The organism is Psychrobacter pygoscelis (assembly GCF_004335015.1).
Lineage (GTDB): Bacteria > Pseudomonadota > Gammaproteobacteria > Pseudomonadales > Moraxellaceae > Psychrobacter > Psychrobacter pygoscelis.
On sequence record NZ_RQRU01000007.1, the window covers coordinates 57,672 to 115,342 of the forward strand.

At 45.1% G+C, this 57,671-nt stretch carries 54 protein-coding genes and 1 other RNA gene (2 of these 55 cut by a window edge); 30 read left to right on the plus strand and 25 right to left on the minus strand.

Annotation, left to right across the window (positions count from 1 at the left end; genetic code table 11):
- A protein-coding gene (locus EGV92_RS12580; RefSeq protein ID WP_131669656.1) for a hypothetical protein crosses the window boundary here: on the minus strand, window positions 1-589 show its 5' portion. The gene continues 179 nt to the left of window position 1, outside the view; the window shows 589 of its 768 coding nt (coding positions 1-589); it begins with the start codon at window positions 587-589; its stop codon lies off the left edge, out of view.
- Between the two features lie 378 nt (window positions 590-967).
- Between EGV92_RS12580 and EGV92_RS12585 the strand changes: the two genes are divergently transcribed.
- Together EGV92_RS12585 and EGV92_RS12590 are read left to right on the plus strand one after the other, a co-directional pair.
- Window positions 968-1,855, plus strand: coding sequence for an energy transducer TonB (locus EGV92_RS12585; protein ID WP_207401803.1), 888 nt, complete (start codon window positions 968-970; stop codon window positions 1,853-1,855).
- Between the two features lie 491 nt (window positions 1,856-2,346).
- Complete coding sequence (locus tag EGV92_RS12590; RefSeq protein ID WP_131669658.1) at window positions 2,347-3,228, plus strand: mechanosensitive ion channel family protein; 882 nt, start codon at window positions 2,347-2,349, stop codon at window positions 3,226-3,228.
- On the opposite strand, the gene ybeY is transcribed toward EGV92_RS12590, so the two are convergent.
- Window positions 3,215-3,778, minus strand: coding sequence for an rRNA maturation RNase YbeY (gene ybeY / locus EGV92_RS12595; protein WP_131669659.1), 564 nt, complete (start codon window positions 3,776-3,778; stop codon window positions 3,215-3,217). The two genes, EGV92_RS12590 and ybeY, sit on opposite strands and share 14 nt — an antisense overlap.
- 140 nt (window positions 3,779-3,918) lie before the next feature.
- Entirely contained in the window at window positions 3,919-5,010 is a 1,092-nt protein-coding gene (locus EGV92_RS12600) for a PhoH family protein (protein WP_242678732.1), read from the minus strand.
- A 501-nt stretch (window positions 5,011-5,511) separates the two neighbouring features.
- Here EGV92_RS12600 and EGV92_RS12605 point away from each other — a divergent pair.
- The 5 genes from EGV92_RS12605 to EGV92_RS12625 all read left to right on the plus strand — a co-directional run bounded on the left by EGV92_RS12605 (window position 5,512) and on the right by EGV92_RS12625 (window position 11,170).
- A complete protein-coding gene (locus tag EGV92_RS12605; RefSeq protein ID WP_131669732.1) occupies window positions 5,512-6,819 on the plus strand; it encodes an FAD-dependent monooxygenase in 1,308 nt (435 codons plus the stop codon).
- Window positions 6,820-6,860: 41 nt separating this feature from the next.
- Window positions 6,861-8,123: an FAD-dependent oxidoreductase gene (locus EGV92_RS12610; RefSeq protein ID WP_131669660.1), complete on the plus strand. Its 1,263-nt coding sequence runs from the start codon at window positions 6,861-6,863 to the stop codon at window positions 8,121-8,123.
- Window positions 8,124-8,457: 334 nt separating this feature from the next.
- Window positions 8,458-8,688: a hypothetical protein gene (locus EGV92_RS12615; RefSeq protein ID WP_131669661.1), complete on the plus strand. Its 231-nt coding sequence runs from the start codon at window positions 8,458-8,460 to the stop codon at window positions 8,686-8,688.
- Between the two features lie 83 nt (window positions 8,689-8,771).
- A complete protein-coding gene (locus EGV92_RS12620) occupies window positions 8,772-10,646 on the plus strand; it encodes a DUF262 domain-containing protein (protein WP_131669662.1) in 1,875 nt (624 codons plus the stop codon).
- Between the two features lie 35 nt (window positions 10,647-10,681).
- Complete coding sequence (locus tag EGV92_RS12625; protein WP_131669663.1) at window positions 10,682-11,170, plus strand: M48 metallopeptidase family protein; 489 nt, start codon at window positions 10,682-10,684, stop codon at window positions 11,168-11,170.
- A gap of 87 nt (window positions 11,171-11,257) precedes the next feature.
- Here the strand turns inward: EGV92_RS12625 and EGV92_RS12630 are convergent, their stop codons facing one another.
- The 3 genes from EGV92_RS12630 to nadA all read right to left on the minus strand — a co-directional run bounded on the left by EGV92_RS12630 (window position 11,258) and on the right by nadA (window position 15,532).
- On the minus strand, window positions 11,258-12,187 hold the full coding sequence (locus EGV92_RS12630) for a LysO family transporter (RefSeq protein ID WP_131669664.1): 930 nt from the start codon (window positions 12,185-12,187) through the stop codon (window positions 11,258-11,260).
- A 211-nt stretch (window positions 12,188-12,398) separates the two neighbouring features.
- The gene (nadB, locus tag EGV92_RS12635; RefSeq protein WP_242678733.1) at window positions 12,399-14,345 is read right to left on the minus strand and encodes an L-aspartate oxidase; all 1,947 of its coding nucleotides are present in this window, start codon (window positions 14,343-14,345) and stop codon (window positions 12,399-12,401) included.
- A 47-nt stretch (window positions 14,346-14,392) separates the two neighbouring features.
- Window positions 14,393-15,532, minus strand: a complete 1,140-nt coding sequence (gene nadA / locus EGV92_RS12640) for a quinolinate synthase NadA (RefSeq protein WP_131669665.1) — start codon at window positions 15,530-15,532, stop codon at window positions 14,393-14,395.
- 424 nt (window positions 15,533-15,956) lie between these two features.
- Between nadA and EGV92_RS12645 the strand changes: the two genes are divergently transcribed.
- The 3 genes from EGV92_RS12645 (at window position 15,957) to EGV92_RS12655 (ending at window position 19,102) form a co-directional block, all read left to right on the plus strand.
- The gene (locus EGV92_RS12645; RefSeq protein ID WP_131669666.1) at window positions 15,957-16,970 is read left to right on the plus strand and encodes an NUDIX hydrolase; all 1,014 of its coding nucleotides are present in this window, start codon (window positions 15,957-15,959) and stop codon (window positions 16,968-16,970) included.
- Between the two features lie 195 nt (window positions 16,971-17,165).
- Complete coding sequence (nadC, locus tag EGV92_RS12650) at window positions 17,166-18,053, plus strand: carboxylating nicotinate-nucleotide diphosphorylase (RefSeq protein WP_423227916.1); 888 nt, start codon at window positions 17,166-17,168, stop codon at window positions 18,051-18,053.
- 410 nt (window positions 18,054-18,463) lie between these two features.
- Window positions 18,464-19,102: a MarC family protein gene (locus tag EGV92_RS12655; RefSeq protein WP_131669668.1), complete on the plus strand. Its 639-nt coding sequence runs from the start codon at window positions 18,464-18,466 to the stop codon at window positions 19,100-19,102.
- A 173-nt stretch (window positions 19,103-19,275) separates the two neighbouring features.
- Here EGV92_RS12655 and EGV92_RS12660 read toward each other — a convergent pair whose 3' ends face one another.
- Window positions 19,276-19,872 carry a LysE/ArgO family amino acid transporter gene (locus tag EGV92_RS12660; RefSeq protein ID WP_165525622.1) on the minus strand — a complete coding sequence of 199 codons (597 nt, stop codon included), beginning with the start codon at window positions 19,870-19,872 and terminating at the stop codon, window positions 19,276-19,278.
- Between the two features lie 620 nt (window positions 19,873-20,492).
- On the opposite strand from EGV92_RS12660, the gene EGV92_RS12665 reads away from it, so the two are divergent.
- From EGV92_RS12665 to EGV92_RS12675, 3 genes are all read left to right on the plus strand, one after another.
- Window positions 20,493-21,281 carry a hypothetical protein gene (locus EGV92_RS12665; RefSeq protein WP_131669670.1) on the plus strand — a complete coding sequence of 263 codons (789 nt, stop codon included), beginning with the start codon at window positions 20,493-20,495 and terminating at the stop codon, window positions 21,279-21,281.
- Window positions 21,282-21,378: 97 nt separating this feature from the next.
- Window positions 21,379-21,927: a hypothetical protein gene (locus EGV92_RS12670; protein WP_131669671.1), complete on the plus strand. Its 549-nt coding sequence runs from the start codon at window positions 21,379-21,381 to the stop codon at window positions 21,925-21,927.
- 35 nt (window positions 21,928-21,962) lie between these two features.
- A complete protein-coding gene (locus EGV92_RS12675; RefSeq protein ID WP_131669672.1) occupies window positions 21,963-22,544 on the plus strand; it encodes a hypothetical protein in 582 nt (193 codons plus the stop codon).
- 163 nt (window positions 22,545-22,707) lie between these two features.
- Here EGV92_RS12675 and rluB read toward each other — a convergent pair whose 3' ends face one another.
- A complete protein-coding gene (gene rluB, locus EGV92_RS12680; RefSeq protein ID WP_242678741.1) occupies window positions 22,708-23,616 on the minus strand; it encodes a 23S rRNA pseudouridine(2605) synthase RluB in 909 nt (302 codons plus the stop codon).
- Between the two features lie 961 nt (window positions 23,617-24,577).
- On the opposite strand from rluB, the gene EGV92_RS12685 reads away from it, so the two are divergent.
- The 4 genes from EGV92_RS12685 to EGV92_RS12700 all read left to right on the plus strand — a co-directional run bounded on the left by EGV92_RS12685 (window position 24,578) and on the right by EGV92_RS12700 (window position 28,183).
- Window positions 24,578-25,135, plus strand: a complete 558-nt coding sequence (locus EGV92_RS12685; protein ID WP_131669674.1) for an iron transporter — start codon at window positions 24,578-24,580, stop codon at window positions 25,133-25,135.
- A gap of 211 nt (window positions 25,136-25,346) precedes the next feature.
- Window positions 25,347-25,757 (plus strand): cupredoxin domain-containing protein, encoded by a 411-nt coding sequence (locus tag EGV92_RS12690; RefSeq protein ID WP_207401804.1) that lies wholly within the window; start codon window positions 25,347-25,349, stop codon window positions 25,755-25,757.
- Window positions 25,758-25,876: 119 nt separating this feature from the next.
- The gene (locus EGV92_RS12695; protein WP_131669675.1) at window positions 25,877-26,761 is read left to right on the plus strand and encodes an FTR1 family iron permease; all 885 of its coding nucleotides are present in this window, start codon (window positions 25,877-25,879) and stop codon (window positions 26,759-26,761) included.
- A 75-nt stretch (window positions 26,762-26,836) separates the two neighbouring features.
- Window positions 26,837-28,183 (plus strand): cytochrome-c peroxidase, encoded by a 1,347-nt coding sequence (locus EGV92_RS12700; protein WP_242678734.1) that lies wholly within the window; start codon window positions 26,837-26,839, stop codon window positions 28,181-28,183.
- A 105-nt stretch (window positions 28,184-28,288) separates the two neighbouring features.
- Here EGV92_RS12700 and scpB read toward each other — a convergent pair whose 3' ends face one another.
- From scpB to EGV92_RS14005, 9 genes are all read right to left on the minus strand, one after another.
- Entirely contained in the window at window positions 28,289-28,939 is a 651-nt protein-coding gene (gene scpB, locus EGV92_RS12705; protein ID WP_131669676.1) for an SMC-Scp complex subunit ScpB, read from the minus strand.
- A gap of 56 nt (window positions 28,940-28,995) precedes the next feature.
- Entirely contained in the window at window positions 28,996-29,904 is a 909-nt protein-coding gene (locus EGV92_RS12710) for a segregation and condensation protein A (protein ID WP_131669677.1), read from the minus strand.
- A 3-nt stretch (window positions 29,905-29,907) separates the two neighbouring features.
- Window positions 29,908-30,981, minus strand: a complete 1,074-nt coding sequence (gene trpS / locus EGV92_RS12715) for a tryptophan--tRNA ligase (protein ID WP_131669678.1) — start codon at window positions 30,979-30,981, stop codon at window positions 29,908-29,910.
- A gap of 138 nt (window positions 30,982-31,119) precedes the next feature.
- Complete coding sequence (locus tag EGV92_RS12720) at window positions 31,120-32,106, minus strand: LpxL/LpxP family acyltransferase (protein WP_242678742.1); 987 nt, start codon at window positions 32,104-32,106, stop codon at window positions 31,120-31,122.
- A 380-nt stretch (window positions 32,107-32,486) separates the two neighbouring features.
- Window positions 32,487-32,888 (minus strand): 30S ribosomal protein S9, encoded by a 402-nt coding sequence (gene rpsI / locus EGV92_RS12725; protein WP_131669680.1) that lies wholly within the window; start codon window positions 32,886-32,888, stop codon window positions 32,487-32,489.
- A gap of 10 nt (window positions 32,889-32,898) precedes the next feature.
- Window positions 32,899-33,327, minus strand: a complete 429-nt coding sequence (gene rplM / locus EGV92_RS12730) for a 50S ribosomal protein L13 (RefSeq protein ID WP_131669681.1) — start codon at window positions 33,325-33,327, stop codon at window positions 32,899-32,901.
- A 134-nt stretch (window positions 33,328-33,461) separates the two neighbouring features.
- A complete protein-coding gene (gene rsmD, locus EGV92_RS12735; RefSeq protein ID WP_131669682.1) occupies window positions 33,462-34,130 on the minus strand; it encodes a 16S rRNA (guanine(966)-N(2))-methyltransferase RsmD in 669 nt (222 codons plus the stop codon).
- A 92-nt stretch (window positions 34,131-34,222) separates the two neighbouring features.
- Window positions 34,223-36,202 (minus strand): penicillin-binding protein 2, encoded by a 1,980-nt coding sequence (gene mrdA, locus EGV92_RS12740; RefSeq protein WP_131669683.1) that lies wholly within the window; start codon window positions 36,200-36,202, stop codon window positions 34,223-34,225.
- Window positions 36,203-36,453: 251 nt separating this feature from the next.
- Entirely contained in the window at window positions 36,454-36,603 is a 150-nt protein-coding gene (locus tag EGV92_RS14005) for a hypothetical protein (RefSeq protein ID WP_165525623.1), read from the minus strand.
- Between the two features lie 114 nt (window positions 36,604-36,717).
- Here EGV92_RS14005 and EGV92_RS12745 point away from each other — a divergent pair, with 114 nt between their 5' ends.
- From EGV92_RS12745 to adk, 6 genes are all read left to right on the plus strand, one after another.
- Window positions 36,718-38,049 carry a DUF445 domain-containing protein gene (locus tag EGV92_RS12745; protein ID WP_131669684.1) on the plus strand — a complete coding sequence of 444 codons (1,332 nt, stop codon included), beginning with the start codon at window positions 36,718-36,720 and terminating at the stop codon, window positions 38,047-38,049.
- 426 nt (window positions 38,050-38,475) lie between these two features.
- Entirely contained in the window at window positions 38,476-40,509 is a 2,034-nt protein-coding gene (locus EGV92_RS12750) for a heme lyase CcmF/NrfE family subunit (protein ID WP_131669685.1), read from the plus strand.
- A gap of 1 nt (window position 40,510) precedes the next feature.
- Window positions 40,511-41,104, plus strand: coding sequence for a DsbE family thiol:disulfide interchange protein (locus tag EGV92_RS12755; protein WP_131669686.1), 594 nt, complete (start codon window positions 40,511-40,513; stop codon window positions 41,102-41,104).
- Between the two features lie 50 nt (window positions 41,105-41,154).
- Window positions 41,155-41,730 (plus strand): cytochrome c-type biogenesis protein, encoded by a 576-nt coding sequence (locus EGV92_RS12760; RefSeq protein ID WP_131669736.1) that lies wholly within the window; start codon window positions 41,155-41,157, stop codon window positions 41,728-41,730.
- Window positions 41,730-43,016 (plus strand): c-type cytochrome biogenesis protein CcmI, encoded by a 1,287-nt coding sequence (ccmI, locus tag EGV92_RS12765; protein WP_131669687.1) that lies wholly within the window; start codon window positions 41,730-41,732, stop codon window positions 43,014-43,016. The genes EGV92_RS12760 and ccmI overlap by 1 nt, the downstream gene beginning before the upstream one ends.
- 274 nt (window positions 43,017-43,290) lie before the next feature.
- Entirely contained in the window at window positions 43,291-43,941 is a 651-nt protein-coding gene (gene adk / locus EGV92_RS12770; protein WP_207401807.1) for an adenylate kinase, read from the plus strand.
- A 293-nt stretch (window positions 43,942-44,234) separates the two neighbouring features.
- On the opposite strand, the gene secB is transcribed toward adk, so the two are convergent.
- The 4 genes from secB to rsgA all read right to left on the minus strand — a co-directional run bounded on the left by secB (window position 44,235) and on the right by rsgA (window position 47,054).
- The gene (gene secB, locus EGV92_RS12775; RefSeq protein WP_131669689.1) at window positions 44,235-44,696 is read right to left on the minus strand and encodes a protein-export chaperone SecB; all 462 of its coding nucleotides are present in this window, start codon (window positions 44,694-44,696) and stop codon (window positions 44,235-44,237) included.
- Window positions 44,697-44,757: 61 nt separating this feature from the next.
- A complete protein-coding gene (grxC, locus tag EGV92_RS12780) occupies window positions 44,758-45,021 on the minus strand; it encodes a glutaredoxin 3 (protein ID WP_131669690.1) in 264 nt (87 codons plus the stop codon).
- A 197-nt stretch (window positions 45,022-45,218) separates the two neighbouring features.
- On the minus strand, window positions 45,219-45,647 hold the full coding sequence (locus EGV92_RS12785; protein WP_242678743.1) for a rhodanese-like domain-containing protein: 429 nt from the start codon (window positions 45,645-45,647) through the stop codon (window positions 45,219-45,221).
- 264 nt (window positions 45,648-45,911) lie between these two features.
- Window positions 45,912-47,054: a ribosome small subunit-dependent GTPase A gene (gene rsgA / locus EGV92_RS12790; protein ID WP_131669692.1), complete on the minus strand. Its 1,143-nt coding sequence runs from the start codon at window positions 47,052-47,054 to the stop codon at window positions 45,912-45,914.
- A gap of 418 nt (window positions 47,055-47,472) precedes the next feature.
- On the opposite strand from rsgA, the gene orn reads away from it, so the two are divergent.
- Window positions 47,473-48,060, plus strand: a complete 588-nt coding sequence (orn, locus tag EGV92_RS12795; RefSeq protein WP_131669693.1) for an oligoribonuclease — start codon at window positions 47,473-47,475, stop codon at window positions 48,058-48,060.
- 114 nt (window positions 48,061-48,174) lie between these two features.
- Here orn and EGV92_RS12800 read toward each other — a convergent pair whose 3' ends face one another.
- Together EGV92_RS12800 and EGV92_RS12805 are read right to left on the minus strand one after the other, a co-directional pair.
- Window positions 48,175-49,074: a UDP-2,3-diacylglucosamine diphosphatase gene (locus EGV92_RS12800; RefSeq protein ID WP_131669694.1), complete on the minus strand. Its 900-nt coding sequence runs from the start codon at window positions 49,072-49,074 to the stop codon at window positions 48,175-48,177.
- 12 nt (window positions 49,075-49,086) lie between these two features.
- Window positions 49,087-49,599, minus strand: coding sequence for a peptidylprolyl isomerase (locus tag EGV92_RS12805; protein ID WP_131669737.1), 513 nt, complete (start codon window positions 49,597-49,599; stop codon window positions 49,087-49,089).
- 718 nt (window positions 49,600-50,317) lie between these two features.
- Between EGV92_RS12805 and EGV92_RS12810 the strand changes: the two genes are divergently transcribed.
- From EGV92_RS12810 to EGV92_RS12825, 4 genes are all read left to right on the plus strand, one after another.
- Window positions 50,318-52,057 carry a glutamine--tRNA ligase/YqeY domain fusion protein gene (locus EGV92_RS12810; RefSeq protein ID WP_131669695.1) on the plus strand — a complete coding sequence of 580 codons (1,740 nt, stop codon included), beginning with the start codon at window positions 50,318-50,320 and terminating at the stop codon, window positions 52,055-52,057.
- Window positions 52,058-52,356: 299 nt separating this feature from the next.
- Window positions 52,357-52,995: a peroxiredoxin gene (locus EGV92_RS12815; protein ID WP_131669696.1), complete on the plus strand. Its 639-nt coding sequence runs from the start codon at window positions 52,357-52,359 to the stop codon at window positions 52,993-52,995.
- A 195-nt stretch (window positions 52,996-53,190) separates the two neighbouring features.
- A complete protein-coding gene (locus tag EGV92_RS12820; RefSeq protein ID WP_131669697.1) occupies window positions 53,191-53,844 on the plus strand; it encodes a glutathione S-transferase family protein in 654 nt (217 codons plus the stop codon).
- A 126-nt stretch (window positions 53,845-53,970) separates the two neighbouring features.
- Window positions 53,971-54,822 carry a DUF4377 domain-containing protein gene (locus EGV92_RS12825; RefSeq protein WP_131669698.1) on the plus strand — a complete coding sequence of 284 codons (852 nt, stop codon included), beginning with the start codon at window positions 53,971-53,973 and terminating at the stop codon, window positions 54,820-54,822.
- Between the two features lie 233 nt (window positions 54,823-55,055).
- Here EGV92_RS12825 and ruvC read toward each other — a convergent pair whose 3' ends face one another.
- Entirely contained in the window at window positions 55,056-55,640 is a 585-nt protein-coding gene (gene ruvC / locus EGV92_RS12830; RefSeq protein WP_131669699.1) for a crossover junction endodeoxyribonuclease RuvC, read from the minus strand.
- Window positions 55,641-55,902: 262 nt separating this feature from the next.
- Between ruvC and EGV92_RS12835 the strand changes: the two genes are divergently transcribed.
- Window positions 55,903-56,523: an FxsA family protein gene (locus EGV92_RS12835; protein WP_131669700.1), complete on the plus strand. Its 621-nt coding sequence runs from the start codon at window positions 55,903-55,905 to the stop codon at window positions 56,521-56,523.
- A 300-nt stretch (window positions 56,524-56,823) separates the two neighbouring features.
- Here EGV92_RS12835 and ssrS read toward each other — a convergent pair.
- Window positions 56,824-57,013: non-coding RNA, 6S RNA (gene ssrS, locus EGV92_RS12840), on the minus strand.
- A 278-nt stretch (window positions 57,014-57,291) separates the two neighbouring features.
- On the opposite strand from ssrS, the gene gpmI reads away from it, so the two are divergent.
- Window positions 57,292-57,671 carry the beginning of a 2,3-bisphosphoglycerate-independent phosphoglycerate mutase gene (gene gpmI, locus EGV92_RS12845; protein ID WP_131669701.1) on the plus strand. Its footprint extends 1,237 nt past the window's final position, so the window shows 380 of its 1,617 coding nt (coding positions 1-380); its start codon is at window positions 57,292-57,294; the stop codon falls past the right edge of the window.

Consider the following 57,671-nt stretch of genomic DNA (forward strand, 5'->3'; position numbering starts at 1 on the left):
TGACTTGGACTTTGTGCAGCGCGGTCATGATCTTTTTATTCTTTTTGAGCCAACGATGAATATCAAGGTAGATGATATTGTCTTTGGGCCGAGCGATATTAATATAGCTTAAAATAAAGCCTAGCGGGTCTTTTTTGAGGACGCTATGGTAGAACCAAATGGCAAGCTTGATACCTTGACGCTTGATAAATGACTCACAGCGTAGATTCAACACATCGGTATAAGTCTTTTGCGCGAAGACAAAGCGTTGAACATTACGGTCAAGCTGTGCATGGACCAAGCCAAAGTTACTGGCAACCTCTGCATAAATACCAGCGGCATTTACCGTACAGTAAAGGCGGAACCAGTCGTCATGCAGCTCAACACGCAGCTCTAATATTGCCCCTACATTATCTGTGACAAACTTCTGCAAAGCATCATTGATCTGCTTTTGGCTGACCGGAAGGGAGAATTCGTCTTCTACCACATTGGTCGCTTTGTTATACCACTGCTTTAAAGTCTGGGTAAAACCGCCCCAAGTGTCACTAAAGCTTTCAGAGAAGCGAAAGCCAACACTATCAGAAAATTGATCAAAATCGCTCAAGCTCATTGTCCTTATGCATCATTATAATGCGGCTATAAAGTAGGCTAGTACCAATTAATGGCAATCGACTGGCAAAGATAGAAGCTATTGTAGCAAATTTTATTTACACGTCGAGCACTATCGTTATGTGGTTGTGTGACTTCAATGGCAATGGTCAGCTGTAGTATCATTCTTGTAGGATAGCGCATAGGATTGTGCTATGGGATTGAATAGAATGGGAAAATAAGATAGGCTGCACCATTGAGTGAGGTAAGATGATTTGACCTTATTGCGGTATCTTTAAGTGCTTATTTATTAGCGGCTTATCTAAGTCTAAGGCTCACCCAAATGCAGTGCCCAGCAGTTTCAAGTGGCAACAATACTCTATAATCTATTAGAAGTATGATGACCCAAACCAATAATACTCAACACCGCCGCGCTTTAGCAGTGCTAGCAAAGCAAGATATGACCATGTTAGTGGCGATTATCATTGCTGTCACTGCTCATGCGCTATTGATATTCGGAGTGAGCTTCTCAACAAATAAAGACCCCGCTGCTATGGTGCAAGATGTGGCCAAGGTATTGAGTGATAATATGGAGCTCAATAAGGATGCCAAATATATCGCCAATGCTTCGCAGGTAGGGGGCGGCGAGGTGCGCCAGCAACTGCGTCAAGAGAGTAAGCAGATCAGTCCAATGAGCGATCAGCAGATGCAAGAGACTCAAGATGTCATCAATCTTGATTCGCAAGTACGTCCGCAGCAAGCGCAGCAGAGCTATCTGCACACCACATTGAGCTGGCGTGATGCGGAGGTGGATGAGAATAACGACAATGAAAAACTATCAAATGACCTGATGGCTCAAGAGAAACGGCTACGTAAACAGATAGCCACCTTAGAGGCGCAGCTGTCTCAACGCGAGCAGGTATTCGCCACTAAGTCCAAGGTTGTGACTGTCGATGGTAACTCAACGACCAAAGGTGATATGGTAGAGTATGTCGAGCAGTTTCGTCATCAGGTCGAGCAGGTGGGCAATCAATATTATCCGCCGCAAGCACTGGCGCAAGGTATCACCGGAGAGGTGCGACTGATGGTCATTATCAAGCCCAATGGCTATGTAAAAGCCATTCGACTGCTAGAGTCATCAGGGTCGGTGATCTTGGATGAGGCGGCAAAACAGTCGGTCCGTGAGGCCGCGCCGTTTGGTAAGTTCACGGCTGAGATGAAAGACGTTGCTGAGCTGCGGCTTATTCGAACTTATCGCTATAGTGATACTGTCGAGGTAACTTTTTAGACTGACTGTCTAAATGACTGTCTGACTAGCTAAGCCTAAGCTGGCTAGCTATTGCCTAGGACTTATTGTTAATTGATGGTAATAGAGTTTCATGGGTAAAAGTTGCTATATTTACCCTATATTCTGCCCTTAAATACAGTCAATCCTATGTAAAACTGCTACGTAAAACCGTCGTTAGTATAAATTTATTGCTAGCAGTCATAAGATGACCAAGGCGTGAGGTGGGCGTAAATTCATCAATTCATCCCAACGACTTTGGGGCAAATCTAAGATGGATTGACTGTAGTTGACGTATTTATAGTCACCAGCTCTTTGCTTTGATCGACAAGACCATGCTGCTTTTATTGTCATAGTTGCACTAATCTCCCGCCTTGCTATCTTGAGCCTATTGATTAATGCTATGGCCATCTCTTAGCCATACGCACCTTTTATAAGAGAGTTTATCGTTTATAATTGCGTGCTCATCTCCTTAATGAGAAGTATATAAGCTTATGAAAGACCTGAGTCTAATATTCGATATTGAACGTATAGTTGCGACTGCGGTAGCGCTGAGTATCAAGTTGGCAGTCGCCATCCTGATATTTGTCATTGGTAAGTGGTTGGTAGAGCGGATTATTAAAGTCGCTGATAAGATGATGCAGCGCAGCCGCCTAGATGAGACAGTGGCACGTTTTTTGAGCAATATACTCTACGGTATCTTATTGGTCGTCGTTATTATAGCGGCATTGGGTCAGCTGGGTGTCAATACCAATTCGATAGTCGCCATCCTTGGCGGTGCTACGGTCGCTATCGGTATCTCTTTAAAGGATCAACTGTCAAACTTTGCCGCCGGTCTAGTTATCGTCATATTTCGCCCATTTAGTCGGGGTGATTATATCGAGGTAAATGACACTCTAGGTACTGTCGATCTGATTACTATCTTACACACGCGGCTTATCACGATTAATAATCATGAGCTGATTATCCCTAACAGTAAAATATCCACCACCGAGGTGATCAACTACACCTCGTTGCCCAATCGCCGGGTAGATATCACCGTAGGGATTGGCTATAACGATGATATCAAGGTAGCTAAGGACATCATGCTTGCGGTAGCCAGTGAGCACCCACTGGTCTTCAAAGATCCTGAGCCGTTGGTACGGGTGACCAATCTTGGAGATAGTTCGGTAGATATTACCCTCAATGTGTGGTCGACCAATGGTGATTGGTGGACTGTCAATTGTGACTTACTTGAGCATATCAAGGTGGCTATGGATGCGAATAACATTAATATTCCCTTTCCGCAGCGCAGTATTCAGATTGAGGGCTTTGAGAAGCTACTGAGCAATACCGACACTCAGAGTGCTATATCGCGCCATCTTAATAAGGATTAGCTACTCCAAGGTGGGATAAAATAGCGATCTCAAAGCTCTCCATCTCGTCTTGTTCTGCTTGCCCCAATTCGTGGTCGAAACCTAGTAGATGCAAGATGCCGTGCACTAAAAGATGCGTCACATGATCCTTAAGCGGCTTGCCTTGCTCGCTCGCTTGCTGCTCAACGACGCTTTGACAGAGGATAAGCTCACCCAAGGGTAGGGTAGGCAGCTCAGCCAGTATAAAAGTAGGCAAGTCACTTGGGTAGGATAAGATATTGGTCGCATAATCTTTGCCGCGAGCGTCCAAATTGAGCTGGCGACCTTCCTCTTCATCAGTAATATAGACATCTAACTCTTTAGGTTTTTGCTGCCATAGCGTAGCATCAACCTCTGTAAAATAAGGAAATACTAGACCAGATTGCAGCTGCTGATTCATATAAGCCAGCGTGGTGGTGAGTATCTTTTGGATGTTGTCATTGTCATAAAATTCGGCTATTACTGTTGGATCAATTGTCTCGGCCTCGCTGACGCTAATAAAGGCGCTGGGTGATTCTGACGCTGTTGTCATATCAATTTATATTCCACATTAATTGAGTTATAGAAGTGTTTGGCCTAGTTATCATGGACGGCTGTGAATGTATAGAAGCTAATCAGCATAAAAAAGCCGGATATCAAATCCAGCTTTTCTAGGTGATTCATGAGTTATAGCTAAGCTTTTGGTGCATTATTTGCTGACGCGGCGGCCTCTACCATGCGGCGATCTTGCTCCGCTATTCTGGCCTGTTTTCGCGCTTCTTTGATCGACTCTTGCTCTTCATCAAAGACATCATAAGCTTCGACGATCTTCTGGACCAACTGATGGCGTACCACGTCTTTTGAGTCAAATTTAGTGATGTGAATCTCATCAATTTTACCCAAAATCTGTAGCGCTTGAGCAAGACCAGACTTATGACCACGCGGCAGATCCACTTGGGTGATATCGCCAGTAATGACGGCACGTGAGCCAAAGCCCAATCGCGTCAAAAACATCTTCATCTGTTCAGGTGTGGTATTTTGCGCTTCGTCCAAGATGACAAAAGAGTTATTCAAGGTGCGACCACGCATGTAGGCAAGGGGAGCTACCTCAATAATCTGTCGTTCAATCATCTTACCGACTTTTTCAAAGCCGAGCATCTCATACAGCGCATCATATAAAGGACGCAGGTATGGATCAATCTTTTGCGATAAGTCACCAGGCAAGAAGCCAAGCTTTTCACCCGCTTCTACTGCAGGACGCACCAATAAGATACGCTCGATCTCGTTACGCTCAAGCATATCGACGGCACATGCCACGGCAAGATAAGTCTTACCAGTACCAGCAGGGCCTACACCGAACGACACATCTGAGGTTAAGATGCGCTTGACGTAGCGCTGCTGATTGCCCCCACGCGGGATGATTTTGCCTTTGCGGGTACGCAGGCTGACCGGATTGTATTCGTCTGGCTGCTCAAGAGTCCTCTCAGCTTCGTCCTCGGCTTCTTTGGCGCGAGAGACGCTTGATTGGATGATGAGATGCAGCTCTTCTGGGCTGATATGCTTAGCGGTCTGCGCCTCATCAGCAAGCTTATTGATGATGTTCTCAGCACGCTCAATCGCCGTCAAGTCACCAGATAAGGTGATATCATGTTGGCGTTGGCTGATGTTGATATCGAGGCGATCTTGGATGTATTTGATATGATTATTATACTCGCCTAAGAGGACCTTAAGTTGTGGTGAAGTTAAAAAGTCTAAGTTTACTTTCCGAGTAATGGCGTCAGTCAAGTGGGTATCCTTTTGTCGGTAATAGTTTTATTACTATAAAATTACGAAATTTATTCAGGCGCTAGATAGATTGGACGGGCTTTATTTAATGACGTTACTTTAAATGGTGAATCAATACTGATGGGTTAAATTTGCTTATCTCTTTATTATGGTAGTTTGTGGCAAAAATTCAAGCAAAGCCATCAGCAACGACCAGCAATTTTGTAGTAAAGGTGTGATTGGTCTGTGCCAAAAGCTAAGCTCAAAAGCCTGAAGATAAGAAGCTCACGGTTAGCGGTGGATTAAAACTTTGTGCACACCTGTTATTCAACTGATGTGGCTTGCGCGCAACAATATGTACAAGGTGAGTTGAGGATTCAAAGTGATAATATGCTACTCTAATAATGTAAAAAAACCGCCACACTCTCTTTAATTCCTAGCAATATTTGAGTCAATATCATGAATCAGACCGCTCATATCTCTAAGACCGAATGCGACCCTAACGCTATTAACAAAAAAAACATGACTGAGCAGACCGTCCTCATAGCAGGCGGTGGGCACGTGGGCTTGTCTTTCGCACTATTACTGGCGCATCACGGTATTGCAAGCACCCTTATCGAGAAAAACCGCTACCCTTATATCAGTCCTGATGATGATGCTCAGCGTAGCCATTATTTAGACAGTCGCAATACGGCTCTGTCGCGGCGCACGGTACAGATCTATCAAGAGATCGGCCTTTGGGATGAGCTACAAAGCCACGCCTGCCGTATTGATGCGGTGCAGATCAGTGAGCAAGGGAGCTTTGGCCAAGCGGCGTTGAATAAAGCTGAGGAAAAGGTTGAGTCTTTTGGTCAGGTGATGGAAAACGCTTGGTTGGGTCGAAAGCTTCTGCTTGCGGTTCAAGCCAGTCCGCTAATCACCGTGATTGATGGTGCTACGGTCACTAACGTTGCCCAATCAAGTCAATCCGTGACAATTGATATTCAAGTTAATAGTGACAGCAGCGCTGACAGTCAAACTAGAGCTAAAAGTGACACAAGTGCTGTCAATGAAGCCGAGCAAGTTGGCTGGCAGCAGCTTACGGGCACTATGTTAGTGGCCTGTGATGGTCGCGACTCTACCGTGCGTGAGCTGCTAGGTATCGGCACTCAGGCTTATGACTATCAGCAGTCAGCTATCGTCGGTGTGGTACAGACCGATAAGCCGCACGAGCATATCGCTATTGAGCGCTTTAGCCCCGCAGGGCCTTTGGCGGTACTGCCATTGACAGATTCAGATGGAGATGGTCACAACCCTCAACAAGCAGGCTATCGCCGCTCGGTAGTGTGGGTATGCCGTAAGGGTGAAGAGCAGCAATACCTTGAGGATGAAAAATTATTCTTAGCTACGCTACAGAGCGCCTTTGGGCAACGGGCGGGCAGCTTCGTAAAAGTCGGTAGACGCGGTGCTTATCCACTCACTCGCGTACTAGCAGACAAGCAAGTCGCTGGTCGCTGCGTCATCATGGGCAATGCCGCGCATACCTTGCATCCGGTAGCAGGGCAGGGCTTCAACCTTTGTATGCGTGATGCTCATGTGCTCGCGCAAATGCTGGCGAGCCAAGTGCTGCGTGGTGAAGATATCGGTGATACTCAGATGCTGAGTCGCTATGAGCAGGCACGGCAAAAAGACCAAAAGCGGGTCATTCGCTTCTGTGATGCGGTGGTACATGGCTTCACCCACCCCAATCCCGCAGTGAAAATCGCGCGCAATTTAGCCCTATTAGCCTTTGATAAATTGCCTAATATTAAGCCACTGGTTGCGACTTATGCGATGGGGCTTAAAGCTTAGAGCTGGTAATAGCAATGAAGAAGACAATTAAGGTGTAGACCATGACCAAAGAGCAAAATAATAACACCCTTATCATCGGCGGCGGCATTGTGGGCGCAAGCCTTGCTCTAAAACTGGCTCAAGCTCAGTTGCCAGTGACCTTAATCGATGCTCGGCCACCGTTAACCCAGACTGACTGGGAAGAGAAGTTGAGCCAACGCGATGCCCGAGTGTATGCGCTTAGCCTTGCTAGTATTGGTCTACTCAAAGACATCGGGGTTTGGCAAAAGATAGCGGCGTCGCAGCGTAAGGCTGACTACTCACAGATGCAAGTCTGGCAGCAAGATGGTATCGGTGAGCTGAGATTTGGTGATGATGAGGCAGTTGTTCCAAAGCTGCTCGGCAGTATGGTCGAGCCCTTTGTCATTGAACATGTGCTTTGGCAGCGGCTTCAGGACGATGACGTTAGTGATTATGTGACCGTTATCGCAGGGCAAAAAGTAACTGATTTGGATTGGCTCGGTAGCCAAGCAGGATATCGTGTCACTTTAAGTAGTGGCGAGCATATCCAAGGTAAGCTGGTCGTCGGTGCTGATGGTCGCGGCTCTTTTGTGCGCAGACAAGCCAGCATTGCTCTTGACACCTTGGACTATCGTCAGACCGCCATTTGCTGCGCAATTAAGACTGAAAAACCACATCTGGCGACGGCGCGCCAAGCGATGCTACCGACGGGAACGCTCGCTTTACTCCCCCTAGCTGATATTACCGATGAAGATAAAGCCAACCCTCAGCATTGGCAATCCGTAGTCTGGACGCTACCGAGCAACCAAGCTCTGGATATACTTGAGGACTCAGATAAGCAAATCGCCGCGAGTTTGGCTACTGCTTGCGGCTATGAGCTGGGTAAAATTGAACAGATTGAATCTATCGCCAGCTTCCCATTGACCGCGCAGCAAGCTGATACTTATGTCCGTGACAATCTAGCGCTAGTCGGTGATGCCGCACATGGGGTGCATCCATTGGCAGGTCAGGGGCTGAATCTGGGCTTACTTGATGTCATTGCGTTGTTTGAGATATTACATCACGATTGGCAGCGCAGTGGTGGTAATAGTTGGGCGGCATACTCTACCTTGCGCCGCTATGAGCGCGCCCGTCGTCCACATAACAGTATGATGATGCACAGTTTTTCGGCGATGAATTGGCTATTCGCTGGTGAGTTTGCCGCGCTAAGACCGGTGCAGCAGATTCGCAGTGAGGGCATGTACCGCGTCAGCAAAATCAAACCTTTGATGCGGCTGTTTGCGAAGCAGGCGAGTGGGGTTTAGGGGTTGGTTAGATAGTCTAAGGCTTTGGGCTAGGTTATCTATTAGCTTATGTCATAGGATAAAAATAAAAATGACAAATTCAAAAGGAGTTATAGTAATGGCAAGTGGGGTTGTTCTATCTGCTTGCCAAACCCTACCTGCTAAAATCGTTATATCTATAGTCGGCCCACAATAAAACTGTTACGCTGTCATCCTCACTCGTCATACTACTATATAGCCTACGTTTGGCTTCCTTGTAGCAATGTTATTGTGGGTTGACTATATTGAGCAAAGCTAAGTCCAAAATATCGTTAAGCCTAATGTCATTATCAATGTGGATAGTGATGCAGGTGTAATGAATGGTGACCGAAATGAGTGTCTAGCTACGCCGTTTCATATTACCATTGATGCGCGAGGCTGTCCTGCCTCTATATCCTTAGTCGGCCTACTGAGAATGGAGTTTCGGGCATTCTTCAAGAGTCAAAGTTTGTCACTGCGATTAAAAGATTCTGTTGATAATAAGTTCAAAAAAAGTGGCGATAAAGATGAGAGGTTTTGCGCAATCGATTACCGAAAAAATATTTAACCAGTTTTTAATTACTTATTTAACAATATATTGCCAGTAACATAGTTTACATTCTATTAATTTTTATTAAAGGATTTCTGTCTGTGGAAGCTAACGCCCGTAATCTAGAGAGAATTTTTGACAGTACTGTCTCTTATCAAATTCCGTTATTTCAACGACCTTACGTCTGGACAGAAGATAAGAACTGGTGTCACCTTTGGTATGATATTGTTAGTGTAGCAGACCGATATTTATCAGATGAGAATTGCCGGAGTCACTTTTTAGGTGCAGTTGTATTGGAGCGGGTTAACAATGCAACTGGATCTATAGAGACTAGACAAGTAATAGATGGTCAGCAACGATTTACGACACTGCAAATATTAATGATAGCTATTAGAGATTTATGCGCTAAGTATGAGAATACTAAGCTCTATGATAGATTTAATGACTTAGTTACCAATCGCCGTAGCAAGGTAGACTTAGATTATGAGGCTTATAAAGTATGGCCCACAAATAGTGATAGAGAAGCCTTTGAAGTAGTACATCATCTGAGCTTATATAACGAAGAACGTTATAGTCAGCTTGACAGTAAGATTTTGCAAAGTCAGATATTTAAAGCTTATCAGTACTTCACCAGACAGCTTGAAGAGTGGTTTAAAGAATATAATGAAGTTGAAAACTGCTTAGATGCATTATGGCAAGTAGTACGTGAACACTTGCAAATTGTGGTCATTGATTTGCATTCACAAGATGAAGCTCAAGTGATATTCGAAACGCTAAATGCTCGAGGTACACAGTTACTGCCTGCCGATTTAATTAAAAACTTTTTATTTCGAAAGGCTGAAGGTACAGAGGCAGAGGTTGAAAAGTTATATAATGAATATTGGTTAGAGTTCGATGGGGATTTTTGGCGAACAGAGGTTAATCAAGGTAGGACAAAAAGGCCTAGAATTGATTGGTTTTTACAGAATTATCTAAGCTTAATGCTACAGGATGATATTAAAATATCGCACTTATTTGATTCATTTAAAGCATATGTAAATGACACAGAAGACAACTATAGTAAATTTAATAATAAATTTTTTGCACACCCAAAAAATGTAGAAGAACACCTAGTCGCTTTAAAAGCCTTCGCTAAGTTATATCGAGAGATTACACAACCGCAAGACCCTAGACTAGAATTATTCCTATATCGTTTGGAAGCTGTAAATACAGCTACAGTGTATCCTTTATTATTATTGATAATGAAACTGTGGAATAATGAAACTAAAGAATTATATGACGTCTTAGGTCTAATCGAATCTTATTTAGTTAGAAGAATGGTATGCGGTCTTACTACAAAAAATTATAATCGATATTTTATTGAAGTTCTAAAAGAAATTTATAAAGTAGATCATGATTCACAAATTACGGTGAATGATATTCATAAGATATTGTCCAAGAGTGAAAGTGATAGTTCGCGAATGCCGAGTGATGATGAGGTGATAAAACAGTTGGTTGATACACCTATTTACAAACGTATGGCTCAATACAAAATTCGCGCTATTCTGGAGGCTATTGATAGTGCTTCCCATCATCCTAAAACTGAATTAATGCCAATTCAGCGCAACTTAACTATAGAACATATATTGCCTGTAGACTGGAGTAGACATTGGCCTATACCTCAAGAGGATTTAAAACCAGAAGAAATAGTTGAGTATAAGGCTAGACGCAACATACTTAAGGACACTATTGGCAATCTTACATTAATTACAAATAGTTTAAATCCATCAATTTCAAATGGATCTTGGGAATCTAAACGTCCAGAAATTTTAAAATATAGTAAAAATAACCTAAATCTTTATTTTCAGCCTGAAAGTGACGATAACTTAGCAGTATGGAATGAAGAAAAGATTATAGAGCGTTCCAAGAAATTGGCAGAGCTATTTATTAAAGTCTGGAGTCCTCCTTTGATGAAGGGTGAAACGACAAAGCAGTAAAAAAGTATTAAAAGGTTGAGACAAAGGACATCCCAGTGACCACCCTAAAGTACATCTCTCATTACTCAGAGCAGATTCAAGACCAAGCTCGACTGCTTATTAGTAATGACCAGTTAGGGGATTATCTCATAAATAAGTACCCCAATCAGCACGAGATTCAAAGCGACAAAGCACTGTACGACTATATTAGCGACATAAAAAACCAGTACATGCGCAAGAGTAGCCCACTATCGCAGGTCAGCTACAACAGCAAGCTTAAGGTGCTCAAAGCAGCGCTAGGCATGCACACTTATCAATCTCGCGTACAAGGTAGTAAGCTAAAATCGAATAATAGCATCACGGTAGCCAGCTTGTTTAAAGAAGCGCCACCTGAGTTCTTACGGATGATTGTCGTGCACGAATTGGCGCATTTTAAAGAGAAGGAACACAGCAAGGCTTTCTATCAGCTCTGCCGCCATATGGAGCCGGACTATCATCAATTTGAGCTAGATACCCGGCTTTGGTTGCTATGGCGCGAGCTATAGTTAACTTTAATACCCAATGCTCTCCATAAGAGGCTCAATGCCCACGTAGCAAAGGCATCACTGCCGGTTATCTTCACTACTCTAAAGTTAGCCCAGCGCGGACAATGCCACCATCAGCACTGGTGAGACAATATTAATAATAAAACCAAAGCTGATCGCTAATGGGACAACGGCAAGACCACCCGAACGCTGAATCACCGGTAGGGTAAAGTCTAAACTTGTTGCCCCACCGAGCCCTACCGCTGCCGATGGATAGCGGCGCATAAAGACCGGAATAAACAACAAGGCAGCAAACTCTCGCAGTAAGTCATTAAACAGTGCCACGCTGCCCCAGACCGCGCCATAAGCTTCGGTCATGACGATAGCCGATAGCGAGTACCAGCCGAATCCGGCGGATAGTGCCATACCTTGCGTCAAAGACACCTCACGGAATAAGAGAGCAAACAGCATACCGCTCGCTAAGACCACCAGCGTAAACACCGCACTTATCTGGATGCCGCGCTTATTAAGCATCACCTCTTTTAGGGTAATTCCCGAGCCTTTTAGACCAATACCGACGAGTAATATTAACACCATCAGCAGACCCGTCATCGTATTCTCAGGCGGCAGCCAAGTATTGGGTAGCAGCCGACCAAGCCCAAAACCAATAGCGACGCACATTACCTGAACCAAGCTACCGCGGATGCTCACTTTATGCTGCGCTGCATCACTGTCAGTAGGCCGGGCTTGCCATGGTTGCAGCTTATCGAGCAGCATAAGTGCCACAAGACCTGAGCCAATGGTTAGTACCGCTAGTACCAGTACATACAGCGCAATATTGCCCACTTGCGCGCCCAGGCCGTGCACCTGTGACAGCTCTACCCCAATCAGCGTCAAAATTAAATATACCAAATACGACAGCAGTGTATCGGCGAGCCTAGTTCGGGTCTCAGACGCCGGTAGGGCAAAACCTACAAATAGAGGTGCTAGCACTAATGCAAGCGTAATAAGACTTTTAAAGTTTTCAAGATGCGGCATATCACAACCTAACTCGATCAAGAGAAACAACAATCGACGCAAAAAGGCAAAACGTCGATTGTATCACGTTGCGATATTATTAGAGTACTAGGAGATGGCGATAAAGATAGGTGTGATTTACTGTCCTATAAAGGTTATCCATCTGTAGTGTAGGTGGGGGTAAATAAATCAGTGGTTTAAGCCAATAGTATCATTATCATCGAATTGGTTTTTATAGCATTAAAGTAGACTCTGATGAGGGGATCTCAGGCTCTTTTGGTGTCAAGTTAGTTGCTGCTTTTGGACTGGCTATCACACTGACCTGAGCCGCGTTTGCACTACTTGGATAGTCGCTACGAAAGTGACCGCCGCGGCTTTCGCTACGGCTTAGCGCAGCTTGCAGCATTAATCTAGCTAAATACAACAGCCGTTGCCAACGCCAAGTATCTAATGCCTCAGGTAAGGAGCTGTTAGTAGTATTTGCTAAAGCTAAGCCACTAGGTGTTACTTTACTTTCTAATAATATAGCCCTTTGCCATGCGTCAATCTGCTGCATGGCTTGCAGTAAGTCTTTAGCATTACGGCTGATACCCAAGTTCTGACTCATTAGCGATTTAAGGGCGTCTACTTGAGTCGCGCTGCTGGGCATCGCTGGCTCTAACCGTTGAGACTGAGGCAACTCTATGTCTTTTACCAGATAGCCATTAGCTACTTTTGGTACGGACCAAAGGTTAGCTTCGTTATGGCGTCGTCTATTGTCTTGTCCATGATTTTGTTTATTGACTGATGAGCCAAGATAATAGGGTAGGTGCTGAGCGATGCGGCGACCAACGACCACACATTCTAAAAGAGAGTTGCTGGCAAGCCGGTTAGCCCCATGCAGTCCTGTGTAAGCGACCTCACCAACGGCATACAGTCCGGCCACATCGGTTAGGCCTTGTGCGCTTGTAACCACCCCGCCGCAGCTATAGTGAGCAGTCGGTGCGACTGGAATGGGGTCTTTGGTCATGTCAATGCCTAGCGCATTTAGTGTCGCTGCAATCTTCGGAAAGTGCTCGCGAACAAATTCACTCGGCTGGTGGCTAATATCTAAGTGTACGAAGCCTAGTCCATTTTGCTTAATTTGTTCGGCAATAGCGCGAGCAACAATATCTCGCGGTGCTAATTCTAAGCGGCTATCGTAGTTGTGCATAAAGCGCTTACCGCTGATAGGGCAGCGAAGGTAGGCGCCTTCCCCACGCAGCGCTTCAGAGATTAGGAAGTTGCTGTTATCTAAGGCCAGACCAGTCGGATGAAACTGTACAAACTCAAGATTGGCTAAGCGGCAGCCTGCTTGCCAAGCCATCATCATGCCATCACCCATACAGACCTCTGGTGCGGTCGCACGTTTGAATAGCTGACCGAGACCACCGCTGGCAAGTACGACAGCGCGGCTATTGATAGTGAGTAGGCGCTGGCGCGCGCTATCAAAAACAAGCGCACCTTGACAAGCTGAGCTGGGATATTGGGAGGTTGGCTTTTGTAGCGGCTCTTTTTGATTGGGCAAGGTCTTAGTTATCAGCTCTAAAGCTTCATAGCCAGTTAATACTGTGATATTACTAGCATTTAGCACTCGTTGGCTTAGCGTCTGCATGACGTATTGACCAGTAGCATCATCCACATGAGCAACGCGGCGTCTGTTATGGCCACCTTCTTGAGTTAAGTGCAATCTCTCTATTGTGGGTAGGCTATTGCTACTAGATTCATCTTTGACTGTGCATTTATCAAGTTCATTTACCGCTACTTGCTCTTGCAAAGTAAAGGGTACGCCTTGCGCTTGCAGCCAAGCTATGGCATTGGCTCCTGCGCTCAAGATAGCCGAAGTATTGCTACTATCACAAAGACCGTCTCCTGCGACTAAGGTATCAGTAATATGATCCTTTACCGAGTCATCGGCGGCGAGGCTCGCGGCAATACCGCCTTGAGCATAATGACTGGAGCAAGCGGTAAGCTCTTTTTTACTTAGTACTGATACCTTTAGGGTCTTGGGTAAGAATAAAGCAGTGCTTAAGCCTGCTAATCCTGCACCAATAATTAATACGTCACAGTCGATCGATTCAGGCGTCGACAGTCCTGATTCAATAGTCTGAGCAGTTGTCATATTTTTAGCAAGCTTAAAATTGGGCGCAGCGTTGGTCATAGTCATTACTCATCGCAGGGAATACAGATAAGGTGAGGTGCTCCTATTTAGGCCGCGCCAACCTTATTGAACAGTGGACGATCCTTGACAATATCGCCACTGGCCTGAACGCGGCGTTTTTGCTCAGCAGCGAAGTCCAGCATGCGCTGTAAGGGTTTTAAGGCGCGAGTTGCTAGCTGTGGCTCTAAGTGAACTTCACCAGTGCCTGTCTCAAGGCATTGCTCGATACCTTTAAGTCCATTCATTGCCATCCAAGGACAGAATGCACAGCTCTTACAGGTCGCTGATTCGCCTGCGGTTGGGGCAGCCAAAAAGCGCTTGTTAGGAGAGTGCTTTTGCATCTCATGCAAGATGCCCAAGTCAGTACCGACGATAAAGGTCTCGGCGTCCATCTCCTTGGTAGCATTTAGTAGCTTGCTGGTTGAGCCAACGACATCGGCCAGTTGTACGACACTGTCAGGCGATTCAGGATGTACCAATACTACCGCGTCTGGGTACTCGGCTTTTAACTGCTTAAGCTCAGTCGCTTTGAATTCATTATGTACGATGCAAGAGCCTTGCCACAGCAGCATGTCCGCCCCCGTTTCCTTTTGGATATATTTGCCCAAATGACGGTCAGGACCCCAAATGATTTTTTCACCTTGGGCATGTAGATGACTGACGATCTCAAGACCGACCGAAGAGGTCACGACCCAATCAGCGCGAGCTTTGACCTCAGCGCTGGTATTGGCATAAACCACGACGGTGCGATCAGGATGAGCGTCACAAAAGGCGCTAAAGTCTTCAATCGGACAGCCTAAATCAAGCGAACACTCAGCTTCTAAATCTGGCATGAGGACGGTCTTGTCCATACTGAGAATCTTGGCCGACTCACCCATAAAGCGAACGCCAGCGACGACCAATGTGGTGGCCGGATGTGCTTGACCAAAGCGCGCCATCTCAAGTGAGTCACCCACACAGCCACCGGTCTCTAGAGCCAGCTCTTGAATGAAGGGATCCACATAGTAATGCGCGACTAACACGGCATTATGCTGTTGTAGCAAGCGCCTGATATTGGTTTCTACTGTTAGCCGCTCAGAGCGACTCATGTCCGCTGGAATCTTAGCTTTAGCATACTCAATATTCAGCTGATTGCTCAGCTCGCAGTTGCTACTTAAGGTTGGAGCGTCATAAGGGTAGGTTTTCATTGGGCGGCCTCCTGCCGAAGCGATATAGCGTTAAGCGTAGGTGGTTGGCTCAGTGTATGACCACTCTTAAAAAAATAATCCGCGTTATAAACAGCATTAAGTTAAGAGGGTAGCGACACTAAGTAAAATTCAAGACTAAAGGTACTAATCAGAAAAATTAACTTGGGTTGTTTTAATTATGCTCATTTTGAGCATAATTACAAGGGTTAATTTATTTTTCAGTCACTATGGGGGTAAAAATAAACTATCAAGCGGATTGAGAGGGTGCTGACTTTACGGCATAGCGGCAGGCTTGAAAGAACATAATTTGTCCCAATCATTGACAATATACTTCAAGCTTAATGGTAGACTCTGCTAATAGAAAAAGGATCATTCAATGATCCTATATCCCTTTTAAACCTTTGATAGATTATTGAAGTATTTTATGAGCCTAACGTATTCTCATGCCCATCCTGAAGGTAGCGGCACTACCGAAGTCGTTGCTGTCCTTATCGCCATTACGGGCGACCGTGCTCGGGTGCTTACTGTGAATAATGGTAAGCTCTTGCCCAATGGACCATTGATGCCTTTGCACCGCTCCTTGCAAGCCGGTGTTCGCCAGTGGGTAGAAGAACAGACACAGCAGCCGCTTGGGTATATTGAGCAGCTGTATACCTTTGTCGATACCAATAGGCGTAATAGTGAAGGTCACGCACTGGTATATGTCAGCTATTTGGGACTGGTACAAGAGACTGAGCTGCATGCGCTTGAGTCACAAGCCGCTTGGCAAGACTGGTATGACTATTTTCCTTGGGAAAATCATCTATCCGGCGCGCCAAACGCTATCGACGAGTTGATCGTTCCGCAATTGGTGCTATGGGCGCAGTCAGCGACAGAAGCCAGTGAGCGCAGCCGCCGCCAGCAGCGGATTGAGCTGTGCTGGGGAGTAAACGTACGCGCTAGTGACGAAGACAATGCTAGCAATATCGGAGATGCAGATAAGGATGGGGGATCAGATTGGGTCTCAGAGCACGCTTTACTTCGCTATGAGATGCTCTATGAAGCAGGTCTATTGCCCGAGTCGCCGGCTTATCAGCCGAATATACTACCAGTAAATTGGCCGCAAGCCATTGGTCGTCCGATGTATTATGACCACCGGCGGGTGATTGCTACGGCTATCTCACGCCTGAGAGCTAAGATCGAATACAAGCCGCTAATCTTTGGCTTGGTGCCCAATGCTTTTACCTTGTCACAGCTACAAAAAAGCGTCGAAGCTTTATCTGGAGTTAAGCTGCACAAGCAGAACTTTCGCCGCTTGCTTGAGCACCAAGACTTGGTTGAGCCGACAGGGCAGAGTAGCAGCGCTAGCCGTGGTCGACCTGCCAAGCTTTATCGCTTTCGTTATGATATCGAGTTACAAAGCTTATTGATGGACAGCAAGCTACCAAAGCGTAAATAGACCTTATTATTTTCACGCGTAGCTAGTGAATGGCTTTATAGATATCAATATCTCTGTGAATACATAAAGTTTGCAGTACCCCTTATTATCCGTTATATTTATGCTCACATTGAGTATAAATAAATGGTTTAAATGAATTACTTAATAAGTAATTTTACACAATTAGGGGGTTTGATAATGGGAGTGGGTGAAGTGGTGAATTTAAATTTGAAGAGTGATCAAGCTAAGAGTAAGTATGAACCACGGCTTGATGATGTGCTATTAACACCTTGGGTGACGGCAGCGCTAACTGAAGACTTAGGGCGCCGTGGTGACATCACTTCGCAAGCGACTATTCCGGAGGACAAGACCGCAAGTTTGGTCATTAAAGCGCGAGATGCTGGGGTCATCTGTGGGATGGATTTGGCACGATTGTCTTTTGCCCTCATCGATGATGCTATCAGCTTTAAGGCACATGTCCATGACGGTCAAAGGGTGACAGCAGGCACTGTTCTGGCGACGGTCAGCGGCAATGCCCGCCATCTACTGACTGCTGAGCGTACCGCTTTAAATTTTATGACTCATCTTAGTGGTATTGCCACGGCGACGCAGCAGATTGTCGATAGTGTCGCAGATTATCCCGCGCAGGTTACTTGTACGCGAAAGACTATCCCAGGTCTTCGAACGTTGCAAAAGTATGCCGTTCGCTGTGGTGGTGGCCGCAACCACCGACTGGGGCTAGATGACGCTATATTAATTAAAGACAATCATATTGCCATAGCTGGCAACATTACAAAAGCGGTCAAGCAGGCGCAAGCGTTTGCGGGTCACCTTATTCCGATTGAGATTGAAGTGGATACCCTAGAGCAGCTTGAGCAAGCTTTAGACGCAGGAGCGAAGTTGGTGCTACTTGATAATATGAATGCTGAGACACTACGCGCCGCGGTGACAATGTGTCAAGGTCGCGCATTGACAGAAGCGTCTGGGGGAATTACTCCAAAGAGCGTTATTGAGGTCGCTAAAACGGGCGTGGATTTTATTGCGATGGGCTACTTGACTCACAGTACGGCGGCATTGGATATAGGACTGGATTTTACGGCTTAGTCAGTTATTTTAGGTGCATATGTGGTAGACGTACCGCCAGTCGCCCAAAATAACTCAAAAACTGCACAATATAAAACAGACCCACATAAAGATACGGTCATAAAAAAAAGGTATGCTACAATGCGCGCTTTTATAGTGAAGCAACCGCCTAGTAATGAGAGCCATAGCGCTTTTTAAAAGATAACGATATAGTTAAGTGCAAAGATCGATACCTATATAGACGGGCGACTGGTAAAAAAAATCACTATTAATCGTGTGCCAGTGCCCTTTAAAAACTGCAAAAATTCTACCCATCATACTGTATCGATTTTAAAGTAAGCTGACTATATTAAGGGTAGGGGGCGGTCGTCTTTAATACATTGTCATTATCGTTTAAGGATGAATTGTAGCAAGCTAAAAGTGAGTTCGCTGTGGATACTGAAATTATCAAAATCATCTTAGCCTTTGTGGTGCTAATCAATCCATTTAGCGCGTTGTCGCTGTTTTTGGATTTGACGCGCGGCTACTCTATGGCCGATCGCCGCAAAGTTGCTCAGATATCTTGTCTGACTATTTTTATCACCATTGCTTTTTTTACCGTAGCAGGCTCTACGCTGCTGCAAGCACTGGGTATCTCTATCGGCTCTTTCCAAGTGGCCGGTGGTGTCTTGGTATTTCTTATTGCCATTAATATGATGAATGGTGAGGGTAATCCGGTTAAACCCGATCAAGAAAACTTTGAAGTAGATCATATTCAGGCACCAGCGAGTATGGGTGCGGCAGTAGTACCGATTGCCATCCCAATGATGATCGGACCGGGTGGTATCTCGACCGTCATCATCTACTCTTCACAGATCTCAGGGTTTTGGCGAGTGTCTGCAGTGATTATTGCAGGATTATTTATTAGCCTTTTTTGTTATCTATCACTGATGATGGCCGGTCGTATCAGCCGCTTTTTGGGCGAGACGGGTCTGAATATTATGAGCCGAATCATGGGTATGCTATTGGCTGCCGTCTCGATAGAGATTATTGTCAGTGGTCTTCGCACTATATTTCCAAGCTTAAGCTAGGCGTTATGATGATAGGCTTGTGCAGTAGGGCTTATTGAATATCCGTCTTCATAGGAAAATTTAGTCAGTCTTTATACGGGAAAAACCAGTCGCCAAGCTAAGCCTATTTAATTTTTGAGCTTATTGTCTGTGCTTATTAATAGGCAGGTGGTGAGTGTGCGACAGGTCCTACTTTAACCCTGCCATAGTTGCCATGCGAGAGACAGCATCAATACACCCACCAAGGCATCCAATATATTCCAAGATTTGGGTTTGGCGAATAGCGGAGCAAGCAGCCGCGCGCCGAACCCAAGCGCGAAGAACCACAGCACTGATGCTCCCACCGCTCCTATAGTAAATGCCACTTTGTTGGCTGCGCCTGTCGATACCATGCCCACCAATACTAGCGTATCCAAATAGACATGCGGATTGAGCCAAGTAAAGCCAATACATAACAGCAATGACTTCTTTAAACTGCTAACGCCTGCCCCTTGGCCGCTAAGGGCATGGCTCTTACTCACACTAGCGTACAAGCTTAGCAGACCATAGACCAATAAAAATAACGCGCCGCCCCATTTGGCGAGCTGAATAAAGTCCGGATATTTCGACGTTACCGCGCCAAATCCTGCCACTCCTGCGGAGATAAGTAGGGCATCAGACAGGGCACAAAAGAGACAAATTGCAAAGACATGCTCACGCTTAAGTCCTTGCTTTAGCACAAAAGCATTTTGTGAGCCAATCGCTAGTATTAGCGAGAAGCTCAAGGCAAAACCTGAGATAAAATCCGGCATTATAATCCTAGTAATTTAAGCTAGCAGCAGGGCCATGAGCAGTTAAAGAGGCGGTTATTTAGGGCAAAAGTCGCGACAATAAAGTCACAACTGCTATGTCTGCCTTGAGCCGATATTATAATGATAAATACGCTATAAAGGCACAATTAAAACCCTTATTACTAATGCACAAATTACTAGCCATATTTTTAATAAGTCTATAGTGAATTGCATTAATAGCTGACTCGTTGCCTACCTACTATTGAGATCTATTGGTTCGCCGTCATGATAGACTTAAGGTGGCAGACGTCTCTTGAGTGGCTCGGTAGCAGATAGAATGCGGATTAGCTGTCTGGCTTAGCTGGGCTTAGCAGTGACTTGCTTTTTTTGTACAGAATATTGTCAGTTATCACGGTATGATGGAAGATAGTGGTGAGATATGCTCTAATATTTTTAGCTGAGGTTTGCCTGCGATAGGGGTAGCTTGATTGGTCGTCTACAGCGTTTTTCTATCGAGTGATACTAAATGCTAAATAATCCGTAGTTAACAAAGCCAATGTTATTAAGGTGTCGATAAAGATAGTATTAATACTTGCGGCTTCTATTGACTGGGTCAGGTTAAGGAGTGAATAAGGTGAGCTATGGTCGTTAGTCTAGCTAGACTGCTAAAGTCGTTTTCAGAGCCTGCGTTTTCAGAGTCAAATACTGCGCCTACGTACGATGATTTGCCGCCGATTACTTATCCAAGCTCAGCACAGAGTGAGATGGATCATACGCAGCAAAACCAAGCTGCTAATAGTCAAGGCAACGTTAGTCAAGGCGAAGGTAATCAAAATCGGCGTAATCAGCGGCTAAGGGCCGAGCGTGTCTCTGAGGCAGTAGCGCAAGTTGGCAATAATCAAGCGCCAACACCGCTGACCGACCGCTATCTTAAAAATAAAAAGAACTACCGATCTCCTAATAGGCCGCCGTTTGACCTCAATACCCTTTGGCAATTAAAACATGGAAGATGCCCCATTATGACCGAACTTATTGACGTGGTTGATGAGCAAACACTGAATGCTATGCCTATTGAGGCAGTGGCTATCTTAGATCGGATCAACAATAAGCTACGCCGCTATCGCGACTGGTCCGATGAGCTAAGCGGTGAGCAAGAAGAGTGGTTCTGTGAGCGTCAGTTTGTCATTGATAAACTCATCGCTGAGAGTATTCCTGAGGCGCTAAGGCACTATGAACAACTGCTGCGCTTCAGTCCGCACCGTACTAAGAATAATATCGTTCAAGGCAATATGACCGCAGGTGATATATTGACGGATTTATTTTTAGAGATTGACTACGAGCTTGATGAGCTATTGGATGAGCTACATAATACGGTGATAAATCGCTTGGCATCGACGCACCGCTATGTCAAAAGCCGAACTCAGAGCTGAGATGCATCAGTATTAGCTTAAGTAAGTGGCTGCTCATTAAGTGACCAGATTATATAACAACCATATCATGTCTTGAATAAGAGTTAGGACTCGGATTATGACCCAATTAACCGCCATGTTTTTGATGTTTGTATTGTACGGCGTACTACCTGCCGCTGGTCTGTATTTGGGCTACCGTGGGGTCAAAAAAATTACCCAGCCTAAGATGCTCGAGTATAAATCTATGCCGCAGCTTGGCTATATCCCCGAAAAAAGCTTACCTCAAGATATCAAGCTGACCTTAGCTCAGATTAATGAGAAGGGCGAGAAGCTGCGATTGATCTATGGCGATACCAATAATGATGGCAAAATAGACGATCAAGATGCGGTCAGTGAAACCTATGTCATGATCAAAAACTTGATGGACAAGCACGTGCCGCAAGCAGTCAAAGACTATCGCCGATTGCATGATTTAGACGGAGCGCGTGCTGATAGCACTAAGATTAGGAACTCCAACGTTACGGGTAAGGAGGCCCTCTTAGAGGTGCTCAATACCGTTAATGCTCAGTTTGACGAGCTACTCGACGCTTCCTATCATCAAGATGGGCAAAAACTGTTGGTGGCCAATCGCTACTTAAAACAGCGCTTTGAAGATGAGGCGCTCTAACGCCGCCGCACAATACCTGTTATGCGACACCTTTTATGAGTATATTATTCAGTGCAGGAGCAGTAATCGCCACAACTTTAGGCGTCGTCTATGCCAGTATTAAGGGTTGGCATGCCTTTCATCGTGCGGTCGGTATTACCCCAGGAACCTTGGAGTATGTCCCACCCTCGTCAGAGCCTGAGCTACCCAATCTTCTGCAGCTAAATATCGATAAAGCTGTATTACCGCTGCTACCGCCTTCTGTACTGAGCCAGCTATCAAGAATTGATAATAAAGCAGATATCTATCAGCAGTGGCGAGATGCGCTGACCCAGCAGGGTCATACTGTGGCTGCTAACGAAGCCCAGTTTGTCGTTCGAAAATTGCTATCTGAGCGTATTCCTGCCATGCTCAGCGATTATCAGACGCTCGCGCAACACCATCAGCGTATCGCTGATATGGATAGCGCCAATGACCAAAACTTGGATAGCGCCTTGCCTGCCTTAACCCTATTAACTGAGCTATTGGATTTGACAGAAAGTCGCTTAGATATACTGCTAGATCAGTGCCGAGACAGTAGCTATCAAGAGCTGGTCATTATGAAGCGCTATCTTGATAAGCTCGATGACGGTATGTGAATATATAGGCTAATGTGGCAACAGTGACATTCAAAGATAAACTGAACGCTGGCGAACTTGTCTTAGAGCTGGTGTTAAAAACCCCCTATATTACTCCACTAATATAGGGGGTTTCGACTATCAAGCATAGCACTCATTATTAGCCATTAAGCTAGAGGGTGCTTTACGAGCGTCCGCGCTTAGAGCTTCTAGCGCTCGAAGGGCGGCCTTTACTTGCTGGACTACCCGAGCTTGTTGGACGGCCTTTAGCAGTGTGGGTTGAGCTGTCAGAGCGATCCACACTACGGCTACGGCGCGCTTTAAGCGGTTTATTCTTGATGCGCTCTTGCTTACGCTTGGCTTGGCCATGAAGGCCAGTACCTTGACGTGGACGTAGATTGACCAAGTCGGTCAAGTCATGGATGTCACGCTTGTCCAGCTCAATAAAGCGACCAGTACGCAGCTCTTTTGGCAAGCTGAACGAGCCGTATTTAGTTCGCAGTAAGCGGCTAACCTTAAGCTCTTGTGATTCAAAAAGGCGACGCACTTCACGGTTGCGACCTTCTTTAAGCTTGACGTGATACCACTTATTGACACCGCTACCACCCGCTTCTTGAATATCGTCAAACTTAGCAACCCCATCTTCTAGCTCCACACCAGCGGTAAGCTTACTGGCAATCTCTGGTGTGACCTCACCAAGCACCCGAACGGCATACTCGCGCTCGACCTCATTAGAGGGATGCATTAGGCGGTGTGCAAGCTCACCATCATTAGTGAAGAGCAATAAGCCCGTAGAGTTGATATCCAGTCGGCCGACCATTACCCAGCGGTCATGGGTCAGTTTTGGCAGTCGATCAAAGACGGTGGGCCGACCTTCTGGATCGTGTGCTGAGCAAATCTCACCTTCTGGCTTGTAGTAGGCCAAGACGCGGCGGCGCTTCTCATTCTCGGACTTGTACTTGATCAAGCGGCCATCGACGCGGATCTCATCGCCTTGAGTGACGCGGTCGCCGATAGTAGCAGGGCCGCTATTCACTGAGACGCGGCCTGATTTAATCAGCTCTTCCATTTGACGGCGTGAGCCAAGACCCATGCGTGCTAGGGCTTTTTGCAGCTTCTCTGTACCTGCAGTGCTGACTTTAGTATGGGCAGGTGTCTCTTTAATAAAGCTAGACTCTGAGCCTTTACTATCAGTATTGGCTGCTTGAGCTGATTCAGGATTGCGGGCGCTAAGGCCTGTATTGGAAGTGGGGTTTGATGGGTTACTCATAGGTATTTCTCCTGGATTCGGTAATTGACATTTCTCAACGTCATAAAATTGGAGACTCATTTTACGCTAGTTTTTATTTATTTAAAACCGCTTAAAAAAACCAACAAGGCATTTAACATGGAAAAGTAATAGTTAAATAAAATTAACAAATAATGGCTATAGGATAAAAATAACTAAAGTTAAAAACGAGCATTTATCGTTGTATTGCCAATATATAAGCGACGTCTAAAATTGACTTTCTGTTCTTACTGGATAGTTTTTAATCGATAATATTACAATATTGTATTTTTTTTGTTTAAAAAACCAACTAAAAAAATTTATACATTCAATGATTTAATGGTCATTGACCATATATCTTATAAGTTTTCCTAATTAATGTTGCTAAGATTCAGATTTGACCGATGATTTTATTCTTAATATAAAAGCAAAGCTACTGAGATAAAAAATTTTAAATGGGTTGTAAAGCTATTTTAAAATTAAGTTAAACTTAATAGTCTTTTCTTAAATTTAGCCAAAGAGAGCTAGGGATGAGTAATTAACTAATTGATAATCGTTATCCTTAGGATTACCATAAATATTGTAGCGAGATTAGAGCCTTTATTAAATGAACCAATAGTCTCTGTTAGACCTATGGTCAACTTCTTTACGGACTCTAATAGCCGCTACAAACAATCAAGGTGTTTTAATGATCTAAGGTTTCTTGTATTGACACAGGCTCAATCATTGGAATATTAAATCATTAATAACATAGGTTTAATTTAAGTTGATTCATTAGGAGTTTGATATGGGTATAGGAAAAAAAGGCATTATCGCAGCACTTTTATTACCGGCTATGGTTACTACTGCAATGGCCAAAGAGCATCCTATGGGACCTGCTCAAGAGGTGGAGGGCATGGAGATTGCCTCTGTTTATTTGCAGCCTATTACGATGGATAAACAAATGGGACTGCCTGCGGATCAAGCCGAAGCGCACATTGAGCTTGATATTCATGCCACTAAAGATAACGGCAATACCTTTGCTGAGGGCTGGTGGGTACCTTACTTAACCATTAATTATAAACTTGACAAAATAGACAATAAAACTAAAAAAGTAATTGCCAGTCAGTCTGGTGAGCTAATGCCAATGGTGGCCAGTGATGGTCCGCATTATGGTAGTAATGTGAAGTTGATGGGACCAGGGCTGTATAGAATTAAGTACCATATCCAGCCACCTAGCGACAATGAACATATAGCGTTTGCTCGACATATCGATAAAGAGACGGCGGCGCCAGAATGGTTTAAGCCTATCGATCTTGAATGGCAGTTCCCTTGGGCAGGTCCAGGTGAGAAGGGCAGCTACTAATAATTAAAATGACAGTGTTATAGGTACAAGTACAAGCTATATAGTAGCGAAAAGCTATCTGAGAATAAAGATAGCCAACAGCTGCTCAGTATCTAATCAGTGTTTAATAGCTGCTTCATTCAGTCACTACTATTAGTGCGGTTATCGATAGAGCATTAATAGTAGTGATGTCACTATAGTGGAGCTATCTCACTTTCCTAAGAGGCGATCTATGAATAACTCAATTAAAGCCCTGCTACTGCTCGGCTGTGCCATGTTTAGCTTTAGTAGCTTTGCGGCATCAATGCCTAATATCGGTAACAGCAGCAAAATAACCTCTAGTGGCTATAGTCAACAAGTCCACCATAAGCGTTATGATGATCTGCCTGCTTATCTTGTCGAGATGAAAGATGGCAAGCTGATGCCAAACAAGCTGGTCGTTCCTGCTAAGCAGAAATTTCGCATCATTGTACGAAATCTTGGCACTAAGCCTGCTGAGTTCGAAAGCAATCAGCTACGACAAGAAAAAATATTATACATGGGCACAGAGTCCGTGGTCTTAGTCATGCCGTTAAGTCCTGGGACTTATGACTATTACGATGATTTTACACCAGGGGCGAATGGGCTTATTGTCGCTAAGTAACCTAATAACTGTAGGTGGTTGTAGTCTCTGTGCTCATTCATTTATCGACCAGTAGCATTATCACTAAGCGGCTGTATCGGCGCCATTTAATTATCGTGTTTTTAAATTGAGGTCTGACTATGGGACAAGTGATTTTTGTCGTATGTCGTGAGAGTATCGAAGCCCTACTGGTGATCGGTATATTATGGGCATGGATGACTCAAAATGCTGCGGGTGCTAGAGGTAAAAAGTGGCTGATTGCGGGCATTGTCGCCGGACTACTGCTTGCCTTGATGTTGGCACTAGCGCTCATCGGTGTTACTGAATTTTTGGGCGCTGCTATGCAGACTTGGTTTGAGGTAGGTATGCTTGTGGTCGCCTCTGCCCTTATTGTGCAGATGGTTTACTGGATGAGAAAGCATGGCCGCACGTTGAAAGCAGATCTTGAGACGGGGCTAGCAAAAAACGTACAAGCGGCAAACTGGTGGGGCGTATTTTTCTTAGCCATGATTGCGGTAGGCCGTGAAGGCTCTGAGACAGTAATGTTCTTATACGGTAGCTTTTTAGGTCTGATAGAGTTTACCGACTATATGCAGTTCTTTGGTGCTGCAGCTATTGGCTTGGCTTTGGCCTTATTCTTATTTTACTTATTGCAAGTAGGTAGCAAGTATATCTCTTGGCCTTTATTCTTCCGTGTGACCGGCATTATGTTGTTATTTCTAGGCTCTGCTTTATTTCTTACTGCGGCAGAAAAGCTTATGAATGGTCCTCTAGGCATGCTATCGCTGCCAGACTGGCTGTATGCTACTGCCTGGGACAGTAGTGCTCTGTTAAATGACAGTAGTGTCTTTGGCAGCTTAATGGCTTCGTTATTTGGTTATCGCTCGCAGCCCAATGGCTTCGATTTGCTTGCCTTAGCAATTTATTGGATTTTGGTAGGCATAGTGCTATTGCCGCAGTGGCAGCGCAAGCAATCGCGTGTGACGCTACAAAGTAGTAAGACGGACAAAGCAGTAATAAGATAGAAGTAATAACCTTTTTTAGCAGTATCCTTTGTAGCTCTGTGATTATCCCACGTGAATAGGCGATCAAAACCAGCAATGACTTATCGAGATTATTTTAAAGACGTAACTTTATTGGTATTGCTACCGGCACTGTTATTATTATTGGCAGGTGCTGCAAAAGCCAATAGTCACGATCGTACCGATTCTAGGACGCTACTGACACATAGCCTGGCAGCTAGTACTGATCGTATCAATACGGATGATACTAAAGACGATGTCATCAATGCTGATACTGACCCTACAAATAGCAATGATGATCTTAGCGAAGCTGAGATCGGTAAGATGCTGTTTTTTGATAAAAACCTCTCCTACAACCGTACGATGTCGTGTGCCACTTGCCATGACCCTGCAAAGGCCTTTAGTGACCACCGATTAAGCAGCGCCCATGGTAGCGTATCGCAAGGGTCAAACAGCGCAGCATTTGGTGTGCGTAATACGCCAACTGCGACTTATGCCAATACCAGTCCCACGTTTCACTTTGATAGTGCGCTGCAAGAGTTCGTCGGTGGTCAGTTTTGGGATGGGCGCAGCGCAACTTTAGCCCAGCAGTCTATGGGGCCACCGCTTGATACTAATGAGATGGCGATGCCCTCAGCAGTCGCTATTGTTCAGCGTCTGCAAGAAAACCCCATTTACGAAAAAGCATTTAAAGAATTTTACGGTGACAATATATTTTATATTCAAGACAGCTATTCTAAATACCGTAAATTAAGTGACCCAAAAGAGCTGCCAAATGCTTTTATCGCTATGGGTAACTTTATTGAAGCGTTTGAAAAAACAGCTTACTTCTCACCATTTGATAGTAAGTTTGATCGTTATCTACAAGGTCAGTATCAGCTCAGTGCTAAAGAAGAGGCGGGGCGCAAACTGTTCTTTGAAGATCCGCAGGTCAATTGCCGCAACTGCCATATGCAAAAAACCCTTGGCGCTAGTCGGGATGCCTTTACCAATCACCGCTTTCGCAATGTTGGTGCCCCGCCCAATCCTATCCTATTGACGCTACACGGCGATAATCCTGACTTTATCGACTTGGGAATGATGAATAATACCCACGCTAATGAGCCACGATTTAAAGGTAAATTCAAAACGCCCACGCTACGCAATATCGAGCTAACCGCCCCCTATATGCATAATGGGGCATTTCGGGAGCTAAGAACAGTCATTGAGTTCTTTGATCATTATAACAACCCAGCACGCAAGATTAATCCGGAAACTGGCGAGCCGTGGGCTGAGCCAGAAGTCCCCGAGACCATAGATCGCACAGAGTTAGCAGGACGGGCTTTATCGGATAATGAAATCGATGCGCTTGTGGCGTTCTTTTATACCTTAACCGATCAGCGCTATGAGCATAGCGATACTAAGGCCACCAGCTTAAAACCCTAAAAGGCCATTAGGTTAGAAGTATAAATAGCGCTGACTATTTATATACTCAAAGAGTTGTTGATAGGTAGATTATTAATAGGGGCTTGGTCAGACGCTAGTGGGTAGTTATTCGTTAGCGGATAAAGCTGTCAGGTCGGGCAGCGGCGGTAGCTGCTCTAAGCTCTCTAGCCCAAAAGCATCTAAAAACTCAGAGGTCGTGTGCAACAGTGCCGGACGGCCAAGCGTATCTTTAAAGCCTTTCTCAACTATCCAGCCTTTATCAAATAGCTGACGCAAGATATTACTAGACACCGTCACTCCGCGGATTTGCTCAATATCACTACGAGTAACTGGCTGCTTATAAGCAATAACACTGAGCGTCTCAAGGAGCGCTTGACTTAGACTCTCTAGCCGCTGCGGAAAGACTTGCTGAATAAGTGAGCTGTACTGATCAGCGATCTGTAATCGATAGCCGGTAGCGGATTTATTTAATTGTAGCACGCCGTTTGCTAGGCGCTGCTGTAATACCAGTAGGGCGGTATCTAGCTCATTCTGTGATAGCGATAGATGTTTTTTGAGCTGATTGTCCGTTAAAGGCGTCTCAGAGGCGTGAAGTAGCACTTCTATATGCCGACTTAAGGTCTCAAAGCGAGCATGGGCCTCAGCTGCTTGAGTAGCAGTTCGCGCAGGACCCGAAGCAAGCTGCTGTGATAAGCTTGTTTGGCTCTCTTCATGCTTAGAAGTGGTCTTAGATATTGCGGTTTTATTGGCGCTCATATACTGTCAGTTGCCGATTAGGATAGTAGTAGGGGAGTAAGAAGTATGGCTATGACCTAGCTGACCCACTGTAAGGTTAGCTCTGACATTGATAGGTTAGTAGAAGTTGCTTCATTAGCAGCATCATTCTTAGCATCATTGATGTTTAGGGTACTATCTAACATATTTGATTGAATATCGTTAACTTTTGACAGGTTACCGTCAGAGACTGGCGCAGGATAAACCACGGTAATCAATTGACGCTTTATCAGCTCAAGAACGGCGACAAAGCTAACGACGATACCTAACTTGCCTTGAGATTTATCCAATAGGTCTGCAAAGCTGCCCTGACCTTGGCTGGCAAGCTGGCGGCTGATACTGGCTATTCGGTCTTCTAACGGTATCGAATCCGCCTTTACCGTGTGCATCTGATAATCAGGCTTAAGCTGCATCTTAAGTAGACTGTCAGTGAGCATGGTGGCAGGGTAGCTAGGAAGCTCAGCCGCCATTATCTCAGGATTTGGCAGACTGGCCATCGCTAAGAACACATCACGCTCAAGGCGCACCAGCTGGTCTAAGCGCCGACTTGCTTCCTTAATCTGCGCGTAATCTTCAAGGCGAGCGATTAGCTCAGCCTTAGGGTCACGCTCATCTCGCTTGCCATCTACTTCTTCAGGTCGCGGTAATAATAGCTCGGTCTTAATCGCAATGAGCGTTGAGGCCATGAGCAAGTAGTCACCTGCCAACTCAAAATGAGCCTCGTCCAGCTCGCTAATATAGGCCAGATACTGCTCAGTAATGGGCAAGATTGCCGTATCGGTCAAATCAAAATTGTTCTTTTTGACCAGATATAGCAAAAAGTCTAGCGGCCCTTCAAACTGTTCTAGCCAAATCGCAAACGCTTGCGGCGGGATATAGAGGTCTTCTGGCAGCGACTCAATAGGGGTCTGGTAGAGTCGCACCGCTGTATTGGCTAATGTAGTCACCGATTACTTAAGCTTCGCTAAAGGTTTAATACCAATGGCTCGGCGGGTCTTGTCTAACTGCTTGCGACTATGACGGCGGGCTTTATCTGCGCCCATTTTCAGGATTTCTTCTAGCTCTTTTGGATTGTCCATCAAGTGATTATAACGCTCACGGAATGGGGCAATCTCGCTATTAATTTTATCGAATAGTACTTGTTTGGCTTCGCCCCAACCGATGCCAGACTCATATCTTGTCCGTAGCTCAGCAATCTCATCCACTGAGGCAAAGGCTTTATATATCTCAAAGATAGTAGAGTCGTCTGGATTTTTTGGCTCTTCAGGTAGCTGCGAGTTGGTGACAATCCTCATGACCGCTTTGTGCAATTGTTTTTCCGCATCAACCTGTGGATTCAAGTCGCCAAATAAAGGAATGGTATTGCCATAGCTCTTACTCATCTTGCGGCCATCAAGTCCAGTGAGTAGCGGCATGTCATCATCGACCATCGCCGAGGGCAGGGTGAATAAGTCTTTATACTTATGATTAAAAGTACCTGCGATATCACGCGCCATTTCAATATGCTGGATTTGGTCACGGCCGACGGGCACATGTGTGGCGTTGAACATCAAAATATCAGCGGCCATCAGTACGGGATAGCCAAATAGCCCCATAGTAATGCCTTGGTCAGGATCGACGTCAGTCTTGCTCATATTGGCATCAACAGCGGCTTTGTAAGCATGCGCACGGTTCATAAGACCTTTGGCACAAGAGCAGTTGAGTATCCAAGCCAATTCAGGAATCTCTGGTACATCGGACTGCCGATAAAAGGTGACTCGTTCAGGATCAAGGCCACAAGCTAGCCAAGTAGCGGCGATAGCTTTGGTGGACTCATGAATCTGTTTGGGATCAAAGCATTTGATGATGCCGTGGTAATCTGCTAAGAAGAAAAAAGCCTCATCCTCACTATTTTTAATAGATTGAATAGCAGGACGAATAGCACCGACGTAATTTCCCAAGTGCGGGATACCTGTTGTGGTAATGCCTGTTAGGATGCGTTTGGGTTGTGAATCAGCGGTATTATTACTAGCATTGTCACTCATGATGGATCCAATAGATATTATTAATGTCAATAAAATGATTAAGTATAACAAATATTCGCCAGCTATTTAAAAGATGCGCTCAGCAAATGGTAAGGCAGTTAATGAGGCATAACAGCACACTACCGATCAAGGTGATGATTAATCGTAATAGTCCGTCCGCCCGCTTTCATTATGCTTAAAACGGCGATGAAACCACATCCACTGTGTTGGGTCGATACGAATTAAGCCCTCGAGTAGCTCATTGACCCTTTTGGCATCAAAGACTTCATCATCACTGGGATAGTTATCCAAAGCTGGCGTGATGGTAAGGTGATAATGCGGTCGCTTGCCTCGTGGTAGATTGTCAGCCGTTTGTCGATAGGCATGTAGCGCCACAACCACAGGGGGGTGAGCCTTGTCGCCGAGTTTGGCCAAACGGCGCGGCGCGGTAATAGTGGCAGCAGGAACACCAAAAAATGGGGCCATAACGCCATGCTTAAGTCCGAAGTCTTGATCAGGAGAGTACCAAATAACGTGGTTGGCCTTAATGCTATTTACGAGCGCCCGCATATTACGATGCGATATCTGATGCTCAAACAACTTACGACGGCAATTATAGACTAACCACTCAAGCAGTGCATTGTTCTGCGGTCGATAGACACAATCTAGGGGCGTAAACTGCGTTAGAAGAAGGCCGCCAAGGTCAAGCATCGTATAGTGTGCACCTAATAGCAGCACCGCGCGGCCTTGCTGCTGCGCGCTAATCAAATGCTGAAGCCCAGATATTGATACTGTGCGGGTAAATACATTGGGTCTAAGCCAAGCACAAAGCGTCTCAAAGATACCAATGCCTTGATTGACAAAGACTTGCTTGGCCATAAGCTCGCGCTCTGCCTCAGGCTTTTCAGGAAAAGCCAAGCGAAGATTGACCAACGTATCATTTTGCCGAGTCTTAGCCAGATGATAGATGGCGATGCCAATCTTGCGCCCTAACCAAAACTGCCAGGCCAGTGGCAAATAAATAAGCGGCAAGATGATAGCTAAGAGCAGCCATATCCCCCAGTATTTGGGCAATAAAAATTGCCATTTAAAAGGTTGCTTAGGCTCAAGATGGGATTGCTTATGATTGTCAGTGATGCTAGGCATACCTGCTGGTATCGCAGGGGACTTTTTATTTGTACGGTGCGAATTGTTTAAATAGCTCGGACTGGTATTTGGTTTATCGTTGTAAAAAGGACTAGCGGCAGGGTCAGAAGTTTTGATGATGTTCTTCTGACGAGCAGGATCAAAGCGTTGCGGATCTTTCATAAGCGCCATCAACAATTAAAATGTATGAATAGGTCTAGCTATTATAACTGAATCAGTGCTCAAAACGGGTAGGGCTTAGAGGCAACAATGTAATAAGTGGTGTCAGTTGTCTGATTGCAGATACAAATAGTATAGACAATAAAAAAGTGACTGTATAAACAGTCACTTTTCTTAATTCAGCAAATAATGTATAGCAAATAACTGGGTAACAGTATCGATTAACGTTTTGAGAACTGTGGACGCTTACGTGCTTTACGTAGACCAAGTTTCTTACGTTCGACTTGACGTGAGTCACGAGTAACGAAGCCAGCCGCTTTAAGAGCAGGTTTTACTGTCTCGTCAGCTTCGATCAATGCACGAGTGATACCATGACGAATCGCACCAGCTTGACCATTAATACCACCACCTTTTACAGTGATGTAGATGTCATAGCTGTCACTTGAGTCAAGTAGCTCTAGTGGCTGACGAACAACCATACGAGAAGTCTCACGGCTGAAGTATTCGTCAAGTGGCTTGCCATTTACTACAATATTACCAGTACCTTTCGCTAAAAAGACACGAGCAGTAGACGTCTTACGACGACCTGTACCATAATTTCTGTCAGTAGTGCTAAGTTCCATAAGTGTCTCCTTAGATGTCTAATTCTTGAGGCTGTTGTGCTTCATGTGGGTGTTCAGTACCCGCATATAGCTTTAGCTTCTTGATCATGGCATAGCCAAGTGGGCCTTTTGGAAGCATACCTTTGACAGCCTTAAGTAGAACATCTTCAGGCTTATGCGCAATCAACTTAGTAAAGTTGGTTTCTTTAATACCGCCAGGATAACCGCTGTGGCGATAGTATTTTTTATCTTGAGCTTTTTTGCCAGTTACCGCGATTTTTTCCGCATTGATAACGACGATGTAATCGCCAGTGTCAACGTGCGGCGTAAAATTCGGCTTGTGCTTACCACGTAGGCGGAGAGCAATTTGGCTGGCTAGGCGACCGAGAGTTTTGCCGTCAGCATCCACAACATACCAGTCATGGGTCACCTCAGATGGTTTTGCACTAAGTGTTTTCATGATAAAACCTTAAAATAATAGTCGTTGAGAGTTGGAAACGGGGCTCTCAAAAAACAGACTGCACATTATAAGCAGTGGGGCGCTAGCTTGCAAGCCAAATTACGCTTTATTTTGCCACAATAATTAGTACTGCCTTAATCTGCTAGCGAAAATTGATAAAGTCCAGCAAAGATTTGTCCCACTTTGCTCTGCTTTAAAGACTCAAATTTATAAGGGCTGGTAAGCTCTGGAGCAGTAAGAATGTCTTCAATAGCTCGGTTAGCTTCAATATAGACCAAGGTTTGCTCAGTGAGCAAATTATTGTCGATTAGACTGTTGAGTATTGGTAACCAAAGATCAAGGTCATAAGGAGGGTCAAGAAAAACAATATCGAACTGAGACAGCTGCGCCGCGTGTTGCTGCAGAATAATCTCAGCTTGGCCCGTGAATATTTGCACCTTAGCGTCAGTCAATTGAAGCTGCGCTGCACTAGCATGAAGTTGTTGGCTTTGTTTGCTATTCGCTTCAATAAAAGTGCAGTGCGCCGCCCCTCTTGATATCGCCTCAAAGCCTAACACACCGCTACCAGCACAGCAGTCTAATACGCTAGCCTCAAAAAGATCGGCCATGAGCCAGTTAAAAAGAGTCTCGCGCAGTCGATCTGGAGTAGGGCGCAGTCCTTCAGCATCGATAAAAGCCAATTGACGCCGCTTAAACTGCCCCCCGATAATGCGAACGCTACTGCTCGCCGGTTTTGAGTGGCGAGCAGGTTTACTGGTATGAGTGCTTTGCTTAGCAGAGGGTCGGGCTTTATTGTTTCGCATAGGCGGACTTAATAACTCAGTAACTAAAGATAAACTTACAGCCCTTTGCGGCAATCGTTGAAGCCGCTAATAGAGCAGTTATGGGTGACAGGTTATTCAGCAGCGCCACTATCAGAAGATGGCTGATTGGCCGCTTCTTGCTCTGCTAGTAGGGCCTCTTGTGCTTCGCGCTGTGCTTTTTCTGCCGCTTTTTGCGCGCGAATGGCTTTGATTTCCTCCGCACTAGGCGGCTGAATTGGGTCATTAGGCCGCTGCAATATCCAGTAGTCTAGTAATTCTTTGGCTATTGGCGCTGCGGTAACACTACCGCCGCCGCCATTTTCCACCAATACGGCCACGGCAATTTGAGGGTTCTCTATAGGGGCAAAGCCATTAAACCAAGCATGATCCCAGTGACGCTCATCGAGTGCAGCCTTATTATAGCTTTTACCTTGAGCGATGGACTTCACCTGAGCTGTACCCGTTTTACCGCCACTACGATATTTCGGATTAAATAACCTACGCGCCGTACCATGCTTGACGTTTTCTTCCATCGCATATTTCATGCGTAGCCAATCCGCTTTGTCACCATTAAATTGAATGACACCGTCAGGCTTTTCGATGGCTTCTACCTTCACAGCACCCTCACTACGTTTGAGCAAATGCGGGGTGATATGTTGACCTAGATTGACGGTCATGGCAGTGGCGGCAGCAATTTGTAGTGGCGTTGCTAAGAAATAGCCTTGACCAATACTTACCGAAATAGTCTCACCAGGTAGCCAGTCTTTGTCATAGGTCTCCTTTTTCCACTCAGGTGAAGGCATCACCCCAGCTTTTTCATTAGGAAGATCGATACCGGTAGGTGAGCCAAAGCCAAAGCGTATCATCCAGTCATGCAGCCTCTTGATACCCATCTGATAGGACAGCTTATAATAGTAAGTATCGACGGACTCGGTGATCGACTTAGTGAGGTTGACATTACCGTGACCGCCACGTTTCCAGTCACGAAAGCGGTGACTGTCACCAGGTAAGGTGAAATATCCTGGATCATAGATGGTACTGTCCCAGTCCATCAGGTTATAGTGAATAGCGCCTAGGCCTTCAAAGGGTTTGATAGTCGAGCCAGGTGGGTACATCCCTTGCAAAGCTCGGTTATAAAGTGGCTGATCTGGATCATCTCTAAGCGCGCCATAGTCTTTAAAGGATATTCCGGAGATAAAGGGGTTGGGGTCATAGCTTGGATTGCTCACAAAAGCCAGCACATCACCATTATTAGGGTCGATAGCGACAATAGCACCGCGGCGTCCATCGAGCTGATCCTGAGCTACTTTCTGTAAGCCATAGTCAAGACTTAGATAGATATCATTGCCCGGAACTGGTGGCTTGGTATCTAGCTGACGAATGATATTCTGACCGGCGTCGGTCTCGACTGACTGATAGCCGGGCTGGCCGAGCAATATGTCCTCATACTGAGCCTCAATGCCAATCTTGCCAATCAAGTCAGTACCAGCATAGCGATCTTTATCTATTCTTTTAGACTCTTTATCATTAATACGACCCACATAGCCGATAACATGAGCGAACAACTCATCATAAGGATAAGTGCGGGTTAGTTTACTTTGAATATAGACACCATTAAAAAACGGCTTACGCTCACTGAACTTAGCCAGCTGTGATTCAGTTAAATCTATCTTTACCGTTACTGGATTATTTTTCTTATTGTCTTCTAAGCGCGCCAAGATATCCGTGATCTCTTCGTCAGTGAGCTCAAATATAGGGGCCAATAGCTGCAAGGTCAGCTTAGGATCGCTCACCTCATCTGGATTGAGCATGGCTGTAAATACTGGCTGGTTGTCAGCCAAGATAATGCCATTACGATCGTAGATATAGCCGCGACTGGGCGGTGAGGATATTAGCTTAATGCGGTTATTATCGGCCTCAGTCTTGTATAGGTCATGAGCGTAGACTTGCAGGTAGCCATAGCGTGCGATGAGGGCGAGCAGGCCCAAAAATATAAACACACCCGCCACGATAACTCGGCGCCTAAAAATACGGTTAACTTGGTCAGTATCGGGAGCGAGAGGCTTGTTCATGAGAGGCAAATAAGCTTGGTAAAATTGGGCAAAATTATATCATACTAGAACTTACTCATGAGCAGTGTCCTGATTGAGTAAGTTATTCTTTTTCTGCCAGTAACTTAATAACAGCCACTGTTGTAACTCAGTTAAGCAGCGAATCAGCTTATCAGTCCGGTAGCAGACTGCTCGGTCAGTCACTATACGAAGCGTGTCAATATAAGCGAAATATGCTAAAATCACTCGGTTTAAATCGTCACAGTCTAATTTTAAAGATAACAGCCTCGCAGGTGGTGTTTTTGTTGAGGTTGGCTGGCAATCTCTATCATAACGGCTGCCAGAGCTAAGATAACAGAGGCGCGTGACGGTACAATAGCGGCAAATATGGCTGCAGGCAGCTGCCGAGATAAATGCCGCAAGCATTGATTCTATTTTGCTATTGGTTATGTTGTTGGTCTGGCTGATGGGTTTTTTACTTCATTTTTTTGAACAATCTGAATACTTCACTGGTTAAAGCAGGGGCATAAGCAGTCATGAGTGGATCATCTATATGGCAGGCCCTAATTGAGCATCCTGAATTTATTGCGATGCTCACCATTCCTCCTGTCACAGCCTTTGTGACTTGGGCGCATGTCTGGATGGCGCTCAAGATGTTATTTTATCCCATCAAGTTTTGGGGCATTCCTATCTCCAATCTGCCTTTTGGTATTCCAGGTCTTGGCTGGCAAGGTATTGTCCCGCGAAAAGCCGGTAAAATCTCTGGGGTTATCGTCGATCAAACGTTGTCTAAACTTGGCTCGCTGGATGAGTTTTTTCAGGCTATGGAGCCTGAAGAGATGGCAGATTTTATTACTGATGCGGTAGATAACAATCTTGAAGCGTTAATTGATGAGATTATGAATGAGCGCTCAGACACGCTTTGGGGACGAGTGCCTTATGCTGTCAAGCGCCGTATCTATGCTCAGGCCCATGAAGAGCTGCCTAATATCATGAAAGCGTTGGTCGTCGATTTAACCTATCATGTCGAAGACTTGGTAGACATGCGCCAGATGATCGTTAGCACCATGGAAAATGATCGCAAGCTGATGGTGAAGATGTTTTTGAAAGTGGGGCAAAAAGAGATCAACTTTATCTGGCATATTAGTGCTCTGATTGGTCTGATATTCGGCATCATCCAGATGTTTATTTTTGTCATTATACCTCAGCATTGGACCGTGCCTTTCTTTGCAGCTATTTGGGGCTTTTTGACCAATTGGATCGCTATCTGGATGGTGTTTAACCCTATTGAGCCGCACTATGTGCGCTATCTGAAGTTCTTTAGACTCTCCAAGAGCTTTCCTTTTATTATTCCCGAAGTCCCCCATATTGCTAAGTATAACTGGCAAGGCGGCTTTATGAAGCGTCAAGAAGAGGTTTCTACCGTTTTTGCTGAGATTGTGGTCAAAGATTTGGTCACTTTAGAGAACATCATGAATGAGATGATGTTTGGGGCGCGTGCCGAGCAGACGCGGCAGCTTATGAAGTCGCATTTATATAGCATTTTAGAGACGCCACTGGTGAGTACGACTTTACGTGTTGGCTTAGGCCGTAGAGAGTTTGGCCACCTAAAGAATACCATTATTGATAAGTCAATCCATGCCACGATGGAGCCACTACGTGATCCGTATTTGAATGAGAGCCGTGCCAGTAAGATTTTTGGCCTATTTCGTGATCGCATCCGTGCATTATCGCCGCATGAGTTTCAGAATTTACTGCGACCAGCCTTTCGTGAGGATGAGATGACCCTTATTATTTTAGGCGGCGCTACCGGATTCCTTGCAGGTTGGCTACATCTTATATTGGTGTTTTTCCCTATCGCGGGATAGGGCGCTGATTAGCCTGAGTGCTGGCGTATCTTACAAAACGGGCGCGAAAGCACTAAAGAAAGATATAGCTATAAATTCGATATATTCTATTGGCTAATACAGCGAAGTCAGTACACGATATCAATATTTAGTTAAGGATATTGCTATATTATCCAAGAGGTTATCGGCCTAATGTGCATAGATAGTTTTACGATGTAGATAATTCTCCATAGGCAGCTTCAGTTCATTAAACGTTAGCTTCTCAATTACTGACAGACCCTAAGAATCCTCATTGATGCAAAGATATACTCCTAAGTTTCACTCAATTAATCTCAATGCCAACGGCTGGTTTCAGTTCTGGTTTCAGCGCTGTCATCAGTACTGCTTTCATTGCTTTGATAAGCCACTGTCAACGATGACCATTACCGGTCAAACAAGGTCAGATATATGTTAATCACAGAGCTGGGTTACTTTGCCTTACTGGCTGCCTTTGTGCTCGCCATATTACAGGTAGTATTGCCAACCCTTGGAATTTTTCGTCATCAATTAGCTTGGCAGCGCTTAGCGCCCAGCTTAGCTTGGGCACAGTTTGCGGCAATGATTCTATCATTTTCCGGACTGATGGCAGGCTTTTATTATAATGACTTTAGCTTGGTGTATGTGACCCAGCATTCCAATACTTTGCTGCCGTGGTATTACCGAGTTGCAGCAACTTGGGGCGGGCACGAGGGGTCATTACTATTATGGATGACCATTTTAGCCACTTGGTGCGCTCTGGTGTCATTCTTTAGTCGTGGTTTGCCTTTGGCGATGCGCGCTAGAGTATTGGTCGTATTGGCCGTGGTTCAGGTCATGATGTTAGCCATGTTGATCTTTACCTCTTCACCATTTGATCGCACATTGCCTAACTTGCCAGTTGATGGGGTAGATCTCAACCCTGTCCTACAAGACCCTGGTCTTATCTTTCACCCACCAATGCTCTATATGGGTTATGTGGGGATGGTTGTACCTTTTGCCTTTTGTATGGCCGCGCTCTGGGCGGGCAGACTTGATGCGGTCTGGACCCGTTGGTCTCGACCTTGGACGCAGGCTGCTTGGGGCTTTTTGACTTTAGGTATCGCTCTTGGCTCATGGTGGGCTTATTACGAGCTTGGCTGGGGCGGTTGGTGGTTTTGGGACCCTGTCGAAAACGCCTCTTTAATGCCATGGCTAGCCGGAACAGCGCTCTTACACTCATTATCAGTGACCGAAAAGCGCGGAGTCTTTAAGGCTTGGACCATCATGCTTGCTATATTTACCTTTGCACTGAGCTTGTTGGGAACGTTTTTGGTACGCTCAGGAGTGATAACCTCGGTTCACTCTTTTGCCGCCGATCCTACCCGTGGTCTTGCTATATTGGTGATCTTAGGCGTTATCATTGGTGGTGGACTATTGATGTTCGCGCTACGCGGCTGGCGCTTGACGGTAGAGAGTCAATATCAGCTTGTCTCCCGTGAAACCTTCTTAGTGGTTAATAATGTTATCATCTTGATATCGACCTTGGTGGTGCTTTTGGGCACTCTATATCCAATTATCGCTGATGCTTTCAATCTAGGCCAAGTCTCTGTAGGCCCTCCATATTTTAACGCACTGTTTGTACCGCTCACTTGGCTGCTACTGCTAGCTATGGGCATGGGCTCGAATATCCGTTGGAAAAAAGACAGTCGGCCATTGCTAGGTGCGGCGATGACTATAGCAGTCAGTAGTGCTGTGTTAGCCGCATTGATTACCTACTTTGTTCATCCAACTGACATGCTCAATATCGCTGTCACTATTGCCTTAAGCTTCTGGGTGCTGCTGTGGATGGCAGTAGATATTAAAGATAAAACTAAGAATGCCCCAAGTCTTTTTGCTGGTCTTGGTAAGCTGAAAATGAGCTACTGGGGTATGCAGCTAGCGCATATTGGTGTCTTAGTAGTTGCCATCGGCGTCGGTGTGACCAGCGGCTTAAGTGTCGAACGAGATGTGGCGCTCGGCGTGGGTGATAAGGTCAGCGTCCAAGGTTACGACTTTGAAATTGCGAATTTCAAAGACATCAAAGGCAGTAATTTTGATGGGACGGAGGCAGAGGTGCTGGTCAGTCATAATGGTCGAGCCATCACCACCTTGCGACCGCAAAAACGCACCTATGTTGTCAGTATGATGCCGATGACCGAGGCCGCTATTGATGCCTCACTCATCCGTGATATTTACGTCGCGCTTGGTGAGCCTATCACTGAGGACAGTCATCAGTGGGCAGTGCGTATCTATGTCAAGCCACTGGTACGCTGGTTATGGCTTGGGGCAATTATTATGGCACTGGGTGCGGTATTATCCATGTTTGATCGCCGCTACCGTCTTAGTCCACAACGTGAGCCGCGCGCAAAAGTGTTAGCGAATCCTACCGCTGATATCAATCAAGATGTTTTTCCTGAGTCAGCAAAGCAAGTAAGGAAGCGATAATATGGATAAGAAGCAACTAAAACTGTGGTTTTTAATTCCACTCATCGTCTTTATTGGTCTGATAGTGATGCTGTTTTTTCGATTAGGTAAACCGACTGAAATCGAGACCAATACTGCGCTTGAGCGTCCCGTACCTGCATTTGAGCTGCCACTACTATCGGACACCTCGCGCTCCATTACAGATGCTAATCTGCCTAAGAAGCCATATCTCATCAATATCTGGGGATCATGGTGTCCGACTTGTATCATCGAACATCCCTTCTTATTAGATCTAAAAGAGCGCGGCGTGGATATTGTAGGGGTTAACTACAAAGATGAGATCGGTGATGCACTGAATTATTTAAATGGTCGCGGCGATCCCTTCCTATTATCAATTCAAGATAAGTCAGGTCAGTTTGCCCTTGATTTAGGCCTTACTGGTGCGCCTGAGACCTTTGTGGTCGATGGCAATGGGGTAATTCGCCAACACATCATAGGTGAAGTTAATGAGGTCAACTGGCAAGAGCGAATCGAGCCGTGTATGAACGTGCTAAATGAGCTGCCCGCTAAGACCAGCAAGAGCGATGTCGCTAAGGTTATGGAGGCGTGTCAATGAAGTCTATAACCACGCTCTGTCATGATATTTATCGCGTCACTAGCAAGCTTATGACCATGCTTTTGCTGGCGATTACTATGATGATAGCACTCGCGCCTTCTGGCTATGCAGCCATTGACGTGTATGACTTTGACTCTGAGCAGCAAGAGGCTCAGTATCGTGGTCTCATTGCCGAGTTTCGCTGTCCAAAATGTCAAAATCAAAATTTGGCAGGTTCTGACGCTCCAATTGCTCAAGACTTGAAGCAAAAAACCTATGATATGGTCAAAGACGGTCGTAGTGATGCGGAGATCCGTGACTATATGCAAGAGCGCTATGGCGACTTTATTAGCTATAAGCCGCCCATTCGACCTTCAACCTGGGTTCTATGGTTCTTTCCGCCGTTACTCTTAATTGTCATACTAGCCGGCTGGTTCTGGCGTACGCAGCATCGTCATCAGCGTATCGAAGCCGATGGAGTATCATCTGCAAAGACGCGATTATCTAGTGAGGAGCAAGCTAAGCTAGATCGACTGCTGGCAAGTCGTACCACTCCTGATAGCCAGTCGGAACTAACAGAGACGTCAAAAACGGCTAAGTCAATTAGCGAAACATCGAGTCAAGAGCAAAGTAAAGGGGCGTCTTAATGAGTGTATTTTCGACCTTTGGGTTATTTATTACCTTAAGCTTACTAATGGCACTGGTACTGGCTTTGATCGTGATTGTTCCTTGGCTGCGTGCAGGTAATTCAGGACAGATGATGCGCAGTGTAGACAATCAGCTCATCGATTTAAACGTCGATGTCTTTAAGTCGCGACTGCAAGAGCTGGCGACTGACTTAGCAGCAGGCCGCTTAAACGAGAGTCAATATGAGACACAAAAGCTAGAGCTTGAGCGTCAGTTGCTTGATGCAGAGCAGACGGCAGCACCCATGCAAAGACCGGGTATCAAGAGTCGATTGATTATCATTATCTGGGTACCGCTTCTTGCCGCATTAGCATACTATCTGGTTAGTGATCGAAGTAATGTCTTTACGCTATGGCAGGCCCAAGATAGCGTCGGTCAAGTCGCTGATGATCTACTCACTGGCAAGATCGATCAGCCACCAGCGTGGGCTGTAAAAGATGGTAGTGCCTTAATCTCCGCTATGCAGACCAATGTCTATCGTCATGCCGATGATCCCAATCGCTGGATGCGACTCTCAGAGCTATTCTTGTCTCTAGAAGCTTCAGATTCAGCACTTGAAGCGCTGTCGAGAGCTTACCGACTATCACCAGAAGATGAATCGATAGCCACCACCTATGCGCAGATTAGCTTTTTTGCCAAGGGTGGCAATCTCGATGCCAATAGTCGCCGAGTATTGCAAAATGTCCTTATTGAGCATCCTGATCATGAGGGCGCGCAGATGCTGATGGCAATGGGCGAGGCTCGCGCAGGTAACTTTGAGCAGGCGCAAGGCTGGATTCGTAAGCTACGAGCGAGCATTGCACAAAAACCTGGTGATCATGATCAAGCACTGTCAAGCCTTGATGAGTTGAGCGCGAATATTGCCGCTCAGCAGGCTCAAGCTAGCGCTGGAGTGACGGTCTCGGTGAGCATCAATTCAAGCTTACTGCCGCTGATAAAGGCAGATGATGTGCTGTTCGTCGCCATCCGTTCAGCGGCAGGTGGGCCACCTTTTGCGGTCAAACGATTGCCAGTCAGTCAGCTAGACAATGGGCGTATTTCGGTCACTCTAAGCGATCTAGATGCCATGATGCCTGAGCGTACCTTGCAAGCTGCTAGACAGGCTGACGAGCAGCTCGTGGTGACGGCGCGAGTTAGCCAATCAGGCAATGCTATGAGTCAATCAGGTGACTTGTCTGCTAACCCTATCGTCTTGCAAAAAGATCAAGAGCAAGTCAATATTGAGATCGCTCAGCAAGTTCCATAAAGTGCTGCCATACCTTGGCGCTTGTAGGGTTAAGACTTACCTTTTTATTATCGATAAAAGTAAGCTGCATATCGCTTGTGGTATGACCAAGATAAAGACGGTCAATGCTCTGTAGTGACTGCTATCAATACCATAACGCACAAGGCCGTACGACTGGTGGTAGTGTCATAAGACTAAGTGTTAAAATCACTTGAGCTTTAAGGTCTGACAAGGTAAGGTATTCGGGTATTAATTTGTAACACTGATATAACATAAAGAAGGATAGTTAAGTATGATGCGTATTATTTTATTAGGGCCACCAGGTGCCGGAAAAGGCACCCAAGCACAGTTTATCTCTAAAGAGTTTGATATTCCGCAAATCTCAACAGGCGATATGCTACGCGCTGCGATAAAAGAAGGGTCTGAGCTTGGCCGTAAAGCTGAAGATATCATGAAGGCAGGTGGCTTAGTCTCTGATGATCTAATTATCAACTTGGTCAAAGAGCGCATCGCGAAACCAGACTGCGCCAATGGCTGCATCTTTGATGGCTTTCCGCGCACGATACCACAAGCTCAGGCATTAGCTGATGCAGGTGTCGATATCAACCACGTGGTTGAGATCAGTGTTCCTGATGATGAGATTGTTCAGCGTCTGTCGGGTCGTCGTCAGCATCCAGGATCTGGTCGTGTCTATCATATACAGCATAATCCACCAAAGGTTGAGGGTATTGATGACGTTACTGGTGAGCCACTTATCCAGCGTGATGATGATAAAGAAGCGACTATCCGTGAGCGCCTAGCCACTTACCATGAGCAGACCTCTACCTTGGTTGGTTTCTACAAAGAAAAAGCGAATGAAAGCGGCGCTGCACCGCATTATCATAAATTTGACGGAACGCAGAATATTGATACCGTAAAAGAGCAAGTTTTATCCGCGCTTAAGTAGATAAATAAATCTTAAGAAGGCCCTGACTGTTGAGATGGTTGGGGCTTTTTTAATGTGGATTTTAATTTATTAATCTGAATTAAGGCGCGATTGACAAAGATTAGCCTCTATTTTTCAACCTATCGTAGTAACAGCGAGGCGTCGCCACCAATCAGCAATATTCTTCGATAAGTTAACGCAGTCAAAGTCTTTTAAAACGGGGCAATAGTGGGACAAAGTTAATTGCCATAAAAAAACCGCCAAGTACATAACTTGACGGTTTTTTAGTAGCCAGTCTTTTCACTTATTAAAGCTTAAGCATTACCTTCGCCAGCGGCTTGATCTTGTACCGCTTGTTGTTGGCTTTGGGCATAGGCTTGGTCAAAGTTTACTGGCGCTAACAACAGCTGTGGGAAGCTACCACGAGTAACGATATCACTGATAACTTCACGCGCGTAAGGGAATAAGACATTCGGGCAATAAGCACCTAGGATTTGACCGACTTGCTCTTCAGGGATATTCTGCATTAAGAAAATACCTGCTTGATGAACCTCGGCAATAAATGCTGTCTCATCAGCATTTTTGGCAGTGACATTCACAGTCAAGACAACTTGATAATGGTCGTCATCTAATTTTTCAGCACTGCTAGATAAATTGATGTCCAGCTCAGGGTTCCACTCTTTAGTAAATACTTCAGCGCCAGGGACTTCAAGCGACATGTCTTTGACGTAAATTCGCTCTAGGGCTAGTTGTGGTTGGGCTTGTTCTTCAGCCATGTTGTGCTCCTTTAATATTGGTATTATCAATTATAGTAATAAGTCTTAAACAATGCTCGGTCTAGCCGTTTAGCAATTCGTCAAGCTTACCTTCTTGGTTTAATGCATTTAACTCTGAAAATCCGCCGACAAAGGTATCGCCGATGAATATCTGAGGTACAGTGCGGTAGTTATTGGTCTTTTGCATGAGGGCCATACGATCTTCACGGCTCATATCGTGCATGCCAATTTCTTGGTATTCAACGCCTTTAGATTTTAACAGCTGCTTGGCATTTGAGCAGTAAGGGCAGATAGGGGTGGTATATACTGTAACAGGGACGGTCATAAAAGCTCCTTAAAGCGGTAATATGATTTATAAAGCCAAAAATTTATAAGCGAGTCATTAAGTTAATGATGGGTGATAGATTCTATCTCCCATGGCCGCTAATCTTATCTTGTGAGCAACTAATCTTATGCGCAACTAAATGGTATCTGCTAGGCCTGATAAAGATAACATGGGGCTTTTTATTACATATTCAACAGTTATTTAACTTTTGCCTTACCAGAAACGGTTTTTTTACCGTTGCCTTTTGCGCCAACCAACGGCATTCCAGCGGCTTGCCAACCACCAATACCACCATCCAGACGGAAGACATTCTCTTTGCCGATCATCTGCACAGCGGCGCCAGCTTGTACGCCCATATCGCAGACAATAATAATCGGCTGCTCAATCGCGCGAACTTCATCCAAGCGGTCTTTTAGCTGGGTAAAGGGAATATTGCGACTGCCTTGAATGTAACCGGTTTCAAACTTATTTTTTGCACGAATATCAATCAGCTGAGCATTTTGCGAATTAACCATCATCCCAAGCGTATTTGGTGTGACTTTTTTGCCGCTGCGTTTATTTTCAATAGTAAAAAACAGCACAATAAGCACCCCTAAAATGCCAAATAAAAAGGGGTGATTGCCCATAAACTCAAACCAACGACTAAAATCCAAAGCATACCTCCAAAAGTGAGCGTGTAGTTGGCGCATTAGCTTCAGCAACCTGTCGTCAAAAGAGACGATAGGCTGCTGCTAAATCTAAACATAGCGCCTAACTATAATCTTATCAAAACGCATTATACCGACAACGACGCTCGATTGCATTAAAAGCAAGTCAGGCGGCATGGTTCAGCAGCGATTCATTCGTTTTACTGTGCTGATCCAATCACAGCCAGCCAGCATCGACAGCCTCTAATAATCCTTGGTATCCGCTTCTGCTTGCAGTACCACTAGGTTCTCTACACGGCGTTGTAGCACTTCACCCGCTGCCACTGCCTGCCATAGCGCGCAGCCTTTAGAGTTATGGGTATGTTTGCAGTCGCGAAATTTGCACTCTGCTGATAGGGGCGCGAGCTCAACAAACCCTGAAATCACATCATCAGGAGTTAGGTGCCAGATACCATATTCACGGATGCCTGGGGTATCTACGATACCACCTTGGCTCAAGTCGTCGGGCACGAAGGGTAAGAGCCGACTTGTCGTAGTCGTATGTTGGCCCAGCTTCGAGTTTTCTGATATCACGTTGACGCTTTGCTCAGATTCGGGAAGTAGGGCATTGATTAAGGTGCTCTTACCAACGCCAGATTGACCAGCGAAGATAACCAACTTATTGTCGATTTTGTGCTTTAAATCTTGCAGCCCTTGCTGCGGCTTGCCCTGATTAGGATTGTCAGCTAAGAGAGTGGGGTCTTGGTCGCTAAGCACATTTTCAGGACAGTCCACTGAGGTGAGTACCGTCTCATACCCTAGCGCTTGATAGTCGGTCAATAAAGACTGTACCGAGGCAAAGGCCTCTTGAGTAAGCAGGTCGGCTTTATTAAGTACCAGTAGTGGCTGGACACCTGCATGATGACAGACGACTAGATAGCGATCAATAAGGCTGGGTGCCGCCATCGGTAGCGGTGCAAAGACAATAGCAAGGATATCGACATTAGCGGCGACGGGCTTGAGCTTGTGGTAGCGATCAGGGCGCGATACAAGAGAGGTCCGTGGCAGGACTGATTCAATACGGCCCAGTCCGGTATTAGGATCGGCTATCCAGCGGACTTGATCACCCGCGACTAGCATCGGTAAGTTGGTTCGAGCATGACAGCGCCAAATATCGTTCAAGGCGATAGGCTGCCAAAATGGCTCAGGATCATCCGCAGCGACCTGAGGTTTAGTGGGAATAGTATGTGGTAAGCTTGTGACTTGTACTTCTAGCTGCTTGCCATAATGCGCGATAACCACCCCGTCCATTAAGCTGTCATCTAGACTGTCTTGCTGGGTTTGTTGTTGCTTTTCAATACGCCGAATCTGTTGCTTAGTCAGCTTGCGCTGCCGAATCAATGCCATTATTTAGAACCTTTCATACGATTGTCTTCTATATTGAGTGAGTTAGAGGTATATTTTAAAGCTTCAGTTTATAGGGTCAAACCATACTTTGTACCCAGGCGACTAGATAAAAGATGACCAATAATACTGGTTATTAACAGTCGCTATTGAAGCGGTATGGGCGCTCATGAAGTTAATATTAACTGTATTGGAGTGGCCTGTGTCGTTGATACTAATTATTGACTAAAGTATTAACTGGCTATGGCCTTAGAATAATTTTCATTCAGTGTACCGCGAAAATTTGCTAACATACACCGCTTATCGTATAGATATTGACCAAAGTCAGACTGCAATCTTGACCTTAGACCAATCTATCAAGATAAATCTAGTATATTAACGCCGCCGCTCGACTCACTTAGTACTACCAATAGGATAATTTATGGCAACGACCGACCATCCCAACAAGATCAAAATCAAAAATCAAGGCAAAAAAGGGCTGGTATGGATTGATTTAGAGATGACTGGGCTTGATACCCAGAATGACGATATTATCGAGATTGCTACCATCGTCACTGATGAAGACTTAAATGTACTGGCTGAAGGCCCCGTCTTCGCCATAAAAGTATCAGACCAAAAGCTCAATGCGATGGACGACTGGAATACCAAGCAACATGGTCAGTCAGGATTGATTGATCGTGTGCGCCGCAGTAGCGTGACCCTTGAGCAAGCAGAGGCAGAGACCATCGCTTTTCTTAGTAAGTGGGTCGATGCAGGCAAGTCGCCGATGTGCGGTAACTCCATCTGCCAAGATCGCCGCTTTATGGCGCGGCAAATGCCAGAGCTTGAGCGCTTCTTTCATTATCGCAATCTAGACGTGTCCTCAGTCAAAGAGCTTTGCTTTCGCTGGCGTCCTGATGTGCTACGTAGCTTTGAGAAGACCAGCAGTCATCTAGCAATGGATGACATTCGTGATTCTATCCGTGAGCTCAAGCACTACCGTGAGCACTTCTTTAAATTGCTTGATTAAAAATTCGATAAGTAAGAGAGTAGTATTTAGACAACAGCTACAAAGCTCGCTCTATTGACTTTATGATAGGGATGATTAAGCTGCCGCTGTTGCTCACTACTTTTTTTAACTACTTTATTTGTTGTTATAGCCTCTGTCGATATAGCGGGTCAGCACAAATTTCTCTTTTGCTGACTCTTGACTTCTATCCTCCCGCATTACTATACCGATGACTGCTTCGACATATTGCCACGAGCTGTCCTTGTCGATTAGCCGCCAGTCTCCTAATACATAGCGTATTTTATCGCCGCCATTGCCATCATTAGCTGCTGGCTCTTGTTCCGCTAGCCTATGTAGCGCTGGTCGGTGCGTATGACCGTGTAATAAGGCCTCGTAACATTGGACAGCTTGGCTTACCGCTTGGGCATTCACATCCATGATAAAAGCTGCTTTTTTAGCGTTACCTTGTTGGCTTTTTTGCCGCATTTTATCGGCAATTTTCAGGCGATTTTCAAGAGATTTGTTCAATAAGTACCACTGAACTAAGCGGCTGCGCATAAGCTTGCGAAAGCGCTGATAGGCCTTGTCATCGGTACATAAAGCATCACCATGCTCAAGGCGAAATCGCTGTTGACCAATGACGAGGCTATAAGGCTCATAGATAAGGGTGCCGCCAAAGGTACTACAAAACGCCTGACCGAGTAAAAAGTCACGATTGCCATGCATGACGAGGATATCGCAGCCTCCTAAGCGTAGCTGTTTTAGCTCCTTGATTAGAGGCGTTATCCAGTGGGATTGTTTTTCGCTATCGTTCAATGATAGGTAAGCGTCATCGCCAATCCAAGCATCAAACCAGTCGCCTAGAATATAAAGCTGGCGCAGCTGGGGCAGTACTTGCAAATCGGCTAATAAAGTCAAAAAAGCCTGCACTAAGGCAGGCTCTGATGCAGATAAATGCAAATCACTAATAACGACCTGTTCAATATCATTTGGACAAGTCGTTAACAGATGATCATAGTTGATAAATTCACTCATGAATATAGGGAGTTATTCGCTAATGATCTTTGCAGAGTTGATGATTACTGGCTCTTTTGGTACATCAGCATGCATGCCATAACGACCAGTTGGAACGCCTTCAATTTTGTGAACCACATCCATGCCGCTAGTGACCTTACCGAATACAGTATAGCCCCAACCTTGCAAGTTTTTGCCGGTGTGATTCAAAAAGCCATTGTCTTTAAGATTAATGAAAAACTGACTGGTCGCTGAGTTAGGATCTTGCGTTCTGGCCATGGCGATCGTGCCCTCATCATTCTTAAGGCCATTATCGGCTTCAATTTTGATAGGAGCATTGGTAGACTTCTCGTTCATGTCCGCATCCATACCGCCGCCTTGGATCATAAAATCGCCAATGACACGGTGGAAGATCGTACCGTCATAGTGACCAGATTTGACGTAATCTAGGAAGTTTTTGACGGTATTAGGTGCTTTTTCTTCGTTTAATTCAATGACGATTTCGCCCATCGTAGTGTCAAGTTGAACAACTGGCATGTCACTCATGTGTGTCTCCTTTAGGTTTGGATTGGTGTTTGAGGTGATGTTTGATGTTGAATTTATAGTAGGATTACTAACGCAGCCCATAAACAGGATTGGCAGTAACAAGCTCGAACGGCCTAGTGTTTTAATATTGGGTAGTTTAAGGGTAGTCACACGTTATCCTTATTAAGTTAGTGGGCGCGAAAGGGTTGTATGAATCTAAGTGATAATTCATCGTTAGCTGGTATATGGTCCAGTTAGTGAAGAACATCACGCGCTGCTTTATAAGGGCTTAATCTTAATATAGAGCCGCTAAAAGAAGCCTGCTGATTAGCCCGTAGTCTAACGACTTTTTTGCAAGCTGTCATGTATTGGTATGTATGAGTATCTCGCTATATCTTTTTATAACCAGCGCGATAAAGTTGAGCTACCTTAACATCGCTACTATGTGATTAAAAATTGATAGCAGGACGCCGCTTGACCTGATTTGTATATTTTTATTTTTAACTGACTATAGCTGTCTAAGGCAGTTATGGTGATATAGTCGGCCCACAATAAAACTGTTACGGTGTCATCCTCACTAGCAGCCATACTAATGTATAACCTGCGCTCGGCTTTCTTGTACCAATATTATTGTGGATTGACTATAGATTTGCCCGTCAGTTTAAAAACGATATCAATTCATTGGACGGTTTTGTTACAATAGCAATCATTTATTGAATTAATATTGAGAGTTTAAGCTATGACTGATACTGCAAATGCCAGTACTGAGAAAAATGACTTTATTCGTCATATTATTAGGGAAGACTTAGCGGCACAAAAATATGAGCAGATCGTCACTCGCTTTCCGCCCGAGCCTAATGGATATCTGCATCTAGGGCATGTAAAGTCTATTTGCCTGAATTTTGGGGTTGCCGAAGAGTTCGGTGGTATCTGTCATTTGCGCTATGACGACACCAATCCGACCGCCGAAAAGCAAGATTATATCGATAATATCAAAAAAGATGTTAAGTGGCTTGGTTTTGACTGGGTGGGCGAGGCGCGTCATGCCTCTAGCTATTTTGATCAGCTCTATAAATGGGCAGTACAGCTTATAGAGCAAGGCGATGCTTATGTGGACTTACAGACGCCAGAGCAGATCAAGGATAACCGTGGCTCATTTGCTGAGCCAGGCAAACCCTCACCACAGCGTGATGCAAGCGTAGAGGAAAATCTGCAGCGTTTTGCCGATATGAGAAATGGCAAATACGCTGAAGGCGAAGCCGTACTGCGCGCTAAGATCGATATGGCAAGCCCTAATATGAACCTGCGTGACCCTATCATCTACCGCGTCATGCACCAAAGTCATCATCAGACGGGTGATGCTTGGTGTATCTATCCTATGTATGATTTTGCTCATCCACTATCAGACGCTATCGAGGGTATTACCCATTCGATCTGTACGCTAGAGTTTGAGGACCATCGACCATTTTATGAGTGGGTGGTGGACAAGATAGGCAAAAAGGGCGGTATTGAGACGCCGCCGCATCAGTATGAATTTAGCCGTTTAAACGTCGATCATACCTTGACCAGTAAGCGTAAGCTCAAGCAGCTGGTTGATGAAGGAGTCGTTAGTGGTTGGGACGATCCACGTATGCCGACAGTCGCCGGTATGCGCCGCCGTGGTTATACGCCAGAAGGTCTGCGCGACTTCTGTGATCGTGTTGGTGTGGCTAAGGCAGACGGCGTGGTTGATTTTCGCTTGTTAGAATTCAGCATTCGCCAGTCGCTTGAGACCACGACAGCGCGTGGAATGGCGGTGTTAAACCCCCTAAAAGTGACAATTACCAACTTTAATGACGCGGTGGCACAGTGGGAAGACCTCAAGGCTGAGGGCGTCAATGCCCGTTGGGACGATGCTCAGCAAACCCTGTGGCTGACTCAGCCTAAGCATCCCAATGTCGATATGGGTGAGCGCGAGATTCCATTTACCGAGACCATTTATATCGACCAAGGTGACTATGAACTTGAGCCGCCAAAAGGCTATAAGCGTCTATCGCCAGAGAAGACGGAGATTCGCCTGCGAAACACCTATTGCTTGGCCGTCACTGAGCATATCTTAGATGAAGCGGGCAATGTGGTCGAGCTAAAAGCCACTATTGACCCGACGACCTTGGGTAAAAACCCTGAAGGCCGAAAAGTCAAAGGTGTTATTCACTGGGTATCAGCTAGCCAAGGCGTACCTGCGACTGTGCGACTCTATGAGCAGCTATTTGCGGTAGAAGATCCTAGTAGTGTTAGCGATGTGCATGAGGCTTTAAATCTTAATTCGTTAACGGAGTTAGCCGCAGTGGTTGAGCCATCATTGGCCAATAGCGATGCGGGTACTCGCTTTCAGTTTGAGCGCGAAGGTTATTTCATCGCTGATAGTGAAGAACACAGTAATGACAAGCCAGTGTTTAACCAAATCGTTAGCTTGCGAGATACTTTCAAACCAGGTTAATTAGAGTAAACTGCTTACACTGTAGTGAATAAAAGACTTATCCTCGGATAGGTCTTTTTTTGTAAGTGGCTTTAGCGCTTAAGCGAATTTACAGAGCTAGTGCTTAGCCAGTCACAAGACTTAGTTTACAGGGCGAACTTGTCAACGCATTCGGGCTTAGGGGCTTGGTTACGTGGCTGTAATATTCATATTTTGCATATAGGTTTTACAATAGAGCACATTAATATCATATAGGTTATTGTTAATATAACTAGGATAATTAATCATTGATAATCAACAACCAAATAAGGAGTCTGACAATGGCAAGTTTACGCTTAGGTGATACTGCACCCAACTTTGATGCTCAAACCACTGAAGGTGATATTAATTTCCATGAGTGGGCAGGCGATAATTGGGTAGTGTTATTCTCGCATCCTGCTGACTTTACACCAGTCTGTACTACTGAGCTTGGCCGAGCTGCTGCCTTAAATGGCGAGTTTCAAAAGCGCGGTGTCAAGCCAATTTGTATCTCTGTTGATAGCCTTGAAGATCATACCGAGTGGTGCAAAGATATTGGAGAGACCCAAGGGACACCAATGAACTTTCCAATCATTGCTGATCCTGAAAAAACAGTGGCTAATCTCTATGACATGATTCACCCGAATGCCGATAATACTGCCACAGTTCGTAGTGTCTTTATTATTGACCCCAATAAAAAGGTGCGTCTAACGCTGACTTACCCCGCCAGCTGTGGCCGTAACTTCGACGAGATTATCCGTGTCATTGATGCGCTTCAGCTTTCTGATGAGTACAACATCGCCACCCCAGTTGATTGGCAAGATGGTGATGATGTCATCATTCCACCTAGCGTCAAAAACGAAGATATCGCTGCCAACTATCCTAAAGGTCATAAAGAAATCAAACCGTATCTGCGAACCACACCTGCGCCGAATAAGTAATAGTTAACTTAATAGTTACGGTAAAAACTAATTTAGACCCTGTGACATAAGTTGCAGGGTTTTTTATTGGCTAAGACTAAGTAATAGTAGCCTGAGAAACTATCGCTAACTTAATTTCGCTAAGTTTGCTATCATAAACTAAGGACACATTTATTAAGATTTAACCTTGTTTAGTCATGACAAAAGGAGTTTGAAATGAAAAAGTTATATTTAACTAGGACCGCCCCAAACCCGAGAAAAGTTGTTATTTTATTGGCTGCAAAAGGGATTGATGTCGATAATATGGACGATCTAGAGGTTGTCGACGTTGATTTTGCCAAGCGCGAGCAGTTTTCAGAGTCTTTTACCCAGATGAACCCGATGCAGACCGTGCCGGTATTGACCTTAGAAGATGGAACGGTGCTCAATGATTCGCAGGCGATCTGTGAGTATCTCGACCGCGTCTATGGTGAGCGCTCGGTGATGGGTAATGACGTGGTACAGCGGGCGAAGGTCTGTGCCATGCGCCGGATCGCTGAGCTTGAAGTCTTGTATAATTTTATGTTGGCATTTCAGCACAGTCATCCCTCTAAAGCAGAGCGCGTTGATCAGGTTCCAGACTTTGCGCCTAAATCTATCGAGCGGGCTATCAAGGCGTTACCTTACTTTGAAAACGTATTAAAGGACAGTCAGTATCTGGTCAATGATCAGTTTAGCTATGCAGATATTGTCCTATATATTGCCTTGGATTTTGGCCGGATACTGAAAGTCGATCCAAAAGCGCAGGGCGAGGGCATAGCGCGCTTTTATACGATGATGGACGATCGATTCAACCTGCAAAAGATGAGTGAAGACAGTCATAAAGTGTAAGACAAAAGCACTTACGGTGATTGGTTGCGCTAGCGATAATGAGCTGACGATACAATCTATACTGAGCTAAAATCGTATAAACCAATTTTAGTTACTGTGTTAAATAATCAGAGGTTAAGGAGCCTTATGTCTAATAAGTTATTAACATCGTCCGCTGCTATGCTGGCGAGCACTCTCATATTAGTAGGCTGTCAGAATACAACCTCACTTGAGCACCTAAAAAAAGCTAAGACGACGGTTAGCGTTGAGGAGACGAGTATGACTGGGAGTGATAAGTCAGCTACAGAAGCGAAGATTACCCCAGAGATGCTGTCGCGCTATCATTGGACCTTAGTGAGTGCCGCCGATAATAACAATCAACCAGTGGCTGAGCTTGAGCGGTTAAATACAGCTGAACAAGAAGCCACCCTAGCATTTACCCTAAATACTTTATCTCCTAGTGTTGGCTGCAATCAAATGTCGGTCGGCTATGAAGTGACTAACAATGTACTACAGACCAAAGGGCAGATGACCTCGACTTTGATGGGCTGTGGTGACATGCAGCCTGCTGAGTCTAAGCTAGCAAGTTTGGTAGCGGGCACTAGTCAGCTGGTATTAAATGATGGCGCAGCCCCTACGCTGACACAGATTACCGATGATAAGGTCACCTTGATCTGGCAAGGAGAAATGACGGCGCAAGCTAAATATGGCCAGGAAGGAAAGACCCTATTTTGGGCAGTAGATCATGAGCCGCAGCCTTGCCCTGATGGGACAATAACTTGTCTAAAAGTGAAGACTATTAGCTACGATGAGCAAGGTATTAAGTCTGATGAAGGCGACTGGAGACTGTTTAGCGGCAGGATTCAAGGCTTCACTCATGACGACTCACAGGATCAAGTGGTACGTCTAAAGCGCTATGTCATTGATCCTAGTGATGTTAAAGGTAAGCAAATTATTTATGTGCTAGATACGGTGATTGAAAGTCAAAGTGTTGAATAACTCTGGCGCAGACTATGAATTGATATGACAAATGAGGGACTGTAATAAATAATGCTTGAGAGGTTACTAAGCAGCTTGAGAGGTACTGAGGATTCAGCGCTGTATAGGTTATGGAGTCACTGGTTAACAACTTCAAAACAGCCTCAAGATAGATCGTCAGTCAGAGATAAAAACACATTAGTCAGCCAATAAAAAAAGCAGCGTTATTACGATAGCGCTGCTTTTTTTCTAAGTTAGCGAAGGTTAGTGATATCTTCTTCAGACAGTCGCCAGCGGCCTTTTTTCTTAGAAGTACTGCGCCCCCGAAGCGCAGTGTTCATCAGTAGTTTATTCATAGAATGACTTGAGTGCGCGTGACAGATGGCACAGGCAAGACCATCAGCGGCATCTTGCTGGGGAGTGACTTCTAGCTTGAGGATGCGGCAGACCATCTCTTGAACTTGCTCTTTACCTGCTGCACCATAGCCACAAACAGCCTGCTTAATCTGCCGCGCCGTATATTCTGACACCTCTAAATCTAAGGCGACTAACGCAGCAATAGCAGCGCCGCGTGCTTGCCCCAGCTTTAGCGCTGAGTCGGGGTTTTCAGCCATAAATACTTGCTCAACAGCAGTATGAATTGGCTCATTACCATATTTAAGATAGTGCTGGGTGATGCGTGTCACCCCATTAAAGATACGTTTTAGACGCTCGGGCATCTCGCGAGTCTCGGTCTTAATAGTGCCAGCATCTAAATATTCTAGCTTATCACCAGTCTGATGAATGATGCCATAGCCTGTCATACGTGAGCCTGGATCGATTCCGATAATAATCGCCATAGTACAAAGTGCCTGTATAAAGTATTCAGATTAAACAAAACAATGATATCAATAGCTATTATAAGTAGCTTGCGTGTGGGTAGGCCATAATAATTGGCTCTGAGCATTATTGATGGTCTTTGATAGTTTTGCTTAAAAAAGTAAATTGAATTTGATAGTATAGCAGGCCGTCCCCATATACCTTATTATCGACGGCTTTTTTATTGGCACTTTTAGCCTTAATTCTAAATTCATTTATTCTTTTATCGTAGGACGACGTATTATGGGTCAGATTGTTGGCATCGCCATCGTATGGTTTATCATTGAGATGTTACTGTGGTATCTCATTGCCCAGTTTATCAGCGGTTGGTGGGTGTTTTTTTGGTTTATTGTCGCTGCAGTTATTGGTATCACCTTAATCCGAAAAGGCTTAGCTACCCTAAACCCTATGGCGCAGCAGATGAAAGCAGGCGGTATGATGAATCCTGCCATGCGTCCACCTGAGAATACGATGATAAAGAGTGTGGCGATGGCTGTGGCCGGTCTCTTATTACTTATCCCCGGTATCATTAGTGATGTATTGGCACTATTGGTAATATTGCCTCCGGTCCAAAAGAAGCTGAAAGATATGGCCAATAATTACGTCATGAACAACCAACAAAAAATGATGGAAATGATGGCCAAGCAAATGGGCGGTCAAAATCCGTTTGGCGGTATGGGTGGTCAAAGTGGCAATCCCTTTGGCGGCTCGCAAAATCCATTTGGCGGTATGGGCGGAAAGCCTACCAACGGTTCTGCTAGTCCTTTTGGCAATGTGTTTAAGCAGAATACAACAGTCGAGGGTACTGCGAAGACGGTGCAAAAGGATGTCAAAAAGATTACCAAGTCTGCCAATGATGAATAGACGGCTGAGCACGGCTATAGAACCATCGCGCAAATCCTGTAATGCTTGAAGATTAAAAGCTAGCAATAAAAAACCCCCTTTCAATTTGAAAGGGGGTTTTTACTAGTAACCACTCAAGATACAGCGATCTAACAAACAGTTGCTCATAATATAGTTGGTCAATACAAGATGAGCTATGCTTTTAGTGAGGCAGTAACTTGCCCCGTTAATTACTGAAGTAAAAATAAAGGGGTTAAGGTTTGCCTAAAACAGTCATTTTTTAACTAAAATAATAAACAGAGACTTAAAGCAACAGAATTTAGAACCAGAGTGCCGCTGTAGAATGGGGACCCAGAACCGTGAAGTTCAGGGCGGATACGTCATTGTCTCTTAAGGTTTCCTGAGACACTGCAAGCAGTGCAGGCATACACAATGAGACAATAGGTAGCGCATCCTTTAAAGTATTATCGGCTCGGGGAATATCATCCACTGGCGAACACTCCAGAGTCTGTTAATGATACCCAAAGCACTTTGATAATGCAAGTTGAGGCCGCTGAGGATACAGATAATTACGATTAAAATAAAGGTGAATAATTACCAAAAAAACCTCAGGTATTTTAGTCAGTTGTAAACTATAGCTTACAATATAACTCTGTGGTTTTCGGTGGATTTTCGGCAAATTTGCTTTCTGTGGTAATATAGTGAGGTTTATAAACCCTTATATTATTTAACTTGTAGTTTTCTAATAAGATATATAACTCACTAATTCCACAGTAGGAGCGTTAATTTATGGTCAGTAGTCAAGATAGTAGAAGTGATAGTCAGCGCCCAAAAAAAGTTCCCCATGTATTGATGATTTTAGATGGTTTTGGCTATCGAGAAGATGAAAAAGACAACGCCATTGCTGCCGCTCAAACTCCGAATTTTAATAAGATATACCAAACTTACCCACATGGCCTGATTTCAGCTTCTGGAGAAGATGTTGGCCTGCCTGGTGGTCAATTTGGTAATTCAGAAGTGGGGCATATGAATCTTGGCGCAGGGCGAATCTTATACCAAGACTCTACCCTAATCTCAAGTGAGCTTGAAAGCCGAGAGTTTTATAAAAATAAAGCCATTGTAGACGCTATACAGGCTGCTAATGAGATGGGCGGGAATGTCCATATTAT

Excerpts from the sequence above, each read along its gene's own strand:
- EGV92_RS12760 (WP_131669736.1), top strand. The coding sequence starts at position 41,155 with ATGACCATGCTTTTGCTGGCGATTACTATGATGATAGCACTCGCGCCT.
- EGV92_RS12745 (WP_131669684.1), top strand. The coding sequence starts at position 36,718 with ATGAGTGGATCATCTATATGGCAGGCCCTAATTGAGCATCCTGAATTT.
- EGV92_RS12585 (WP_207401803.1), top strand. The coding sequence starts at position 968 with ATGACCCAAACCAATAATACTCAACACCGCCGCGCTTTAGCAGTGCTA.
- adk (WP_207401807.1), top strand. The coding sequence starts at position 43,291 with ATGCGTATTATTTTATTAGGGCCACCAGGTGCCGGAAAAGGCACCCAA.
- EGV92_RS12755 (WP_131669686.1), top strand. The coding sequence starts at position 40,511 with ATGGATAAGAAGCAACTAAAACTGTGGTTTTTAATTCCACTCATCGTC.
- orn (WP_131669693.1), top strand. The coding sequence starts at position 47,473 with ATGGCAACGACCGACCATCCCAACAAGATCAAAATCAAAAATCAAGGC.
- ybeY (WP_131669659.1), bottom strand. The coding sequence starts at position 3,778 with ATGACAACAGCGTCAGAATCACCCAGCGCCTTTATTAGCGTCAGCGAG.
- EGV92_RS12670 (WP_131669671.1), top strand. The coding sequence starts at position 21,379 with ATGACCCAATTAACCGCCATGTTTTTGATGTTTGTATTGTACGGCGTA.
- EGV92_RS12590 (WP_131669658.1), top strand. The coding sequence starts at position 2,347 with ATGAAAGACCTGAGTCTAATATTCGATATTGAACGTATAGTTGCGACT.
- EGV92_RS12605 (WP_131669732.1), top strand. The coding sequence starts at position 5,512 with ATGACTGAGCAGACCGTCCTCATAGCAGGCGGTGGGCACGTGGGCTTG.
- rluB (WP_242678741.1), bottom strand. The coding sequence starts at position 23,616 with ATGGGTCTTGGCTCACGCCGTCAAATGGAAGAGCTGATTAAATCAGGC.
- ccmI (WP_131669687.1), top strand. The coding sequence starts at position 41,730 with ATGAGTGTATTTTCGACCTTTGGGTTATTTATTACCTTAAGCTTACTA.
- mrdA (WP_131669683.1), bottom strand. The coding sequence starts at position 36,202 with ATGAACAAGCCTCTCGCTCCCGATACTGACCAAGTTAACCGTATTTTT.
- scpB (WP_131669676.1), bottom strand. The coding sequence starts at position 28,939 with ATGAGCGCCAATAAAACCGCAATATCTAAGACCACTTCTAAGCATGAA.
- EGV92_RS12720 (WP_242678742.1), bottom strand. The coding sequence starts at position 32,106 with ATGCCTAGCATCACTGACAATCATAAGCAATCCCATCTTGAGCCTAAG.
- EGV92_RS12685 (WP_131669674.1), top strand. The coding sequence starts at position 24,578 with ATGGGTATAGGAAAAAAAGGCATTATCGCAGCACTTTTATTACCGGCT.
- secB (WP_131669689.1), bottom strand. The coding sequence starts at position 44,696 with ATGGCTGAAGAACAAGCCCAACCACAACTAGCCCTAGAGCGAATTTAC.
- rplM (WP_131669681.1), bottom strand. The coding sequence starts at position 33,327 with ATGAAAACACTTAGTGCAAAACCATCTGAGGTGACCCATGACTGGTAT.
- EGV92_RS12645 (WP_131669666.1), top strand. The coding sequence starts at position 15,957 with ATGAGCCTAACGTATTCTCATGCCCATCCTGAAGGTAGCGGCACTACC.
- EGV92_RS12660 (WP_165525622.1), bottom strand. The coding sequence starts at position 19,872 with ATGCCGGATTTTATCTCAGGTTTTGCCTTGAGCTTCTCGCTAATACTA.
- rsmD (WP_131669682.1), bottom strand. The coding sequence starts at position 34,130 with ATGCGAAACAATAAAGCCCGACCCTCTGCTAAGCAAAGCACTCATACC.
- EGV92_RS12825 (WP_131669698.1), top strand. The coding sequence starts at position 53,971 with ATGTCTAATAAGTTATTAACATCGTCCGCTGCTATGCTGGCGAGCACT.
- EGV92_RS12820 (WP_131669697.1), top strand. The coding sequence starts at position 53,191 with ATGAAAAAGTTATATTTAACTAGGACCGCCCCAAACCCGAGAAAAGTT.
- EGV92_RS12675 (WP_131669672.1), top strand. The coding sequence starts at position 21,963 with ATGAGTATATTATTCAGTGCAGGAGCAGTAATCGCCACAACTTTAGGC.
- rpsI (WP_131669680.1), bottom strand. The coding sequence starts at position 32,888 with ATGGAACTTAGCACTACTGACAGAAATTATGGTACAGGTCGTCGTAAG.
- EGV92_RS12690 (WP_207401804.1), top strand. The coding sequence starts at position 25,347 with ATGAATAACTCAATTAAAGCCCTGCTACTGCTCGGCTGTGCCATGTTT.
- EGV92_RS12810 (WP_131669695.1), top strand. The coding sequence starts at position 50,318 with ATGACTGATACTGCAAATGCCAGTACTGAGAAAAATGACTTTATTCGT.
- EGV92_RS12695 (WP_131669675.1), top strand. The coding sequence starts at position 25,877 with ATGGGACAAGTGATTTTTGTCGTATGTCGTGAGAGTATCGAAGCCCTA.
- trpS (WP_131669678.1), bottom strand. The coding sequence starts at position 30,981 with ATGAGTGACAATGCTAGTAATAATACCGCTGATTCACAACCCAAACGC.
- EGV92_RS12800 (WP_131669694.1), bottom strand. The coding sequence starts at position 49,074 with ATGAGTGAATTTATCAACTATGATCATCTGTTAACGACTTGTCCAAAT.
- EGV92_RS12805 (WP_131669737.1), bottom strand. The coding sequence starts at position 49,599 with ATGAGTGACATGCCAGTTGTTCAACTTGACACTACGATGGGCGAAATC.
- EGV92_RS12785 (WP_242678743.1), bottom strand. The coding sequence starts at position 45,647 with ATGGGCAATCACCCCTTTTTATTTGGCATTTTAGGGGTGCTTATTGTG.
- rsgA (WP_131669692.1), bottom strand. The coding sequence starts at position 47,054 with ATGGCATTGATTCGGCAGCGCAAGCTGACTAAGCAACAGATTCGGCGT.
- nadB (WP_242678733.1), bottom strand. The coding sequence starts at position 14,345 with ATGACCAACGCTGCGCCCAATTTTAAGCTTGCTAAAAATATGACAACT.
- EGV92_RS12665 (WP_131669670.1), top strand. The coding sequence starts at position 20,493 with ATGGTCGTTAGTCTAGCTAGACTGCTAAAGTCGTTTTCAGAGCCTGCG.
- EGV92_RS12700 (WP_242678734.1), top strand. The coding sequence starts at position 26,837 with ATGACTTATCGAGATTATTTTAAAGACGTAACTTTATTGGTATTGCTA.
- EGV92_RS12815 (WP_131669696.1), top strand. The coding sequence starts at position 52,357 with ATGGCAAGTTTACGCTTAGGTGATACTGCACCCAACTTTGATGCTCAA.
- EGV92_RS12615 (WP_131669661.1), top strand. The coding sequence starts at position 8,458 with ATGAATGGTGACCGAAATGAGTGTCTAGCTACGCCGTTTCATATTACC.
- EGV92_RS12750 (WP_131669685.1), top strand. The coding sequence starts at position 38,476 with ATGTTAATCACAGAGCTGGGTTACTTTGCCTTACTGGCTGCCTTTGTG.
- EGV92_RS12610 (WP_131669660.1), top strand. The coding sequence starts at position 6,861 with ATGACCAAAGAGCAAAATAATAACACCCTTATCATCGGCGGCGGCATT.
- EGV92_RS12630 (WP_131669664.1), bottom strand. The coding sequence starts at position 12,187 with ATGCCGCATCTTGAAAACTTTAAAAGTCTTATTACGCTTGCATTAGTG.
- nadA (WP_131669665.1), bottom strand. The coding sequence starts at position 15,532 with ATGAAAACCTACCCTTATGACGCTCCAACCTTAAGTAGCAACTGCGAG.
- ruvC (WP_131669699.1), bottom strand. The coding sequence starts at position 55,640 with ATGGCGATTATTATCGGAATCGATCCAGGCTCACGTATGACAGGCTAT.
- grxC (WP_131669690.1), bottom strand. The coding sequence starts at position 45,021 with ATGACCGTCCCTGTTACAGTATATACCACCCCTATCTGCCCTTACTGC.
- EGV92_RS12835 (WP_131669700.1), top strand. The coding sequence starts at position 55,903 with ATGGGTCAGATTGTTGGCATCGCCATCGTATGGTTTATCATTGAGATG.